General features: G+C 39.0%; 59 protein-coding genes (2 of these 59 running past the window's edge). 21 read left to right on the forward strand and 38 right to left on the reverse strand.

The window, feature by feature from the left end:
• From carB to CVS89_RS08640, 12 genes are all read right to left on the reverse strand, one after another.
• Positions 1 to 3,249: the 5' portion of a carbamoyl-phosphate synthase large subunit gene (gene carB / locus CVS89_RS08585; protein ID WP_107847305.1), read on the reverse strand. 15 nt of this gene lie to the left of the window's left edge; 3,249 of the gene's 3,264 nt are visible here — the first part of the coding sequence; its start codon is at positions 3,247 to 3,249; its stop codon lies off the left edge, out of view.
• Positions 3,249 to 4,004: a rod shape-determining protein MreC gene (gene mreC / locus CVS89_RS08590; RefSeq protein ID WP_004317872.1), complete on the reverse strand. Its 756-nt coding sequence runs from the start codon at positions 4,002 to 4,004 to the stop codon at positions 3,249 to 3,251. Before mreC ends, carB begins: the two co-directional genes overlap by 1 nt.
• The gene (locus tag CVS89_RS08595) at positions 3,994 to 5,031 is read right to left on the reverse strand and encodes a rod shape-determining protein (protein WP_103571742.1); all 1,038 of its coding nucleotides are present in this window, start codon (positions 5,029 to 5,031) and stop codon (positions 3,994 to 3,996) included. The genes mreC and CVS89_RS08595 overlap by 11 nt, the downstream gene beginning before the upstream one ends.
• A 9-nt stretch (positions 5,032 to 5,040) precedes the next feature.
• Positions 5,041 to 6,273, reverse strand: a complete 1,233-nt coding sequence (gene clpX / locus CVS89_RS08600; protein ID WP_107847303.1) for an ATP-dependent Clp protease ATP-binding subunit ClpX — start codon at positions 6,271 to 6,273, stop codon at positions 5,041 to 5,043.
• The gene (lpxA, locus tag CVS89_RS08605) at positions 6,273 to 7,061 is read right to left on the reverse strand and encodes an acyl-ACP--UDP-N-acetylglucosamine O-acyltransferase (protein ID WP_103581117.1); all 789 of its coding nucleotides are present in this window, start codon (positions 7,059 to 7,061) and stop codon (positions 6,273 to 6,275) included. Before lpxA ends, clpX begins: the two co-directional genes overlap by 1 nt.
• 25 nt (positions 7,062 to 7,086) lie before the next feature.
• Complete coding sequence (gene fabZ, locus CVS89_RS08610; RefSeq protein ID WP_004317884.1) at positions 7,087 to 7,533, reverse strand: 3-hydroxyacyl-ACP dehydratase FabZ; 447 nt, start codon at positions 7,531 to 7,533, stop codon at positions 7,087 to 7,089.
• A gap of 110 nt (positions 7,534 to 7,643) precedes the next feature.
• Positions 7,644 to 8,720, reverse strand: a complete 1,077-nt coding sequence (locus CVS89_RS08615) for an epoxyqueuosine reductase QueH (protein ID WP_107847301.1) — start codon at positions 8,718 to 8,720, stop codon at positions 7,644 to 7,646.
• A gap of 26 nt (positions 8,721 to 8,746) precedes the next feature.
• Positions 8,747 to 9,496 carry an ATP-binding cassette domain-containing protein gene (locus CVS89_RS08620; RefSeq protein WP_107847299.1) on the reverse strand — a complete coding sequence of 250 codons (750 nt, stop codon included), beginning with the start codon at positions 9,494 to 9,496 and terminating at the stop codon, positions 8,747 to 8,749.
• Complete coding sequence (locus tag CVS89_RS08625; RefSeq protein WP_103613263.1) at positions 9,493 to 10,173, reverse strand: ATP-binding cassette domain-containing protein; 681 nt, start codon at positions 10,171 to 10,173, stop codon at positions 9,493 to 9,495. Before CVS89_RS08625 ends, CVS89_RS08620 begins: the two co-directional genes overlap by 4 nt.
• Entirely contained in the window at positions 10,170 to 10,970 is an 801-nt protein-coding gene (locus CVS89_RS08630) for an ABC transporter permease (protein ID WP_107847297.1), read from the reverse strand. Before CVS89_RS08630 ends, CVS89_RS08625 begins: the two co-directional genes overlap by 4 nt.
• The gene (locus CVS89_RS08635; protein ID WP_103586333.1) at positions 10,967 to 11,905 is read right to left on the reverse strand and encodes an ABC transporter permease; all 939 of its coding nucleotides are present in this window, start codon (positions 11,903 to 11,905) and stop codon (positions 10,967 to 10,969) included. The genes CVS89_RS08630 and CVS89_RS08635 overlap by 4 nt, the downstream gene beginning before the upstream one ends.
• A 12-nt stretch (positions 11,906 to 11,917) precedes the next feature.
• Positions 11,918 to 13,450 (reverse strand): ABC transporter substrate-binding protein, encoded by a 1,533-nt coding sequence (locus CVS89_RS08640; RefSeq protein ID WP_107847294.1) that lies wholly within the window; start codon positions 13,448 to 13,450, stop codon positions 11,918 to 11,920.
• A 175-nt stretch (positions 13,451 to 13,625) separates the two neighbouring features.
• Here CVS89_RS08640 and CVS89_RS08645 point away from each other — a divergent pair, with 175 nt between their 5' ends.
• Positions 13,626 to 16,946, forward strand: a complete 3,321-nt coding sequence (locus CVS89_RS08645; RefSeq protein ID WP_107847292.1) for a DUF748 domain-containing protein — start codon at positions 13,626 to 13,628, stop codon at positions 16,944 to 16,946.
• Here CVS89_RS08645 and CVS89_RS08650 read toward each other — a convergent pair.
• On the reverse strand, positions 16,943 to 17,347 hold the full coding sequence (locus CVS89_RS08650; protein ID WP_103615196.1) for a hypothetical protein: 405 nt from the start codon (positions 17,345 to 17,347) through the stop codon (positions 16,943 to 16,945). The genes CVS89_RS08645 and CVS89_RS08650 overlap by 4 nt on opposite strands.
• A 114-nt stretch (positions 17,348 to 17,461) precedes the next feature.
• Between CVS89_RS08650 and CVS89_RS08655 the strand changes: the two genes are divergently transcribed.
• From CVS89_RS08655 to CVS89_RS08695, 9 genes are all read left to right on the forward strand, one after another.
• Entirely contained in the window at positions 17,462 to 17,665 is a 204-nt protein-coding gene (locus tag CVS89_RS08655) for a tautomerase family protein (protein WP_002939973.1), read from the forward strand.
• On the forward strand, positions 17,662 to 18,159 hold the full coding sequence (gene bcp, locus CVS89_RS08660; protein WP_103600260.1) for a thioredoxin-dependent thiol peroxidase: 498 nt from the start codon (positions 17,662 to 17,664) through the stop codon (positions 18,157 to 18,159). The genes CVS89_RS08655 and bcp overlap by 4 nt, the downstream gene beginning before the upstream one ends.
• An 8-nt stretch (positions 18,160 to 18,167) precedes the next feature.
• A complete protein-coding gene (locus tag CVS89_RS08665) occupies positions 18,168 to 19,883 on the forward strand; it encodes a phosphoethanolamine transferase (protein WP_107847290.1) in 1,716 nt (571 codons plus the stop codon).
• A gap of 26 nt (positions 19,884 to 19,909) precedes the next feature.
• Positions 19,910 to 20,551, forward strand: coding sequence for a thiol:disulfide interchange protein DsbA/DsbL (locus CVS89_RS08670; RefSeq protein WP_103607346.1), 642 nt, complete (start codon positions 19,910 to 19,912; stop codon positions 20,549 to 20,551).
• A 100-nt stretch (positions 20,552 to 20,651) separates the two neighbouring features.
• Complete coding sequence (locus tag CVS89_RS08675) at positions 20,652 to 21,566, forward strand: branched-chain amino acid transaminase (RefSeq protein ID WP_002939975.1); 915 nt, start codon at positions 20,652 to 20,654, stop codon at positions 21,564 to 21,566.
• Between the two features lie 16 nt (positions 21,567 to 21,582).
• Complete coding sequence (locus CVS89_RS08680; protein ID WP_103573688.1) at positions 21,583 to 22,695, forward strand: prohibitin family protein; 1,113 nt, start codon at positions 21,583 to 21,585, stop codon at positions 22,693 to 22,695.
• Between the two features lie 2 nt (positions 22,696 to 22,697).
• On the forward strand, positions 22,698 to 23,432 hold the full coding sequence (gene hisIE / locus CVS89_RS08685; protein WP_107847287.1) for a bifunctional phosphoribosyl-AMP cyclohydrolase/phosphoribosyl-ATP diphosphatase HisIE: 735 nt from the start codon (positions 22,698 to 22,700) through the stop codon (positions 23,430 to 23,432).
• On the forward strand, positions 23,422 to 23,952 hold the full coding sequence (locus CVS89_RS08690) for a DUF2393 family protein (protein WP_002939967.1): 531 nt from the start codon (positions 23,422 to 23,424) through the stop codon (positions 23,950 to 23,952). Before hisIE ends, CVS89_RS08690 begins: the two co-directional genes overlap by 11 nt.
• The gene (locus CVS89_RS08695; protein WP_107847285.1) at positions 23,952 to 24,503 is read left to right on the forward strand and encodes a DUF2393 family protein; all 552 of its coding nucleotides are present in this window, start codon (positions 23,952 to 23,954) and stop codon (positions 24,501 to 24,503) included. The genes CVS89_RS08690 and CVS89_RS08695 overlap by 1 nt, the downstream gene beginning before the upstream one ends.
• Before the next feature lie 359 nt (positions 24,504 to 24,862).
• Here CVS89_RS08695 and CVS89_RS08700 read toward each other — a convergent pair whose 3' ends face one another.
• From CVS89_RS08700 to mqnP, 23 genes are all read right to left on the reverse strand, one after another.
• Positions 24,863 to 25,525, reverse strand: coding sequence for a hypothetical protein (locus CVS89_RS08700; RefSeq protein WP_103581102.1), 663 nt, complete (start codon positions 25,523 to 25,525; stop codon positions 24,863 to 24,865).
• The gene (gene purF / locus CVS89_RS08705; RefSeq protein ID WP_021089447.1) at positions 25,522 to 26,859 is read right to left on the reverse strand and encodes an amidophosphoribosyltransferase; all 1,338 of its coding nucleotides are present in this window, start codon (positions 26,857 to 26,859) and stop codon (positions 25,522 to 25,524) included. Before purF ends, CVS89_RS08700 begins: the two co-directional genes overlap by 4 nt.
• Positions 26,860 to 27,129: 270 nt before the next feature.
• Entirely contained in the window at positions 27,130 to 27,900 is a 771-nt protein-coding gene (gene dapB, locus CVS89_RS08710; RefSeq protein WP_012001050.1) for a 4-hydroxy-tetrahydrodipicolinate reductase, read from the reverse strand.
• A gap of 331 nt (positions 27,901 to 28,231) precedes the next feature.
• On the reverse strand, positions 28,232 to 29,170 hold the full coding sequence (locus tag CVS89_RS08715; protein ID WP_009295038.1) for an NAD(P)/FAD-dependent oxidoreductase: 939 nt from the start codon (positions 29,168 to 29,170) through the stop codon (positions 28,232 to 28,234).
• Positions 29,171 to 29,179: 9 nt separating this feature from the next.
• Positions 29,180 to 29,626: a hypothetical protein gene (locus CVS89_RS08720; protein WP_004318021.1), complete on the reverse strand. Its 447-nt coding sequence runs from the start codon at positions 29,624 to 29,626 to the stop codon at positions 29,180 to 29,182.
• Positions 29,626 to 29,940 carry a thioredoxin gene (trxA, locus tag CVS89_RS08725; RefSeq protein ID WP_021092602.1) on the reverse strand — a complete coding sequence of 105 codons (315 nt, stop codon included), beginning with the start codon at positions 29,938 to 29,940 and terminating at the stop codon, positions 29,626 to 29,628. Before trxA ends, CVS89_RS08720 begins: the two co-directional genes overlap by 1 nt.
• A gap of 73 nt (positions 29,941 to 30,013) precedes the next feature.
• Positions 30,014 to 30,355, reverse strand: a complete 342-nt coding sequence (locus CVS89_RS08730; RefSeq protein WP_107847283.1) for a YraN family protein — start codon at positions 30,353 to 30,355, stop codon at positions 30,014 to 30,016.
• 1 nt (position 30,356) lies between these two features.
• The gene (locus tag CVS89_RS08735; protein WP_103573262.1) at positions 30,357 to 31,619 is read right to left on the reverse strand and encodes a homoserine dehydrogenase; all 1,263 of its coding nucleotides are present in this window, start codon (positions 31,617 to 31,619) and stop codon (positions 30,357 to 30,359) included.
• On the reverse strand, positions 31,616 to 32,824 hold the full coding sequence (locus CVS89_RS08740; protein ID WP_004318025.1) for an LL-diaminopimelate aminotransferase: 1,209 nt from the start codon (positions 32,822 to 32,824) through the stop codon (positions 31,616 to 31,618). Before CVS89_RS08740 ends, CVS89_RS08735 begins: the two co-directional genes overlap by 4 nt.
• A 9-nt stretch (positions 32,825 to 32,833) precedes the next feature.
• Positions 32,834 to 33,616 (reverse strand): hypothetical protein, encoded by a 783-nt coding sequence (locus CVS89_RS08745; RefSeq protein WP_107847281.1) that lies wholly within the window; start codon positions 33,614 to 33,616, stop codon positions 32,834 to 32,836.
• On the reverse strand, positions 33,610 to 34,551 hold the full coding sequence (locus CVS89_RS08750; RefSeq protein WP_103603484.1) for a phosphatidylglycerophosphate synthase: 942 nt from the start codon (positions 34,549 to 34,551) through the stop codon (positions 33,610 to 33,612). Before CVS89_RS08750 ends, CVS89_RS08745 begins: the two co-directional genes overlap by 7 nt.
• The gene (gene rlmB, locus CVS89_RS08755; RefSeq protein WP_107847279.1) at positions 34,544 to 35,224 is read right to left on the reverse strand and encodes a 23S rRNA (guanosine(2251)-2'-O)-methyltransferase RlmB; all 681 of its coding nucleotides are present in this window, start codon (positions 35,222 to 35,224) and stop codon (positions 34,544 to 34,546) included. Before rlmB ends, CVS89_RS08750 begins: the two co-directional genes overlap by 8 nt.
• A gap of 100 nt (positions 35,225 to 35,324) precedes the next feature.
• Complete coding sequence (gene rsmI / locus CVS89_RS08760; protein ID WP_107847277.1) at positions 35,325 to 36,140, reverse strand: 16S rRNA (cytidine(1402)-2'-O)-methyltransferase; 816 nt, start codon at positions 36,138 to 36,140, stop codon at positions 35,325 to 35,327.
• 3 nt (positions 36,141 to 36,143) lie between these two features.
• Positions 36,144 to 36,344 (reverse strand): 50S ribosomal protein L31, encoded by a 201-nt coding sequence (rpmE, locus tag CVS89_RS08765; RefSeq protein ID WP_009295018.1) that lies wholly within the window; start codon positions 36,342 to 36,344, stop codon positions 36,144 to 36,146.
• A gap of 81 nt (positions 36,345 to 36,425) precedes the next feature.
• Positions 36,426 to 37,082 carry a 16S rRNA (uracil(1498)-N(3))-methyltransferase gene (locus tag CVS89_RS08770; protein WP_107847274.1) on the reverse strand — a complete coding sequence of 219 codons (657 nt, stop codon included), beginning with the start codon at positions 37,080 to 37,082 and terminating at the stop codon, positions 36,426 to 36,428.
• Positions 37,083 to 37,484, reverse strand: a complete 402-nt coding sequence (locus CVS89_RS08775; RefSeq protein WP_107847272.1) for a hypothetical protein — start codon at positions 37,482 to 37,484, stop codon at positions 37,083 to 37,085. It abuts the gene before it with no gap.
• Entirely contained in the window at positions 37,481 to 37,684 is a 204-nt protein-coding gene (locus CVS89_RS08780; RefSeq protein WP_004318036.1) for a hypothetical protein, read from the reverse strand. Before CVS89_RS08780 ends, CVS89_RS08775 begins: the two co-directional genes overlap by 4 nt.
• Positions 37,684 to 38,265, reverse strand: coding sequence for a 6-pyruvoyl trahydropterin synthase family protein (locus tag CVS89_RS08785; RefSeq protein ID WP_021089494.1), 582 nt, complete (start codon positions 38,263 to 38,265; stop codon positions 37,684 to 37,686). Before CVS89_RS08785 ends, CVS89_RS08780 begins: the two co-directional genes overlap by 1 nt.
• Positions 38,265 to 39,020: a 7-carboxy-7-deazaguanine synthase QueE gene (locus CVS89_RS08790; RefSeq protein WP_107847269.1), complete on the reverse strand. Its 756-nt coding sequence runs from the start codon at positions 39,018 to 39,020 to the stop codon at positions 38,265 to 38,267. Before CVS89_RS08790 ends, CVS89_RS08785 begins: the two co-directional genes overlap by 1 nt.
• The gene (gene moaA / locus CVS89_RS08795; RefSeq protein WP_012001065.1) at positions 39,020 to 39,988 is read right to left on the reverse strand and encodes a GTP 3',8-cyclase MoaA; all 969 of its coding nucleotides are present in this window, start codon (positions 39,986 to 39,988) and stop codon (positions 39,020 to 39,022) included. Before moaA ends, CVS89_RS08790 begins: the two co-directional genes overlap by 1 nt.
• A gap of 133 nt (positions 39,989 to 40,121) precedes the next feature.
• Positions 40,122 to 40,628: a DUF6115 domain-containing protein gene (locus CVS89_RS08800; protein ID WP_004318037.1), complete on the reverse strand. Its 507-nt coding sequence runs from the start codon at positions 40,626 to 40,628 to the stop codon at positions 40,122 to 40,124.
• A 9-nt stretch (positions 40,629 to 40,637) separates the two neighbouring features.
• Positions 40,638 to 41,159: a hypothetical protein gene (locus CVS89_RS08805; protein WP_002942437.1), complete on the reverse strand. Its 522-nt coding sequence runs from the start codon at positions 41,157 to 41,159 to the stop codon at positions 40,638 to 40,640.
• A complete protein-coding gene (mqnP, locus tag CVS89_RS08810; RefSeq protein ID WP_413784173.1) occupies positions 41,156 to 42,016 on the reverse strand; it encodes a menaquinone biosynthesis prenyltransferase MqnP in 861 nt (286 codons plus the stop codon). Before mqnP ends, CVS89_RS08805 begins: the two co-directional genes overlap by 4 nt.
• A 102-nt stretch (positions 42,017 to 42,118) precedes the next feature.
• Here mqnP and CVS89_RS08815 point away from each other — a divergent pair, with 102 nt between their 5' ends.
• Together CVS89_RS08815 and miaA are read left to right on the forward strand one after the other, a co-directional pair.
• Complete coding sequence (locus CVS89_RS08815) at positions 42,119 to 43,333, forward strand: FAD-dependent oxidoreductase (RefSeq protein WP_103646917.1); 1,215 nt, start codon at positions 42,119 to 42,121, stop codon at positions 43,331 to 43,333.
• A 2-nt stretch (positions 43,334 to 43,335) separates the two neighbouring features.
• Positions 43,336 to 44,211, forward strand: a complete 876-nt coding sequence (miaA, locus tag CVS89_RS08820; protein WP_103646916.1) for a tRNA (adenosine(37)-N6)-dimethylallyltransferase MiaA — start codon at positions 43,336 to 43,338, stop codon at positions 44,209 to 44,211.
• 71 nt (positions 44,212 to 44,282) lie between these two features.
• Here the strand turns inward: miaA and CVS89_RS08825 are convergent, their stop codons facing one another.
• Both CVS89_RS08825 and CVS89_RS08830 read right to left on the reverse strand, forming a co-directional pair.
• Positions 44,283 to 45,275 carry an iron-sulfur cluster assembly scaffold protein NifU gene (locus CVS89_RS08825; RefSeq protein WP_004318029.1) on the reverse strand — a complete coding sequence of 331 codons (993 nt, stop codon included), beginning with the start codon at positions 45,273 to 45,275 and terminating at the stop codon, positions 44,283 to 44,285.
• Positions 45,276 to 45,291: 16 nt separating this feature from the next.
• On the reverse strand, positions 45,292 to 46,482 hold the full coding sequence (locus tag CVS89_RS08830; RefSeq protein WP_103643452.1) for a NifS family cysteine desulfurase: 1,191 nt from the start codon (positions 46,480 to 46,482) through the stop codon (positions 45,292 to 45,294).
• A 317-nt stretch (positions 46,483 to 46,799) separates the two neighbouring features.
• On the opposite strand from CVS89_RS08830, the gene CVS89_RS08835 reads away from it, so the two are divergent.
• The 9 genes from CVS89_RS08835 to CVS89_RS08875 all read left to right on the forward strand — a co-directional run.
• Positions 46,800 to 47,435 (forward strand): tRNA 2-selenouridine synthase, encoded by a 636-nt coding sequence (locus CVS89_RS08835; protein ID WP_107797517.1) that lies wholly within the window; start codon positions 46,800 to 46,802, stop codon positions 47,433 to 47,435.
• A 2-nt stretch (positions 47,436 to 47,437) separates the two neighbouring features.
• Positions 47,438 to 47,596 (forward strand): diadenosine tetraphosphate hydrolase, encoded by a 159-nt coding sequence (locus CVS89_RS08840; protein ID WP_107797518.1) that lies wholly within the window; start codon positions 47,438 to 47,440, stop codon positions 47,594 to 47,596.
• Positions 47,593 to 48,189: a tRNA 2-selenouridine synthase gene (locus tag CVS89_RS08845; RefSeq protein WP_107797519.1), complete on the forward strand. Its 597-nt coding sequence runs from the start codon at positions 47,593 to 47,595 to the stop codon at positions 48,187 to 48,189. Before CVS89_RS08840 ends, CVS89_RS08845 begins: the two co-directional genes overlap by 4 nt.
• Before the next feature lie 2 nt (positions 48,190 to 48,191).
• Positions 48,192 to 48,347 (forward strand): diadenosine tetraphosphate hydrolase, encoded by a 156-nt coding sequence (locus tag CVS89_RS08850; protein ID WP_103646526.1) that lies wholly within the window; start codon positions 48,192 to 48,194, stop codon positions 48,345 to 48,347.
• A complete protein-coding gene (locus CVS89_RS08855; RefSeq protein WP_103646527.1) occupies positions 48,344 to 48,946 on the forward strand; it encodes a tRNA 2-selenouridine synthase in 603 nt (200 codons plus the stop codon). The genes CVS89_RS08850 and CVS89_RS08855 overlap by 4 nt, the downstream gene beginning before the upstream one ends.
• 252 nt (positions 48,947 to 49,198) lie before the next feature.
• Complete coding sequence (locus CVS89_RS08860; protein WP_103646914.1) at positions 49,199 to 49,813, forward strand: tRNA 2-selenouridine synthase; 615 nt, start codon at positions 49,199 to 49,201, stop codon at positions 49,811 to 49,813.
• Positions 49,813 to 53,349, forward strand: a complete 3,537-nt coding sequence (locus CVS89_RS08865; protein ID WP_181003017.1) for a hypothetical protein — start codon at positions 49,813 to 49,815, stop codon at positions 53,347 to 53,349. The genes CVS89_RS08860 and CVS89_RS08865 overlap by 1 nt, the downstream gene beginning before the upstream one ends.
• Position 53,350: 1 nt before the next feature.
• A complete protein-coding gene (locus tag CVS89_RS08870; protein ID WP_196376807.1) occupies positions 53,351 to 57,148 on the forward strand; it encodes a hypothetical protein in 3,798 nt (1,265 codons plus the stop codon).
• A gap of 3 nt (positions 57,149 to 57,151) precedes the next feature.
• Positions 57,152 to 57,671, forward strand: partial view of a thioredoxin reductase gene (locus CVS89_RS08875; RefSeq protein ID WP_196376808.1) — the start only. It continues 854 nt past the right edge of the window; the window shows 520 of its 1,374 coding nt (coding positions 1-520); its start codon is at positions 57,152 to 57,154; the stop codon falls past the right edge of the window.

Below are 57,671 nucleotides of genomic sequence, written 5' to 3' on the forward strand. Positions count from 1 at the left end.
TAGATACTCTTGTAAGCTTTTTACTTCAAGTGCTTTGCCAGTTTGAACTGTGCTTAGTGACTTAGCAGCTGCGAGTGCTGCACGGATAGTTGTGAAGTATGGGATCTTAAATCTAAGCACATTTTGGCGGATCTTTTTGCCATCATCCACGCTTGATTTAGTATCGCTTGTGTTTATAACAAGTGCTATGTCGCCATTTTTTAGCCTATCTTCGACGTTTGGTCTGCCCTCGCTTATCTTATAGACAAACTCAGCCTCCACGCCAGCTTCGCTTAAAATTTTATGCGTACCGCCAGTTGCGACGATGCTAAAACCAAGTGCTATTAGCTCTTTTGCAAGATCAGGCGCGTAAGATTTATCAGCGTCAGCTAGCGTTAAAAATACCCTGCCCTTGCTTGGCAAAGTGTTGCTAGCAGCGATCTGGCTCTTTGCAAATGAGCTTGCAAAGTCGTGGCTGATACCCATGACCTCGCCCGTGCTCTTCATCTCAGGGCCAAGGATGAGATCAGCTCCACTTAGCTTGTTAAACGGCAGCACGCACTCTTTTACGCAAACATGCGAACTTACGCGAGGTTTTAAGATATCGCCATCTTCATAAACAACCTTATAATCATCATAAAATTTAAGCGCCTCACGTAAATTTCCCTGCCACATAACTCTTGTAGCCACCTTTGCCATAGGCACGCCAGTAGCCTTGCTCACAAACGGCACAGTCCTGCTTGCGCGAGGATTTACCTCGATCATATAAAGCTCGTTTTCATAGATAGCAAACTGGATATTCATAAGACCAACAACGCCTAAATTTAGCGCGATATCTCTAGTTTGCCTCTCCACTTTTTTTATCATTTCTGCACTTAAGCTCATTGGTGGCAATATGCAAGCTGAGTCGCCAGAGTGAATTCCAGCCTCCTCGATGTGCTCCATTATCGCACCTATATAGACCTCTTTGCCGTCACATATCGCATCCACGTCGAGCTCTTTTGCATCTTGTAAAAATTTATCAAGTAGCACTGGCGAGTGATTGCTAACCTTTACTGCCTCGCTCATATACTCTTTTAGCTCGCTCTCGTTATGCACCCTTCTCATCGCCCTACCACCTAGGACGTAGCTTGGGCGAACAAGCACTGGGTAGCCGATAGTAGCGGCCTTTTGCAAGGCTTCTTCTAGGCTAGTAGCGGTGTCATTTTTAGGCTGAAGGACGCCTATTTTATTTATAAATTCGCTAAATTTCTTTCTATCTTCGGCCACGTCGATCACTCTTGCGGTTGTGCCGATGATCTTAGCGCCGATCACGCTTAGGCGTTTTGCAAATTTAAGCGGAGTTTGACCGCCAAAATGCACGATCACGCCGTCTGGTTTTTCACGCTCGATGACTGATCTAACGTGTTCAAAATCGATCGGCTCAAAGTACAAAATATCGCTCGTGTCGTAGTCGGTTGAGACGGTTTCTGGGTTGCAGTTATACATTATCGTTTTTACGCCAAGGTCTCTTAGAGCGTAGCTTGCATGCACGCAGCAGTAGTCAAACTCTATGCCCTGGCCGATCCTGTTTGGACCGCCGCCTATTATCATCACCTTTTTAGCTTCTTTTACAGGCTCTTTTTTAGGAAATTTAGTAATATTTGTAGTTGAGTAAAGATATGGCGTTAGCGCCTTAAATTCGCCCGCGCAAGTATCGACCTCGTTGTACTCAAGCTCGATGCCAAGCTTCTGCCTAGCAAAATAGATATCATTTTGACTAAGCTCAAGATCGTCTTTTTCATTTATAAGCACAGCTATCATCTTGTCTGAAAAGCCCATGCTTTTGGCCTCTCGCAGTAGCTCTTCGTTGTTTAAGATATCCATGTCTATCTTATCTTCAAATTTAACTATCTCATAAATTTGCTCCAAAAACCAAGGATCGATCTTGCTAAACTCATGCACCTCAGCCACGCTAAATCCATCTCTAAAGGCTTGCGCTAGATATAAAATTCTTCTCTCATTTGCATTTCTGATACCATAAATCAAAGCGTTTTTCTCTAAGCTAAGGCTGTTAAATCCGCAAAGATCACGCTCTAGGCTACAAAGCGCCTTTTGGATGCTCTCTTTAAATGTCCTGCCAATAGCCATGACCTCGCCAACTGACTTCATCGCAGTGCCTAGATATGGGTTTGATCCTGGAAATTTCTCAAATGTAAAGCGTGGGATCTTTGTCACGATGTAGTCGATCACCGGCTCAAAGCTAGCAGGCGTGCCAGTGATGTCGTTTTTGATCTCATCTAGGCTAAAACCAACCGCAAGCAGTGTCGCGACCTTTGCGATCGGGTAGCCAGTAGCTTTACTAGCAAGTGCTGAGCTTCGGCTAACGCGTGGGTTCATCTCGATAACGATCATACGGCCAGTTTTTGGGTCTATGGCAAACTGCACGTTGCTGCCGCCCGTATCAACGCCTATTTCGCGAAGTATGGCAAAACTAGCGTCACGCATAGCCTGATACTCTTTGTCTGTGAGCGTTAAAGCTGGTGCGACCGTGATGCTATCGCCCGTATGCACGCCCATTGGGTCGAAATTCTCGATCGAGCAGACGATGATGCAGTTGTCGTTTCTATCTCTGATGACCTCCATCTCGTACTCTTTCCAGCCAAGCAAGCTCTCTTCTATCAAAATTTCATGTATCGGGCTTGCGTCAAGGCCGGTGTTGGCTAGCTCTTTAAATTCGTCCATATTGTAAGCCACACCGCTTCCTGCGCCACCAAGCGTGTAGCTAGCTCTTATGATGAGTGGAAAGCCTATCTCGTTTGCCGCATTGAGCGCGTCGTCCATGTTATAAGCATATCTACTCTCAGGCAGGTCCATGCCGATCTTTTGCATGGTCGCTTTAAAAATTTGCCTATCTTCGCCCTTTTTTATCGCTTCTGGGTTTGCACCAAGAAATTTGACATCCTTTAAAAGACCGCTCTCAAAGACCTCCATAGCGGCATTTAGCGCCACTTGACCGCCCATCGTTGGCAAGATGGCGTCAATATTTTCTTTTTCGATGATCCTTAAAATGCTATCTTTTGTGATCGGCTCTATATACGTTGCGTCGGCGAAATTTGGGTCAGTCATGATGGTGGCTGGGTTTGAGTTTATGAGCACTACGCGGTATCCAAGCTCTTTTAGCGTCTTGGCTGCTTGCGTGCCTGAGTAGTCAAATTCGCAGGCTTGACCGATGACGATAGGGCCTGAGCCGATTAGCAAAATGGTATTTATATCTGTTCTTTTTGGCATCATTTTTCCTTTGTTACAACGTATAGGTAGTTTGGTATGTTTAGCTTTGCATAGGGCTCAACTATCACGCTTTGATAGGAGCTCTCTTTTAAAATTTTACTCACGCGCCCTACTGGCACCCCACTAAAAAATATCCCGTCAAGCCCGCTCGTAAAGACCTCGTCGCCCTCTTTTGGGCTGAGCCATTGTGGGATAAATTTCACCATTATTTGGCCTTGATTTCCATGCGCGACGCCTGGAATTTTGTCGTTTCCTATATAGACTGCAAATATACTTTTTGGGTCATTTTGCAAGTAAGCTAGAGGCTTGCCATCTTTTGCGATGACGATGCCGGCGCTGCTTCCTTGATAGATGAGCCCGTAAATTTTATTTGGGTCGTATCCTTCAAACTCGCTTATCCAAATTTTATTATAATCCCCGATATGCACGTAACTAAGCCCTTTTACTAGCTTTACGGCTGGGGCGTAGGCAGTTGAGTTTTTATCTTTTAAAATTTGATTTAACTCGTTTGCAAAAGTAGATAGAAGCGTGGCTGAGCGCTCTAGCTCTTTGTTTTGTGCTCTTAGTTTTTCTATCTCGCTAGCCTGCCTAAAATATTCATTTATATAATCTTTCACGCTTTTGGCAAAATTGTCGTATGAATTTATAGCGTAGTTGCTAAATTTGATAGAGATGTTGCTTAAAATTTCGCCCTTAAACATCGAGGCGCCAGCGAGCAACGCTATAAAAACAAAAAGAACAATCTTACTCTTCATTTGTTAGCTGTTGTAAAAGTCCGATCTCTTGAAGTGCCTTGCCTGTGCCTCTAGCAACAGCAAGAAGCGGCTCGTCAGCTACAAATACTGGAAGCTTAACGATATCAGATAAGAACTTATCAAGCCCTCTAATAAGCGCTCCACCGCCAGTTAGCACGATACCAGTCTCGACGATATCGCCAGCAAGATCAGGCGGCATCATCTCAAGCACGGTTTTTAGCGCATCTGCGATCTCTTTTAACGGCTCTCTCATCGCCTCTCTCACATCCTCGCTCGTTAGCTCAACCCTGCTTAAAAGACCGCTCACTTGATCGCGTCCTTTTACCACTACGCTTAGCTCTTTTTCAAGCTGCACAGCAGAGCCCACAGCGATCTTTATCTCCTCGCCTGTTCTCTCGCCTATTAGTAAGTTGTATTTTTCTTTTATGTAATTAACTATGCTGCTATCTATCTTATCACCAGCTGTGCGGATAGATTTTGATATTACCAGACCGCCAAGTGAGACGACACCGATCTCAGTCGTACCACCGCCGATATCAACTACAAGGTTGCCTTGTGGCTCGCGAACTGGTAAATTTGCACCGATCGCCGCTGCCATAGGCTCTTCTATCAAAAATACCTCTCTTGCACCAGCACTTAGTGCGCTCTCTCTAACAGCCTTTCTCTCAACCTGAGTAAGTCCGTAAGGAACCGAGATGATGATCCTTGGACGCAAAAAACTTTTTCTCTTATGCGTCTTTTCTATAAAATAGCGTATCATTCTCTCTGTCATATCAAAATCTGCGATAACGCCATCTCTCATCGGTCTTATCGCCTCGATGTCGCCAGGAGTTTTTCCCACCATCTCTTTTGCAGCGTGGCCGACTGCTAAAATTTTTTGTTTTCCATATTTCTCACGTCTTACCGCAACAACTGATGGTTCATTTATGATTATTCCCTTATCTTTTACCAAAACCAAAGTGTTTGCCGTACCTAAATCTATACCCATATCACTTGAGAAGAAACCTATAACCTGATCTAAAAACATCTATTTCCTTTACGCTATTTTCTTGTCGTGTTTTATTAAAATTGGCTTTGCACCATCTTTTACCGTCTCTTTTGAGATCACGATATCGTAGTCTTTTAGCTCTGGCAGATCATACATTATATCTGTCATGAGCTCTTCCATTATGCTTCTAAGCCCTCTTGCTCCAGTCTTTCGCTCGATAGCAAGGCTCGCTATCTCTTCAAGCGCCTCATCATCAAATTTAAGCGTAGCGCCGTCGATCGCACAAAGTTTTTGATATTGTTTTAATATCGCATTTTTTGGCTCGGTCAAAATTTTAACCATATCCTCTTTTGTTATCTCATTTAATGTAGCCACCACGTGAAGTCTGCCGATTAGCTCTGGGATGAGGCCATATTTTACAAGATCGTCTGGCTCAAGCAGGCTTAGTAAATTTTCTTTTTCGTTTTTACCACGTTTTTCTTGGTTAAATCCAAGTACGTTTTTGCCAACTCTGCGCTCGATAATATCAAGAAGTCCATCAAATGCACCGCCGCAAACAAATAAGATATTTGTCGTATCTATCTGGATGAAGTCTTGGTTTGGATGCTTTCTGCCGCCTTTTGGTGGGATATTTACGACGCTACCTTCGATGATCTTTAAAAGCGCTTGCTGCACGCCCTCACCTGAGACATCTCTTGTGATGCTTCTATTTTCGCTCATTCTAGCGATCTTATCGATCTCATCGACAAATACAATGCCCTGCTCCGCCTTTTTCACGTCGCCATTTGCAGCTTGCAAGAGCCTTGTAAGGATATTTTCAACGTCCTCGCCGACATATCCAGCCTCAGTTAGGCTTGTCGCATCGCAAATCGCGATAGGCACATCAAGAAATCTCGCCAAAGTCTGAGCCATCAACGTCTTGCCGCTTCCAGTTGGACCAACAAGCAAGATGTTTGACTTTGAAATTTCAGTGTCGTCTTTGATGTCGCTTTGTTTAAAAATTCTCTTATAGTGGTTATATACGCCGACGCTAAAGACCTTTTTAGCCCTATCTTGACCAATCACGTAGTTATCAAGTACCGCTTTTAGCTCCTTTGGAGTGAGCTTTTGATACTCTATCACCTCTTCGTTTTTGCTCTCTTCTACACTCGTATCACCATGTATCATATCGTATGCTGCTGCTATACAGTACTCGCATATATAGGCGTTTCCTTCGATATCTGCTAATAATCTTCTCTCAGCAGACTCAGCCTCGCCACAAAAATTACACTTTCTAGCCATTAATCTCTTCCTTTTGCAAGCGGAATTCCTCTTGTCGTTTCTAATATAAATTTACACATTTTTTTAACATTTTCGTCACTGGTTTTTGCGATCAGCTCGTTTGCTTGATCTTTTAGGCTAACGCCTTGATTAAACAAAAATTTATAAGCGCGAACAAGCTCTTCAACCTGCTCTTTGTCAAATCTACGCCTAATGCCAACTAAATTTAAGCTTCTTATATAAGCCCTGTTGCCCTCAGCTAGGCAAAATGGCACTACATCTTGGCTGAGCGCACTAGCCCCTGCGACCATGCAGCTCTCACCCACTCTAACAAACTGGTGAATAGGCGTAAGACCGCCCACAACAGCGTAGTCGCCAAGCTCGACGTGGCCTGCTAGAGTTGCGTTATTTGCCAAAATGACGTTGCTGCCTATTATGCAGTCGTGTGCGATGTGAGAATATGCCATGATAAAGGCGTTATCGCCGATCCTTGTTATGCCATCGCCCTTGTGCGTGCCTGAGTTTATCGTACAAAACTCACGTATAGTTGCGTGCTCACCGATGATGACGCCAGTATCGACCTCATCTTTATAGCTGATATCTTGCGGGATGTCGCCCACGATCGCGTAGCTAAATACACGAGAGTTATCGCCGATCCTCGTCTTGCCAAGCACCCTTGCGCCTTGTTTTATCGTGACGTTGTTGCCAAGGACCGCATCTTTACTTACAAATGCGTAAGCCTCGATATTTGCGTCATCTCCAATGATCGCTCCATCTTCTATAACTGCTGTTTGGTGGATATTTTTCATTGTCTCTCTTTTTTTAAGCAAAAGCCTATTTATCGACTATCATCGCTTTAAGTTCAGCCTCGGCGCATAGCACATCATCGACGTATGCTTTGCCCTCAAGCACCCAGATATTGCCTTTGTGTTTTAATACATTTAATCTATACTCTAGCCTATCTCCTGGGCGGACCGGATGGCGAAATTTCGCTCCGTCTATGCTCATAAAATAGACCACTTTGTTCTCGATGCCAGCTTGATGCTCGTCGCTCATACTCTTAAACGCTAGCACGCCACCAGCTTGCGCCATGCCTTCAATGATCATCACGCCAGGATAGATCGGGTGACCTGGAAAGTGCCCCTGAAATATCGGCTCGCCAATGGTTACATTTTTATAAGCGACGATGTTTTTTGCAGGCTCTAGCTCGACAACTCTATCGATAAGCAAAAAAGGAAATCTATGTGGGAGAATTTTTTGAATTTCTACGACGTCTATCACGTTTTAGCCTTAGTAATGTAAATTTTCGCAGATTGTAACAAATTTATACTAAGAAAAAAATTATTAGCCTCTTTTACAATCTCTGAAATTTAGCCTTAATAGGTCTAAATTTAGCCCTCTAAAACCAAAATTTCTTCACTGTCGTTGTAAAAAACAGCCTTTGCGTAAATTTCGTAGCTGCCCTTTTTGACCTCGTCTAAGATGATGATAGGATTTTGCGAAAACTCCCCGCTTATATCACGGCGAAATTTCATCTCAGCGCCAAGCTCAAGCGGCCTTTTACAAAGCTCATCAACGCTTTTAAATTTGCTATTTGTAAATTTATTAAAGCGCTCTATGCTCATAAATATCGCACCCTCTTTTAGCTCATCATCGATCTCGCAGTCGCGCTCCACATTTAGCTTTAAGCTCTCTCTTTTAAAGCCAGAGTAGAGCACAAAGTAGCTTGGCATCACAGCATTTTGAAATTTAACACTAGCGCGCAAAAGTCTGTAGTTTAAAAATCGCCTTCTAAAAAGGTGAAATTTCTCCCCTCTCGCCTCGCACTCACGCACCTTTTTGTAAAGCTCAAGCCTTGCCTCAATGCTACCATAAAGCGCCCTTGCGTGTAGCTCGCTCATTAGCTCACTTTGAGGCAAATTTTGCGAGTCGCGCTGTTTTTTTAGCGCAAAGACGCAGCCGCAATAATTTTGGTGATAGAGTTTGTCTTTTTTAGCAAGGATAAACTGCTCGCTCGTGCCGCCATTTTTTCTATAATCAACCGCGACCGCCTCTAAATTTGAGCCAGCTACCGCCTCATCAAGCGCCTTTTTAAGCTGAGAAAAGTCCTTTTTTGGGCTCATTAAAAGTGTCGTCGTGATCTTACTAAGTCCCAGCTCAAGCGCCTTTTTAGCGGAGTCTTTCATACGAAAATCAAAGCAGTATTCGCACCTTTTGCCCTTTTCTGGCTCATCTTCAAGTCCCTTTGTGCCGCCAAGCCACGCTTCATAGTCGTATTCGCCACACAAAAGCTTGATGCCAAGCTTCTCACAGCTTCGCTTCACGTCCTCAAAACGCAGTAAAAACTCACTATATGGATGTATGTTTGGATCGTAAAAATAGCCTACTATTCGCTCATTTGGATGATCTTTTCGTAGGCGCTGTAAAAAGTAGTGGCTATCGACCGAGCAGCAGATATGAACTAGCAAATTTGACCTTTTTTGCTTGCATTATATCAAAGTTTATCATCATAAAATTTAGCTGCATCAAGGTATTTTTTAAGGACATTTTGGCTTGTAAGATCTTCAAATTTACCCCACGCCACTTGCTTGCCAGCCTCTATTATTAGCACCTTTTGCGCTATCTTCATCGCACTTAAAATATCATGCGTGATAAAAATAATGCTGATCTTTTCATCTAAGCTTAAAAGCAAATTTATGATCTTTTGCTTCGTCTCGTTGTCAAGCCCGCTTGTTATCTCGTCGCAGATTAGGATTTTTGGTTTTGAAAGAAGCGCTAGCAGTATCCCGACCCTTGTCGCCTCGCCGCCGCTTAGCTGTGACGGATATTTTTCTAAAATTTCATCTTTTAAATTTAGATTTGCTAGAAGCTCTTTGAGCTCATTTTCGCTAAAGCTAAGCTTAAGATATGACCTCACATGAGCGATAGCTGTTTTTACTTTTAGCGCTGGATTTAGGGCTTGTTTTTGGTTTTGCAAGATATATCTGATATCTTTTTTTAGCTCATTTTTGTCCGTGATCTCTTCATTATTTATATAAATTTTGCCCCCACTTTTTGGCTCGCTAAATGATATGAGCTTTGCAAGCGTGCTTTTGCCACTGCCACTTTGCCCCAAAATGGCTAAATTTTCGCCATCATCAAGCTCGTAATTTATCCCCTCTAAAAGGTGCAGCACTTCAGCTCTAGCGTTAAAATGCTCCTTAAAGCTTAAACTTTTTGATACATTTTCAAGCCTGATTTTCACGCATTTTCCTTTAAATTTAGCCGCCCATCTCTCATCTGCCAAATCTCATCACTAAGATAGCTTGTCAGCGCCTCATCGTGCGAGATAAAAATGACGCTCATCTTGCCCTTTAAACTCTCCAAGATGCCCGCCACGTGGCTACCGCTAATGCTATCAAGCCCGCTTGTTATCTCGTCGCAGATTAAAATTTTTGGCTTCAAGCAAAGCGCAAGAGCGATCTGCACACGGCTCGCCTCGCCGCCGCTTAGCTCGTATGAGTATTTGTGCCAGATGAGATTTGCATTACCCAGCCCAAACTCCCTAAAATAAGCAAATGCAAGCTCTTTATTTGATTTATTATCGCCGCCAAGATAGGCGTTAAAGTGATCGCCCACGTTTAAGAGCGGATGAAGGCTGGCAACTGAGTTTTGAAAAACGAGCGCAGCGACCTTTTTTCGGTGCTCTTTTAGCTCATTTTGGCTAAGTTTTAAGATATCTTTTTTATAAATGCTAAATTTATCCGCCCTCACTCTAAAATCATCATCAAAAAGCCTTATTAAACTCTTTGCAAAGAGCGATTTGCCACTGCCACTTGCACCCGTGATACCTATAAATTTACCCTCGCCCATGGCAAAATCAAGCTCTCGCAAAAGCTTCTTATCCTTATAAAAAACGTTTAAATTTTTAATCTCTATCATATTTTTATATTGCCATTTTTTGAATTTGACGTGATGATCGAGGTTGCAAGGATGAGCAAAAAGAGCGTCACGCCAGGGAAAAGCACCATCCACCAAGAGCCCAGAAAAAGCGCCTCTTTGCTCTCATTTAGCATGATGCCAAGGCTTATTTTATTTGCGTCGCTACCCACGCCAAAAAAGCCAAGCGTGGCCTCCATGACGACAGCATTTATCGCATTTATGCCAAAGATGCTAACTACAAGATGCTTTAAATTTGGCAAAATTTCAAAGCATATGAGGCTAAATTTACTAGCTCCATTTATCACGGCCTGCTCGGCGTAGTCGCACTTTTTATTAAGTCTTAAATTTTGCATAAAAACTTTTGCGCCCTGCATAAAGGAGCAAATGGCGATGATAAAAGATGTTATCAAAAGATCTCCGCTACTAAATGAGCTAAAAAGCATTATAAAAACGATGTTTGGTATGCTTAAAAAGGCATCAAGCCCCTTATCAAAAAGGCTCTCGCAAACTCTGCTCTTACTCGTACCAAAATATGCGTAGATGAGCGAGAAAAGCGTCGTTAAAAAGCCAGCTAAAAGCAAGATAAGAAGCGAGTTTTTAAGCGCGTAGGCCACTCTTATGAGATTGTCCCTACCAAGGATATCAGTGCCAAAGATATGCTCGCTACTTGGGGCTAAATTTACCGCCATAAAGTCAGTGAAATTTGGCTCAAATTTAGAAAAAAATGGCGTCACAAAGGCAAATGTGACAAGTGCCAAAAAGACAAAACAGGCTAAGAAAAATATGACTTTTCTCATAAATTTCTCTTATCTGCCAAGATAGCGAAAATTTTAGCCAGTAAATTTGCAAAAACAACAAAAACAGCCGTTAGCAAAATGGTCGCAAGTGCGACTGGATAGTCTTTGGCGATGACTGCATCAAGGCTTAGCTTGCCTATGCCTGGAAATGAAAAAATGCTCTCAATGACGTATGAGCCAGCAAAAACGCCAGCTACAAGGGTTGCGAAATAATAGACTATGTCGGTGCTTGCGTGCTTTATGGCAAAGAGATAAATTTTGCCCCGCCCCAAGCCTCTAGCGTGAGCTGTCTGGATAAAATCAGCGTTTAGGCTTTGATTTAGCGTGTCTCTTACAAATTTTACGTTTGCGCCAAGGTGTGGCAAGATGATGGCAAGCGTTGGTAAGATGATAAATTTAGCCCCCACCCCGCTAGAGCCTAGCTCGTTTGCGCCAGAGCTTGGCAGCACGTTTAGATAGACGCTAAAGATCGCTATTAGCACGAGTGCTACGTAAAAATGCGGCAGTGAAGCCAGTAAAAAGGAGCTAAAGTTTATAAAAATATCGGCAAATTTATTTTTATAAATGGCGCTTAAAAGCCCCAAGAAAAATGACAAAAAAACTATCAGAAAAAATGAGGCAAAAAACAAAATAAGCGAGTTTAAAAGTCTCTCTTTAATGAGTAAAAAAACGCTTGCTCCACTTACAAAGCTAGTGCCAAAGTCCCCAGTGACAAAGTGAGCCAGCCACCTAAAATACTGCACAAAAAAGCCATCTTTTAGCCCCAAATTTTCTAAAATTTGCTCTTTTACAGCCACGCTCACCGCCTCACTTCGCAAAAACATCGCGTCAGTGACATTGCCTGGCAAAAAATATATGAGCAAAAATAGAAAAAATGAGATAAAAAACAGCAACCCAAGGCTTGAGATCGCTGTTTTTAAAATGGCTCTAAACAAAGTTTTTATCCACTATTTTACTTGCCACTCTCTTATGTTCCATAAAAATCCAGCCCCATGGTGGCCTAAAATTTGCGTCTTTATGCCTGAAATTTTGTTGTTAAAAACGAGCGGATAGTCAAGATAGGCTATAAAAATGTAAGGTGGATTTTCAAAAAGCGCTTTTAGAAATTCTTTGTAGTATTTTTTCCTAAGCTCCACGTCCTTTGTATATCTCGCGTTTTTTAAGGCAAGATCGACGTTTGCGTCCTTGTAGTGGCTAAAGTTCCAGCCATTTTCATTGACATCGATGTCGGCAAATCCGCCAAAAATTCTATATGTGTGAAAGTCTGGATCAAACGGGCTTCCCCAGCCGATCACAAAGCTATCTACCTTGCTTATACTAAAGGCTGTTTTTGGCTTTGCATAGGCTTTGGCTCTTACGCCAAATTTCTCAAACTCGCTGCTTAAAATTTTAGCTAGATTGACCCTTAAGATGTCGTTATTAAAGGCGTATATGTCAAAACCAAGCTCCTTGCCGTCCTTCTCAAAAAAGCCAGCCTTGTTTTTCTTAAAGCCGCTTTTTTCAAGCAGCTCCCTAGCCTTTTGCGGATCGTAGCTAAATTTAAACTCCTCATCATTTGCAAAGCTTTTTTCTATCGGATTGTTCGCTACGCTTGCATATCCGTGAAATAGTTTTTTAACTATCTCATCTTTATTGACCGCGTAGTTTAGGGCGATCCTTACATTTTTATCTTGAAAGATAGGATCATTAAAGTTAAACATTAGCGCTCTGTAGTCTGCACTTTTAAATTTAAGCAAGCTTAATTTTTTATCATCTTTTATGAAATTTACACCAGTTGGAGAGATGAGCGCAACGTCGATCTCACCGCTTTTAAGACCCACAAGTCTTAAATTTTCATCGCCGACGATTTTAAAAAATACCTTTTTTATCTTTGGCTCACCTTTATAGAATTTATCATTTGCCGCAAATTCCAAGCTCTCATCTTTTTTCCATTTTACAAGCTTATATGCGCCAGTGCCAATAGGTGCGTCATTAAATTTATCAGTTGCGATATCTTTGCCCTTTAAAATGTGCTCAGGCAAAACGCCAAAGCTAAGTGCGTCAAGAAACGGCGGAAAAGGCTCTTTTAGCGTGATCTTAACTTTATAATCACCCAAAATTTCAACGCTTTTTACCACCTCGTAGTTTGAGATAGCAGGCGCGTTTAGCTTCTTATCTTGAGCCGCTTCGATGGTAAATTTAACGTCCTTTGCGCTAAATTTCACCCCGTCATGCCAAAAAGCATCATCTCTTAGCTCAAAAATATACTCCAGCCCGTCATCGCTCACCTGCCAAGATTTGGCAAGCTCAGGCACGACGTGGCTATTTTCATCGTGGCTAGTAAGTCCAGAAAAAACCAGCGAAAGCGTAGGATCGTGATCCTCGTCGTAGAGTGGATTTATACGAGGTGTTTGCTCCTCAATAGCGACCACAACGGCATTTTCATTTGCATAAGCAAAGGCAGAAAACAACAAAAACAATAAAGCCAAAAATCTCTTCATCACTCGCTCCTTTGTTTAAAAAATATTTGACGAATAGTAATACGAAATGCATAAAAGTATTATTAAGATAAGTGTAAATTTAATGTATAGAAGATTTGCAATTTCTAACTAACTTTTAACCTTTTTTAAAGTAAAATCAAGGCTCATTTTAGCTAACAAAAAGGTAAATTTCACAATGGATAAAAAGAAAAAAATAGCCCTAATCACCGGCATCTGCGTAGCCTCACTTTTGCTTATTTACACGCTTCTTGGCTTTTTTGGTCTGCCTTATGCTATCAAAAATATCGCGCCAAAATACCTAAAAGACTACAACGCAACGCTTTTTGTAAGTGATGCTAAATTTAACCCATTTACCTTCGAGCTAAACGCTACAAATGCCGAGCTAAACACCACTTCTCCGCTTTTTAGCACAAAGCAGATCGACCTTAAGCTAAAGCCATTTTCTATCTTTAAAAAGCTAGTTGAGATAGACATTTTTAGGCTAGATGAGCCAAAAGTAAAGATCGCAAGAGATAAAAAAGCAAATTTTAATTTTAGCAATTTTATAAGCGATGATAACGCAACTAGCGAAGATAACAGCACTAGCTCGGTAAATTTCGCGCTAAATAACGCAAAAATCATCAAAGGCTCATTTTCATATAGCGATCAAAATTTAACAAAGCCATTTAATGTAAGCTTTGATGATATAAACTACGAACTAAGCTCGCTAAATACGAAGAAAAATAGCGCTGGTAGTCACATCTTTGACTCAAACTCAAGCCTAGCACACAAGATCGATCTAAATGGCGATATCAAGCTAAATCCACTAAAAATAGAGGGCAACGTCAGCATAAAAGACTTTAGTATAAAGCCAGTTGCGATAAGTTTTATCGATAATGACACGTTAAATCTAAAAAATGCCATTATAAACTTAAAGATAAACTACGCTTTAAAAGCTGATGAGAACGCAACTGGGATAAATTTAAAAGATGGCTTTTTAAATGTAAAAGGACTAAGTTTAGATGAAGGCGCAAATGAGCTTAGCCTTGGCGAGCTTGAGCTTCCAAAATTTGATCTTGTTAGTAAGATAGCGGATAAAACAGAGGCTGCTCTAAATTTAAGCGCCATAAATTTAAATGATATCTCTTTTAAAAATGCTATAACCGCAAGCGTAAAATCACTAAATTTAAGTGACATCTCGCTTCTTGCAAATTTAAATGAAAAAAGCGAGCTAAACGCTACAGCTAAGCTAAAAAGCATAGGCGCAAACGCTCTTAAAATAGATGAAGCAGATAGAAATTTAGCAAATTTAAAAGATATAAATGCTTCAAATTTAAATCTAAATTTAGCAAATAACAAAACCGCTCTAACGCTTGAAAAAATAGCGCTTAATGGCATCAATGCGCCACTTAGCAAAAGCGCAAATGCAAATGTAGCAAGCGCTGGCGTGACAAATACAAGCTTTACAATAGATGGCAACAAAAGCCTTGCGAGCCTTGATGAGCTAAATGTAAAAAACATAGAGCTTAAAGCAAAAAATAAAGATATAGCAAGCATCGCTGATGTGGGGGTAAAGAGCATAAGCTTTGATCTTTTAAAAATGGCTCTTGGGGTTGAAAATATAAGCATAAACAGAGCGAAATTTAGCTCAGAGCTAAGTGAGAATGGGCTAAGCGCTGTAAATGAGCTAGGATTTGGCGAACAGAGCGCAAAAGCTACAAAGGCGGCAAAACACACTAAAAAAGTAGAGAAAAAGGCTGAAAATAAAAGTGCTTCAAAAAGCAAAGAAAATGAGTTTAAATTTGATATAAAAAATATAAGTGTAAATAACGCTGACATCGCTTTGACACACCTTTTTGAGGGCGAAAAGATCGCTCATAAATTTGATAATCTTTTTGTAAAAGTAGTAAATTTAAGTAGCGATTTTAGCAAGTCATTTGATGCAAAAGTGGCTATGAAAAGCTCACAAAAGCTAAATTTGGATGTTGATTCGAAGATAAAGATCGAGCCACTTGATGTGAGTGCAAAAATCAAGCTAAATGATACAAATTTGCCAAAGTATTTTGCCTATGCAAAGCCATTTTTAGAAGCATCTCTAGCTAGCGGTCAGATGAGCGCAGATGCCCAGCTTCACTACGCAAAAGATATCAAAGCAGACGCAAAAGTTAGCATCAAAGATATAAGGCTAAATGGCAAAAAAGCTGAAAAACTAATCGCCTTTAAAAGCCTTGATCTTGAAAAAATTTCATTTGCCAAAAATGACCTTGCCATAAGCGGAGTGAGCTTAAATTCGCCATTTATCAAGGCTCATCTAAGCAAAGAGCGTAAATTTAACCTATCTCAGATCGTAAAAGAGGATAAAAATAAGGCTAAAACCGAGGCAAAACCTGAGAGCAAAAAGGCAGCTAGCAAGAAAGATGACGAGCTAAAATTTAGCGTGAAAAACTTCTCTTTAAAAAATGGCGAGGTTGATTTCTCGGACGCATCGCTATTTATGCCATTTGCCACAACGATCTCAAAGCTAAATGGCAAGCTCACCGACATCGATAAAAAGCGCCCAAGCTCAGGCGAGTTTCAAGGCGTGGTTGGCAAAAATGGCTTTGCGCAGATCACTGCAAAACTCTTTCCATTTGAGCTAAAGCAAAATACCGACATAAAGCTTGACTTTAAAGATATCGATCTAACTGATATAACGCCATATAGTGGGCAGTTTGTGGGCTATAAGATCAAAAAAGGCAAGCTAAATTTAAACCTAAACTACAGCGTCGCCGACTCAAAACTAAATGGCTCAAATTTCATAAATTTTGACTCACTTACACTTGGAGAAAAGGTTGATTCAAAAGATGCTGTAAATTTACCACTTTCGCTTGCTATCTCGATACTTAGCGATCAAAATAATCAAATAAACATCGATCTGCCAGTTGAGGGAAATTTAGACGATCCTGACTTTAAATATGGCGGCGTCATCTGGGCAGCTGTGAAAAAACTCTTTGCTGACATCACGCTAGCTCCATTTAGATTTTTAGGCAACGCCCTAGGACTTGGCAGCAAAGATCTTAGCTCTATTGATTTTCTTGCAGGAAGTAGCGAGCTTATAAGCTCAGAAGCGCCTAAGATAGCTGATTTTATAAAGCTAACTGGCTCAAAACCTAAGATGAAGCTTAGCATAACGCCAACATACTCAAAACTCGATGAGAGCTTTTATAAGAACAAAAAACTAGATCAAAAGATCAATCAAATCATCGCTTCAAGCGGCAAAGACTACATCGCAGTTTTAAATGAGCTTGTGCCAAATTTAAAAGATAGAAACGAAAAAGCCTTAAGAGAAGAGGCGCTAAAGGGCATCGAGGTCGATAAAGCAAAGCTAATAGAGCTTGCAAATGAGCGTGCAAATGCGGTAAAAGAGGCGCTTATAAAAGCTGGGCTTGAGGCTGGCCGCATAAATATAAACGATGCAACAAGCTCAGAGCCTAAGCAAAACACCTACACAAGCGTGCTAATGGGAGTGGCGAACTAAATTTCATTTATTTCGCTGCTTCTTGCATTATAGACAAACCAGCTAAGAAGCATAAGCATCATAAATGCCCCAAAAATAAGGCTTGCGTAAAAGTATAAATTAAAATCAGCTCCGAGCAAATTTGCATTGTGAAGAGCGATCATAACGCCAGCTAAAGCGATTAAGTAGCCAATTAGCTTGATGATGAAAATTTTAGGATTTACAAGGATCAGCAAAAGGCCACAAAGTATGATGCCAAGGGCTATTTGTAAATTTGAAACGTCAGCTTGAGCGCTTGAAGTAAGTGTTAAAAGGCCAGCTAAAAGCGCCATTAGTATCATCAAAACTGCATAAACCGCCCTGCTTCGTCCAAAGCCATACATAAAGCAAACAAAGCCCTTATTTTGCCTATTATAGTCCATTTTTTGCTCCTTTTAGAAGTTTGCTTATTTTAATGCCAAATTCTTAAATAACGGCTTTAATCTGAAATTTCACTCATTTTGGCTAATATTTTGCATCTTAAAAAAGGAGCAAAAATGCCTTATGTTAATATAAAAATAGCAGGCCCAGAGCCGACAAAAGAGCAGAAAGATCAAGTTTTTAAAGAGGTAACCGAGACGCTTGTAAGAGTGCTTGGCAAGAAAAAAGAGGCGGTTATGATCTTTATCGAAACTCACGACGCTGGCAATATCGGCGTAGGTGGCGAGAGCGTAGAGGACAAGAGAAAGGGGATAAAATGAGCGAATTTAGCAAAGCAGATATTGAGAGAAAGATAACGCTTGAAGTTGGCGATAAAGCGCCAGAGTTTGAAGCGCTAAATCAAGACGGCGTAAAGGTCGCACTAAAGGACTTTGTAGGCAAAAATGTGGTGCTTTACTTCTACCCAAAAGACAACACTCCAGGCTGCACGACTGAGGCTTGCGAATTTAGCGCAAACTACGATCAGTTTATCAAAAATGACACCGTCATCATCGGCGTTAGCCCAGATAGCGTGAAGTCGCATGTGGGCTTTATCGCAAAGCAAAATTTAAAGCACATCCTCTTAAGCGACGAGGATAAAGAAATTTCAAAGCTTTATGGCGTTTGGCAGGTCAAGAAAAACTACGGCAAAGAGTATCTTGGCATCGCCAGAAGCACCTTTGTGATCGGCAAAGACGGCAAGATAGTTAAAATTTATAAAAGTGTAAAAGCCAAAGACCACGCCGCAAAAGTGCTAGCTGATCTAGTAAAATAAGGTAAAAAATGACCAAATTTTTTAATACCATCATAAAAAGTCCATTTATAAATATATTTGTGGTTACAACGCTTGTAATGTTTATCGCAAATATCTATAAAATTTACTTTTTTGAAGGAACTGACCGTATAGCTCTTATGCATATGGCAAGAAGCTTAACTACTATATTTTTATTAAATTTAGTTATTACGCACGTTCTTTATTTGCTAAGTCGTGGACTGTTTAAAGGGCTTTATCTAGTTTATGCGCTAATAATTTTTATTCTATGTTTTATAAATTTTTTCACTTTAACAAGTTTAAAAACAGATATAAATATAGCAATAATAGATAGTGTGCTACACACAAATCCAGATGAAGCCGGTGAGTTTTTCCAGACATTTTTTGAAGCTAAATATCTAATAGTTGCTATACTTTTGTGTATCATCTTTTACGCTATGACAAGATATAAAAGATCTAGCACAAAAGAATTTAGCCGAAAAACTATCATTGTCCTTTCGGTAATTTATATAGCCTTTGCAGCTGTATTCTTTACAAAATCAGCAATGAGGATATCGTCTAATAAAGCTGATAGAGCTATAAGTAAGCTCTCAGAACATATCCTGATAAATTATGCTTTTGTTTTAAAAAAATATCTTTTAGACGATAATTTTTTAGCTAGCAATAAACAAATTTTAAAAGATTACGACGTATCTAAAGCAGCAAATCAAAACATAAAAGCTGAGCAAAAAGTAGCAAATGTAGTCTTTGTGATCGGTGAAAGCTTACAAAGAAACGAGATGAGCGTTTATGGATTTGGCTTGCCGACTACACCAAATTTAATGGCATTAAAGCAAAGTGGCAATGCCATAATCTATACAGATACTACTGCCCCTGACACATATACAAATGGTTCTCTTTCAAAGGTTTTGAATTTCTCAAACTATGAAAGCAAAGAGCCTTGGAGCAAGAGTTTAAACATCGTTGATATGTTTAGTCTAGTAGGATACAAAACAGCATGGATAAGTAATCAAAGCAATATAGGCGGATACTCTACAACACAAAAAAGCGTTGCAGATAGAAGTGATATCACATTTTTTACACAAAAATTTGCATCAGCTACAAATTATGCCGGTAGAGAAACAGATGGCATACTTTTGCCTGAAATTTCAAAGATAAAACAAAACCTTGGAGAGTCAAATTTTTATATCATTCACCTAATGGGAAATCACTTTAAATACGACCTAAGGTATCCAAAAGATTTTGCAAAATTTACAGCCAATGATCTACAAAACAAAATGAATCCTGGGCAAAAAGAGAGCTTTGCCTGGTATCTAAATAGCGTACTTTATAATGACTACGTGATAAATGAAATTTATAAAATTTTCAAGGATGATGAAGCTTTGATAGTCTATCTTTCAGACCATGGCGAGGCTCTTTTTGAGATAGATGGCATAAGAGGTCACGGTATGATAAATCGCTTTGTTTTAGAAATTCCGCTTATATTTATAGGAACTGATAAATTTAAAGCAAAATATCCACAAATTTGGCAAAAACTTGAAGCGGCAAAAGATTATAAATTTATGAGTGATGACATCATTCACACTTTTGCTGACATCGTAGGCACAAAACCACTTGAATATAACGCATCAAGAAGCTTAATAAGTGGTGAATTTAATGCGAGTAGAAAGCGCCTAGTAAATGGTACTGACTATGAAAATATCAAAAATGTAAAGCCTCAATGGTAAATGACAAAAAATAATAAGGAGCAAAGATGAAGCTTATAAAAATGCTAATTTTAAGTGCGTTTTTTGCGCTAAATTTATCAGCACTGACTGAAGGTGTGGAGTATCAAACTCTAGCAAAACCGCTCAACGTGCCTAAAAACTCAGTCGTCAAGGTCTTTAGCTACGACTGCCCTCACTGCTATAAATTTGACCGAACTATCACAAAAAAGCTGATGTCAAAGCTTGACGGGGTTAAATTTATCCCATATCACCTAAGCACCAAAGGCAAGCTTGGCGAGACAACAAATAAAATTTTTGCCGCTCTTATATCGATAGACGAGGCAAATGGGACTGATCTGCTAAGCGATGAGTCTAAATTTAAACAAGCTAAATTTGCGATCTATAAAGCAAGACACGATAAAAAAGATGACTTTAATGACGGCAAAGATAAGCAAAGATTTATAGATCTAGCGCTAAATGCGGCTCACGTGAGCAAAGACGAATACGAAAAAGCGCTAAGCTCAGAGCGTGCAAAAGAGCTTTTAAACGAGTGGTTTGCCTCTTATGATGTAGCAAGTATCAGCGGTGTGCCAGCCTTTGTGGTAAGCGGCAAATATCTGATAAATTTAAACGCAGCATCATCAATCGATGAGATGGCAAAGACTATAAAAGAGCTTTTAGATAAGTAACTTTAGCCCAAAATTTACGGACATTTTGGGCTTAGAAATGTAAATTTAAAGCAATTTTAGATAAACTCGGATCAAATTTCTAAAAAAGAAAGGTTTAATTATGAACGCTTCAGAATTCATCTGGATGGATGGAAAACTAGTAAAATGGGACGATGCAAAAGTACACGTTCTAACTCACTCTTTGCACTACGCTAATGCTGTATTTGAGGGCACAAGAGCTTATAAAACAAAAAAAGGTCTAGCTATTTTTAGACTCAAAGACCACACAAAAAGACTTTTAAGATCAGCAAAAATGACCGTTTTAAACGTGCCTTATACTGAAGAAGAGCTTGAAAAAGCACAGATCGAGCTACTTCGCGCAAATAAATATAACAGCAACGTATATATCCGCCCACTTATCTTTTTAGGATACGGCGTAATGGGCGTAGCGCACACAAAAGCACCAGTGCAAACTGCTATCGCTTCATGGGAGTGGGGTGCATATCTTGGCGATGAAGGCCTAGAAAAAGGCATCAGAGTTAAAATTTCAAGCTTTGCTAAACTTGCTCCTGCTGCTCAAATGAACAGAGCAAAGGCTAGCTCAAACTACCTAAGCTCACAAATGGCAAACTACGAAGCAAAAGAGGCTGGATACGACGAGGCGCTACTTCTTGATAGCGAGGGCTTTGTGGCTGAAGGTCCAGGCGAGTGCTTCTTCATCGTTGAAAATGGTGCTTTAATCACTCCACCAAACGACAACAGCCTACTTAGCATCACTCAAGATACAGTCATAAGACTAGCTCACGATCTTGACATCGAAGTAAGAAGAGAGCGCATCACAAGAGATCAAGCATACACAGCTGACGAGGCATTTTTCACTGGCACTGCAGCTGAAGTAACGCCGATAAATAGCATAGATAACCGCATCATCGGCAACGGTGCTAGAGGCGAAGTGACAAAGAGACTACAAAAAGCTTACTTTGACGTAGTTTATGGTCTAAACAAAAAATACGAATCATTTTTAACATATATTTAAGATTTAAAGGAACGAAATGCCCGCTGATTTAAATGATTATTTCAACAAAAAAAAGCCAGGTAATGACAACAGGGGCTCAGGTCAAAACAATGACAAAGAGCCACCTTTTAAAAAGGATTTTAAAATGCCAAATATACCAAGCGGCTTTGGCAAATTTGGTGCGCTAGCCTACATCATAATCGCCATTATCGCGATCCTTGCTATCACTCAGCCATTTAAAGTGATACACTCAGGCGAGGTCGGCATCAAAGCCACAGCGGGTAAATATGAGCCAAATCCTTTACAACCAGGATTTCACTTCTTTTTGCCATTTATCCAAGATATCATCGTAGTTGATACTAGAGTTAGGATCATCAACTACACTTCAGGCGAAGATATGGGCGAGAGCTTGCAAAAGTCTTATCAGGGAGCTGGAATTTTACGCAAAAACTCAATATCAGTTTTGGATGCTAGAAATTTACCAGTTAGCATCGATATCACCGTGCAATACCGCCTAAATCCAGAAAATGCACCACAAACTATCGCATCTTGGGGTCTTAGCTGGGAGAGCAAGATCGTTGATCCTGTCGTGCGCGACGTGGTTCGCAGCATCGCTGGCAAATACACAGCCGAAGAGCTACCAACTAAGAGAAACGACCTAGCAAGGCAGATCGATGAGGGCATAAGAAAAGACATCGACTCTCAGCCAAACAAGCCAGTCGAGCTTCTAACAGTGCAGCTTCGTGAGATCATCTTGCCTTCAAAGGTAAAAGAGCAGATCGAGCGTGTCCAGATCGCTAAACAAGAGGCTGAGAGGACAAAATACGAGGTCGAGCGTGCAAATCAAGAGGCTCTAAAACAAGCTGCCCTTGCAGAAGGTACTGCAAAAGCTGCGATCATCGAAGCAAAGGGTAAGGCCGATGCTATCAAGATAGAGGCTGATGCGACTGCATATGCAAACAAAGAGATCGCAAAAAGTGTCGATCAGAATTTATTAAATTTAAAGCAGATCGAGACTCAAAATAGATTTAACGATGCTCTTAAAGAGAACAAAGATGCCAAAATTTTCTTAACACCTGGCGGAGCTGTGCCAAATATCTGGCTAGATGCAAAAGATAGGGCAAAAGCTAGCTCGGTTAGCGAAAGGTAAAAATGAATAGCATAGCAAAAAGTATAGACTGGCAAAAGGTTGATGGATTGCTCCCGGTGGTGGTTTGCGATCACGCTACAAACGAGGTTTTGATGCTTGCTTATATGAACGAAGAAGCACTAAATTTAAGTCTATCTAGCCGCTACGCTCACTACTTTTCACGCACTAAAAATAGAATTTGGAAAAAAGGCGAAGAGAGTGGCAACACGCAAGAGATCAAGGCTGCGTTTTTAGACTGCGACAACGACACTTTGCTTTTAAAAGTCGTTCAAAATGGAGGCGCTGCTTGTCACACTGGGGCAAGGTCTTGCTTTTTTAACGAGATAAATTTAGAAAATTTAGAAATTTCTGATCAAAAAAGCGAGGTTAAAAAGCCAAGTTACGGCGTCATTGATGAGCTTTATCACGTTATAGAAGATAGAAAACTAAATGCAGATCCGCAAACTTCATACGTGGCAAGCCTTTTCAAAAAAGGTGAAAATCAAATTCTAAAAAAAGTTGGCGAGGAGGCTACAGAGCTTGTCATGGCGGCAAAAGAGCTTAGTTTTGCCAAACAGATAAAACAAGATGAGCAAAAAGCAAAAAATGACCTCATCTATGAAGCAGCCGATCTTTGCTTTCACACACTTGTGGCACTTTCAGCCCACAACATACATCCAGATGCCATCAAAAACGAGCTTGCAAGACGTTTTGGCATGAGTGGCATCGAAGAAAAAAGATCGCGAGATGTTAAATAGCATCAAGCATAACATACTTTTCATACTTCAAAACGCCAAACTTATCGACTTTCTAGCCTATGGTTGGGTATTTTTAGCCTTTATATTTATCGTGCTTTTAGGAATTTTTGTCGCGATAAAATCATGGTGGCAGATAGGATTTTTATTTATCCTAGCTGGTTTTTTGGGACTTTTTGCGGGCAACTACTACGCAAACAAATATATAAATGAAAATCTAAGACCAGTTAGCATAAGCAAAATAAACACAAAACAGCTTCAATATGTCGATGCGTTGATGGTTGATTTTAACATCACAAATAATTCAAACTACACATTAAACATTTGCAAAATCGAGCTTGGCTTCTACCTTGGCTCAAAACAAAGCACGAGAAATTTTCTAAATTCACTAAACCCTTTTGCTAAAAAAAGGATCATTTTAAATGAAGCTCTTTTGCCAAAGCAGAGCAAGCAGATAAGAGAATTTGTCAATGACTTTGCCTTCATTGACTACAATATCACCAAAAAAGCGGAGTGTTTTTGATGAGCTCAAACTACTTTACCATCGTTCATATCATCGTGCTTTTTGCGATCGCACTACTTTCTATTTTATTTCTTATGCTCTCGCTTAGAGCCGAGCGAAAACTATTTTTATCACTACTTTTTACAAACATTTTGGTCTCAACCACGCTTGCCATTTTTTTGATGCTAGTTCTTGATAAATACACCAAAAAAGGCATAGTCGAAGGCGTAAAAAGCGAGCGAGTGTTAAGAAATGAAAGCATCGTATTTCGCGGTCAAGTAAGAAATGTCGGTAAATTTACCATTAGTAAATGCACCCTTACAATTAAGCTCATAAATCAGCCACTAAATAAAAACGATCTTGGCGGCGAGGCATTTTTTAAACCAAGTGGACTCTCATTTTTCTCATGGTTTATTGGAGGTGATGAGAACGAGAGACCAAACACTGTGGCATATAAATTTGACGTAGCTCAAAATTTACCAAAGCAAAAAGCAGTGCCATTTACAGTAACTATGCCTTATCCGCCATATTTTAAAAATGGTATGAACATCACAAAATTAAACTGTTACTAAACAAAGACGATCATAAAAACAATTTGATAATGTGCTTTATATAGTGTGCCATATTTAATATCTTTATCTTAGCCTCTTTGTGATGCCATATAAGAGACACATTGCGAACTAAATTGACACCACCACGCTACCTCTCGACCTATCTGTTGTATCTCTTTTATATATTCACGATACAGCACTCTCTAAAGAGAAATTTGATAATAATTTTATAAAAACGTAAAAACCAAAATAAAGCAAATTTATCTACAGACCATGGTGGTCATTTTTGGTTTTTATGAAATTTATCATTATTAATTATGGTTGCAGCTTTGGTAAAAAAAGCCACTCTTTTTATTTTTCTATTTAGTATTTATCACTTGCTAAAATGTGCAGAGTATATCAAGCAGTCTGCCAAGCTTTTGCATATCGTTTAAGAAAAGCTGGTTTGATTTTTGTGTAAATTCTTTAGCTTCTTCTAGGATTTTAGGCTCAGCAATGCTATAAGCAAACTCCTTTTTTAGTATCTTTGCGCCCTTTTTATAAACAAATTTTGCATCAATTAAACTTGCAAAAAAGCTATCATCTCTTAAATAGTAGTTGGTGGCCGCATTTACAAAAACTGGCTTTTGAGCCAAAAACTCAGCGCAAACGCCGTTTGGTGATCTAAATTTAACACTCTCAACCACGTCAGGCCTTATCTCATAAAACCTTATCTCGCTAGATTTTTTAAGGGCTAAAACGTCACTAGTTTTGTTTAAATTTATAGAGGCGTTGTCTGCTTCAATGACGTTTATAACGCCACTTACGAGAGAGTAGGCACTTGTAGTTTTATTTTGATCGAGGAAATTTATCATGCCAAAAAATGGCACGCTGGCATTTTTATCAGCTAAGCTTGGCATGCTTTTTATTAGTAGCTGCTGCTTTTTGCCATTTAGCTCAAAATAGCTCACCATGATGGAAATTTCATCTTTTTTGCTAGGCGTCTTTTGCGAGCAGCCAGCAAAAAAGAGTGCCCCAAGCAGCAAAACTACTAAATTTCTCATTTTATGAAGTAATCACCATCAAAGCTTACAAGCGAGTATTTTCTCTCGTTGCCGATGCTCTCTTTAAGCTCATCGATGCTCAAAAACTCCAAGCTGTCAGCTCCGATGTACTCTCTGACCTCTTCAACGCTTTTTTTGGCGCTTATTAGCTCCTCAAAGCTTGGTGTGTCGATGCCATATCGCTCAGGATACTTTAGCTCTGGGCACGCAACTCTGAAGTGAATTTCTTTTGCCCCTGCGTGTCTTAAGAGATCGACCACCTTTTTAGAAGTGGTGCCACGAACGATGCTATCATCGATAACGACGATGCTTTTACCAGCTAGCACGCTTGACATTGGGTTAAGTTTTAGTTTGACCTTTAAATTTCTCATCTCTTGGCTTGGCTCGATAAAGGTCCTGCCAACATAGTGGTTTCTGGTGATGGCTAGCTCAAATGGAATTTTGCTCTCGTTTGCATATCCAAGCGCTGCTGGCACGCCACTATCTGGCACAGGCACTACAAAGTCAGCCTTTACCTTGCTCTTTTTTGCTAGCACCTCGCCCATCTTTTTTCTCACTTCATAGACGCTTTTGCCCTCTATGACGCTATCTGGGCGCGCAAAGTAGATGTATTCAAAGGCGCAAATTCTAGGATCTGGCTCGAAAATCTGCAAGCTTTGAAACTCGCTCTTGCCATGCTCAAAAACTATCATCTCGCCAGGTCTAACATCCCTTATAAATGTCGCTCCAACAAGGTCAAACGCACAAGTCTCGCTAGCTACGATATATCCGCCATCTTTTAGCCTACCAAGGCTTAGTGGCCTAACACCCCAGCGGTCTCTGATGGCAAAGGTCTTGTGGCGTGATTGCACGAGCAAGCAGTAAGCGCCTTTTATCTTATCAAGTGCTGCGATGATGCGATCTTGTAGGTGTTCGTCGTGGTTTCTTGCGATGAGGTGGATGATGTTTTCTGTGTCCATATTTGTCTGAAATATCGCGCCATCTTTGATAAGCTCGTCTCTAACCTCGTCTTTATTGACCAAATTTCCGTTGTGGACGATTGAGATTTGACCTAGGGCGTAGTTGGCGGCTATTGGCTGGGCGTCACGGCCTGAGTTTTTGCCAGCTGTTGCGTAGCGGTTGTGACCGATCGCCATGTCGCCTTTTAGTGAGCTTAAGATCTCCTCATTAAAGACCTCGGTGACTAGGCCATTACCCTTATGAGTAGAGATCTCGCCGTCGTTACAGACGCTGATGCCACTTGCCTCTTGACCACGGTGTTGCATAGAAAATAACGCATAATACGCCGTTTTCGCCGCATCCTTAGAATTTATGATACCAACTATCGCACACATCTTTTATCCTCTTTTCATCTTTTTAAATTTATCTTTGCAGTTAAATTTCATAGCCAACGCTAAGCACTTTTTGTAAGTGGCTTGCTATCCAAAGTGCTGGCACATTTGCCGTTATTTGCACCATTTATAACAATCCACATACGCTAAAACTAAATTTTATCATCTCAGATCAAACTCATTAGCTCTTAAATTTTGACGCTTTCGCGCTCTGACAGGTAGAATTTATCGACAAATTCTAGCTTGCATATCTTTATATCATCAAGCTTAAATTTAATCATCAAGCCCCAAACTATCATCTATCGAGTATAGGCCACTGCTCTGATCTTTTAGCCAGATAGCAGCCTTGATCGCACCTTTTGAAAAGGTCGCTCTGCTAGTTGCAGTATGGTTTAGCTCGATAAATTCGCCGTCATTGTAAAAGCCAACCGTGTGACGACCAACTACGTCGCCGCCACGAAGCGCCATAACTGCGATCTCATCTTTGCTTCTTGCGCCCACCATGCCAGCTCTACCGGTTACTAAAACATCTTTTAAATTTAGATCCCTTGCCTCTGCCACACAGCCTGCTAAAGTCATCGCAGTGCCGCTTGGAGCGTCCTTTTTGTGTCTGTGGTGCTGCTCGACGATCTCTATATCAAATTCTCTTAAAACTTTCGAAGCTATCCTTGCTATGCGGTTTAACACTGCTACGCCTAGACTCATGTTTGTTGCGTAGAGTATTGGCATAGTGCCTGATGCTAGATGAAGCAAGTTTTTCTCGTCGTCGTTTAGTCCGGTTGTGCCGATAACTAGTGGTTTTGGGTTGGTTCTAGCGTAGTTTAGCAGTGCTACGGTCGCCTCTTTTTGGCTAAAGTCGATGATAACGTCGCACGCTTCAAAAAATTTAGCAAAGTCGTTTGTCAAAAGTTCGCTACTTAAATTTTCAACCTCATTTTTTTGGCTAAAAGCGACGCTTAAAGTGGCGTCTTTTTCATCTTTTAAACAAGAGATGATACTTTGAGCCATCTTGCCGCTAGCGCCGTAAAGTCCTATTTTTACCAAAATTTATCCTTTGATTTTTGGTTGAAATTTAACATAAAATTTATTATAGAGAGATTACGAAATGGCTTTTGAAAAAGAGCTACTTTAGGTAAGAATTTAATTAAAAATTATCATTGTGACAATTACTGCGATCAGAAAAATGGATATTGATTATATTGGAGTGCACTTTTTGCCTATTTTATGCAAAAGGGGTTACGTTCTGCCCTAGAGTTATTTTATTAATGCAATTTTTGAAAAAGTGTTTTGATAAGCATAAAAACTAAATATAAATTTGACTAAATGATTTATTTTGAAAGAGAAATTTAGCCAAAAGTTTGGCTAAATTTGAGTATTAATGCAAGCTTTCTATGTAGCTCATAGCGCTAAGTGCAGCCACAGCGCCGTCACCTGCTGCTACGATGACTTGCTTTGGAGCGTCCTCTCTGATGTCACCTGCTACAAAGAGCCCTTTTAGACTAGTTTGCATCTTAAGGTTTGTCTTAACTTGTCCGCCATCAGCCATTTCGCAGATAAATTTGCCGTTTTCATCTTTTAAAATTTCGTTATTTACATTCAGTCCGACAAAGGTGAAAATGCCCGGCACATCAAGCACGCGCTCGCCATTTTTGGTATCAAGCACGATCTTTGTTAGGCCCATCTTATCGCCAAGCGCTTCTTTTACAGTCGCACTTGTTATAAACTCGATCTTTTCATTTTTTCTAGCTTTTTCAACGGTTGTTGGCGCTGCTCTAAACTCGTCACGTCTATGCACAAGATAGACTTTTGAGCAGATATTTGCTAGATAAAGTGCCTCTTCAACAGCTGTGTCGCCACCACCAAGGACGGCTACCTCTTTGTTTTTGTAAAAGAAGCCATCGCATGTTGCGCATGTGCTAACGCCTTTGCCAAAGAACTCGTCCTCGCCTTTAAAGCCAGCGCGTCTTGGGGTTGAGCCAGTCGCTACGATGACAGCCTTTGCCTGCTCGCTCTTTCCGCCTTCAAGTAAAATTTCAAAGCTGCCGTCACTATTTTTTCTAACACCAACGACATTTGCCCACTTGTGAACTAGTCCAAATGCACTGCACTGCTTCCACCAAGTGCTCATAAAATCAAAGCCGCTCTCGCCAGGGGCTTTTTGGCCTGGGTAGTTTTCTATCTCTGAGCTCGAGGTGATCTGACCACCAGGCTCGCCTTTTTCAAACATTACAACATTTTTTAGTCCGCCTCTAGTGGCGTAAAGTCCGGCGCTTAGTCCTGCTGGACCGCCTCCGATGATCGCTAAATCAAGCATAAATTTCCTTTATTCTAAAACATTTATGGACGAATTTTGTTTGTAAATTTCGCCCCTTTGATGAACTATCTCAACACTGCTAGGTAGCTTCGTGATGCTTAAATTTCGCATCAGCTCTAGGACTGTATTTATATCTGAGCTTATGTATTTTAGTGTTGAGTTTGACTCATATCTTTTTTGAAAGATATCGATCGCCACAACTGTTTCATTTTTGGTTGGTAAAATTTCATCTAATTTTGATTGATTTGAACTGAAGATTAAAAGCGTGTATTTTGGCTCTTTTGGAGTGAAAATTTCGCTTTTTTCGTAAAAAACTAGCTTCGCAAAATCAACAAATTTATATTGTGAAAAACGATAGTTGCTATACGCAAATGCAGCCGCTATCATAGCTGCACCAAAAAATGAACCAAATATATAGGTAAGAGGAAGCAGACTTCCTCTTCTTTTTTCGCTCATTAAAGAAGCGAATTTAGTTTGTCAGTTAGGGCTTGTTTTGACTGCGCACCGACCATTTGCTCAACTAGCTCGCCATTTTTGAAAAATAGCAATGTTGGGATCGATCTGATGCCAAACTCAACCGCAAGATCTTGTACTTCATCAGTATTTACCTTGCAAATTTTCGCTTTGCCCTCAAAGTCTTCAGCAAGCTCTTCGATAACTGGAGCTAGCATACGGCAAGGTCCGCACCATGGAGCCCAGAAATCTACTAGAGCAACGCCTTCTTTTGTTACATCAAAATTTTCTTTTGTGAGTTCGATGTATTTTCCCATTTGTTCTCCTTATTTTCAAGATGTGGCAATTATACAAAATCAAATTTAAATTTTAGCTAAATAATAAATTTTATTATAAACTAATATTTTCTATCAGCTTAAAATTTTCATTTTTTACAATTAGTAGATCAAGCTGAAAGTCCCTGTTTGGCTCATTTTTCATCATATAAAAATTTATAGTTTTTAAAATTTTCATATATTTTGCCTTGTTTAGCCTATACTCCGCTTCGTATCCTCCGCTGGTTGCTTTTACCTCTATAAAATGTAAAATTTTATCGCTACTTAGCGCGATGATGTCGATCTCGCCAAATTTAGAGTGAAAATTTCTCTCTAAAATGACAAAACCAAGCTTACGCAAAAACTCGCAAGCCCTATCTTCGGAGCTCTTACCAAAGAGATACTCTTTTAGCCCCAAGCTACTCCTCGATCCTCATCATAAATGGCTCTTCTTTTATATACTCTTGCTCTTTTAAAAGCTCCATAGTTCGCTTCGCATCAGCTTCCAAGCTCGTGTGTGTCGTGAAAAATAGCACAGCATACTCGCTCTCATCTTTTGGCTTTTGTAGCAAGCTGTCGATTGAAAGGTTGTTTTCGCTCATTAAATTTGTTATCTTTGCTAGTACGCCCATCTTGTCTTCGACTTTTAGCCTAAAGTAATACTTCGTCTTTATCCTGTCGCGGTCAAGAAGCTCTAAGGTGTTTAGCTCAAATGGCGCTTTGTATCCAAGCATAGGCGACTTGCTGTCTCTTGCGATGTCGATGAGGTCGCTAATTACTGCGCTTGCTGTCGCATCGCCACCAGCTCCAGGCCCATAGTACATCGTCTCGCCAACGACCTCGCCAACGACACTGATCGCATTTGTTACGCCGCTTGCCTTTGCTATCATTTTATTTTGTGGCACTAGCGCTGGATGCACGCGTAGTTCGACCTTGCCCTCGCTTTTTTTGGCGATGGCTAGAAGTTTTATTGAGTATTCAAAATCTTTTGCGAAAAATATATCTTCTGGCGTGATGCCTTGTATCCCTTCTATCAAGATATCCTCTGGATCGCCGTGCACGCCATAAGCGATGCTAGCAAGGATGAGAAGCTTGTGAGCCGTGTCAAAGCCACCCACGTCAAAAGTAGGATCGGCCTCAGCGTATCCAAGCTCTTGTGCTTTTTTAAGTGCGTCTTTGAAATTTGAGCCCTCATTCATCATCGAGGTTAGGATGTAGTTGCTAGTGCCGTTTAGTATGCCGTTTATGCTTAAGATGTGGTTGGCGCTAAGCCCCTCTCTTAAGGCTCTGATGATCGGTATGCCACCAGCCACGCTTGCTTCAAAACCAAATGGCGTATTTTTGGCTAAATTTTGCAAAGCATATCTGTGATAGGCAAGAAGCGCCTTGTTTGCAGTGACGACCGCTTTTTTGCGCTTTAAAATTTCGCTCACCACTCTAAAAGGCTCTTCAACTCCGCCCATAAGCTCGACAAAAACGTCGATATCATCGCGGTTTATGACGCTATTTATATCGTCAGTCAAAGGGATGCCAGCGTCTCTTTTTTTATTTAAATTTCTAACCACACCGATGACTGGCACTATCTCTTCGCCACATCTTGCCGCGATTAGTTTTTTGTTTTTTAGTAAAATTTTTGCAACCGACTCGCCAACGGTTCCAACGCCCAATATCGCTACATTCATTCAAATTCTTTCAAATATTTTTTTATATTTCTTGCTGCTTGTCTTATCCTGTTTTCGTTTTCGATAAGAGCTAAGCGCACATAGTCGTTTCCGCCCTCGCCAAAACCAATGCCTGGACTAACTGCAACTGAAGCCTTTGTAAGAAGCTGCTTTGAAAACTCAAGACTGCCTAAGTGGCTAACCTTTGGTGGAAGTTTCGCCCAGATAAACATGCTGGCATTTGGCTTTTTAAGCTCCCAACCAGCCTGAGCAAAGGCCTCTATCATCACATCTCTTCTTTTTTCATAAATTTGGCGTATCTCTTCAACGCAGCTTTGATCGCCGTCAAGCGCGACCGTGGCCGAGACTTGTATCGGCGTAAACATACCATAATCAACCCATGATTTGATCTTTTTAAGTGCGGCGCAAAGCCTCTTGTTTCCGCACATGAAGCCAACTCTCCAGCCAGCCATGTTGTAGCTTTTTGAAAGAGTGTAGCACTCGACTGCGACATCTTTTGCGCCTTCTACTTCAAAGATGCTTGGAGTTTTGTAGCCATCAAAGGTAAGATCAGCGTAGGCGATATCTGAGATGATGTAAAATCTCTCTTGCTTTGCGATGCTTACAAGGCGCTCGTAAAAGCTCTTTTGAACGGTCACGGTCGTTGGATTGTGAGGGAAATTTACGACTACATATTTTGGCTTTGGCGAGCTTGCATGTATCGTCTGGATTAAGTTTTCAAAAAATTTATTCTCGTCTAGCTCAAATTTATCATTGTAGTGAAGTGGCATCTTTGCGACGCTTCCGCCAGCAAATAAAAACGCTTGCGTGTGTATCGGATATGCAGGATCAGGCACGATAGCCACGTCGCCTGGGTTTATCACAGCTTGGGCAAGATGCACAAAGCCTTCTTTGCTGCCCATTGTGGCTACTGCTTCAGTTTCTGGGTCTAAATTTACGCCATATTTTCTCTTATACCAGTTGCAAATGGCAAGGCGGAGCTTATAAATTCCAGCACTGGCTGAGTAGCCGTGGGTCTTATCTTTTTGCGCGCTTTCGCATAGTTTATCGACGATGTGCTGCGGTGTTCTGCCTTCTGGGTTGCCCATAGAAAAGTCGATGATGTCCTCGCCAGCTCTACGTGCTGCCATTTTTATAGCATTTACTTCGGCAAAAACGTAGTTTGGCAAACGCTCAATTGTATTAAATCTTATCTCATCAAACACTGTTTGCTCCTATTTTATAAGCTTGATAATTATCTCGTTTTTAATGTTAGTTATGTCGTTATTGTCGCTAATTAACGCATATTTTGCGTCATTAGATAAATTTATGGTGTAGTTAGTTTTTATCTCGTTTTCTCTTTTTAGATCGATTTGGTTTAAATTTTTATCATAAATTCTAACAAGTGGCACCCATTTATTTGGCTCGTTTGAGATGATATTTAGGCTACTTGCGCCTGCTACATCGACGATATAGACGCCGCCACTTTTGACAAGCGGGGTCTCTTCATTAAAATTTACTTTTGACGCATCAAGGCTCATATTTTTAGCGTCCAAATAAAGCGCTAAATTTCCATCAAGCCTATCAAATCCCATGATCTTAAAGCCGCTTTTACTAAGCGTGAAATTTAGTAAATTTGGATCTATGCCACCACTTTTTAGAGCTAAAATCCCATAAGAAATTTCATTGCCATTTTTTAGAGAATTTACCCTTGCCACACTTATATTTGCATCTTCAAGAGCTAAATTTATCGATTTTACAAAAAGTGCTGAGGGGACTTTTTGTGTGCTTATAAATTTTAAATTTAAACTATTTGAGCTAAAAGAGAGAGCATCGTAGTTCGAGCTTTGCTTTAGCCTTGAGACCAGCTCGCCAACGTTTAGCGAGCCGTTAGTATCTAAATTTTCTAAAGAAATTTGTAGATCTTTTCCGCTACTTAGTGCATTTGCGCTGCTATTTAGATCAAAAGCGTATGAAAAAACGCTAAAAAGAAGAAATATGGCTAGTTTTTTTACCAAGATTTGCCCTTATTCATCTCGACAAACTCGTCATAAGTTAAAAATTTCATATCGCCATTTTCTACTAAAAATCTAGCTGGACGGCTTGGGTTATACTTTGTCACCTTATCGCCGATCTTAAGCTCGATGTTGCCATTTCCGCAAACAACTAGCTGTCTTTGGTCTAAATTTATATTGACACTTTTGCTTGTATCGCTTGATGTTTTTTGGCCATTTTCAAGGTTGATGATGCCTATCCAAACGCGTTGTTTTGGTGTGATGATCGCTTCATTTAGCGGTTTTGTCACGTTTTGCTCTACTTTTGGAGCTGGCTGGGCTGCCATGCTAGGTTTTAGGGCATTTTGATCAACGCTAGCAGGACTTACAGTCACGTTTTGCTCAGCTGGAGCTGAAATTTTCACGCTTGAAGCGTTTGCATCGATCTTTGGAGTGTTTTGAGAGATCGTTACATTTGTGTCGATTATGTTTTTCTTCACTTCATTGACGATGCTTGATTGTGAGTAGCTCACGCTTGTGTTGTCTTCATTTAAGCTTGCTATGAAATTTTGGACGTATTTGTAAGCGTCAAAGTAGTAAGCACCGCCAGCGATGATAGCTAAAATGATGATCCAGAAGAAAAATCCAGCCCCGCCACCGCTACTTTGCCTTTGGATCGAGACATCCTCAGGTGTGTAAGAAGAAATTTTTGGGCTAACTTTTGTTTTTTTGCTCTCATCAGGCATATTTTCTTGCATAAATGCGTCGTATTCAGCGAGAAGTTCGCTAAGATCGACGCCGTACTCACGCTGTAAAATTTTGGCGTAGCCTCTCATGTTTAAGCGTGATAATTTTTCAAAATTTTTGTCAAAAATGTATTGTAAAAATGTTGGTTCAATGTGCGTCTTGCGCGAAATTTCCTTTATGCCTATCTCTTTTAAATTTTCTAATTCATTCATCTATCATCCTATCACAAATTATCGCAAAAGCTACACTTACATTTAGGGAGTCCCAGCCGTCTTTTAGCTTGATACCGACGCACTCATCGCACTTTGCTAGAGCTTTTTGCGGTATGCCTTCGCCCTCTGAGCCCATCACCAAAGCTCTTTTGCCAGCAAATTTCATCTCTTTTATATTTTTGCCGTTGCTTGCCGTCGCGTAAAGTCTAAAACCACACTGTTTTAGCTCATTTAGCAGGCTAAGTCCGTCTTCAAAGATCGCTATTGGTATCTCGTAAGCAGCACCGCTACTTGACCTTAAAACACCTTGCATATTTACACTTTTTGTAACAATAACTAGTCCTTCGCAGCCTAGAGCATAGGCGCTTCTAGCGATGGCGCCGATGTTTCCGACATCACTTATGCCATAAAGCACGGCGATGAAATTTAGCTTTTTGAGCTCACTAAAGTCTGAAAACTCAAACTCACTAACGCTTGCTAAAAAGCCTTGATGGTTGCCGCCATGCGCCATCGACTGGGCCTTTTGATTATCCACGCGGATGATCTTCTTGCCAGTGCCACAAATTTTAGAGAAGAGTTTTTTATCACACTCTTTTGAGAGATAGATCTCTTCTAATATCTGTGGGCGCTTGTTCAAAATATGTAAAAATAGCTGTTTTCCGTATATTATCATGGTTGCTTATGGTAGCTAAAGTCAAGTAAAATTTAACTTATTTTGCTTCTAAATTTGAGTGAATTTTTGAAACTTTTTGAGAGAATTTGAGCTTTTAAATTTACGCTTTTATAAGCTCGTCGTAGATCTTTTTGACATCTTTGCCAGTTATTTTGCTAAGCAGTTTCGCCTTTGCTTTTGGGGCTATATCAAGAGAGATGATCTCATCTTTTGTGATGTTTTGAGTGGCTATGTTAGCACTTTTTGAGATGACTACCGCCCACTCGCCGTTTAAATTCGCCTTTTCTAAAATTTGGAATAAATTTTTGGCTGTGCCCTTAAATTTAGTCTCAAATTTTTTGGTGGCCTCTTTTATGGCAAAAATTTCTCTCTCTGGTTCTAAATTTGCGATGCTTTGCACTAAGCTTAATATGCGTTTTGGGCTTTCATAGATCACAGCTGGATAGGCTAAATTTAAAGCATTTTGTATAGCTAAAGCCCTCTCTCTACCGGTATTTGGTAAAAAGCCTAAAAAAACAAACTCTTTATCGCAAAGTCCGCTTGCAACCACGCTTAAAAGTGCAGCGTTTGCTCCGCTTAAAATTTCGTATTTGATATCATTTTTTTGAGCGTATCTTACTAGGCTAACACCTGGATCGCTTATGCCTGGCATGCCAGCGTCACTCATGTAAGCTATGTTTTTGCTCAAAATTTCATCATTTAAATTTGCAAAAAATTCATCTTCGTTGTGTGTGTGAAGTGGGATAAAATTTGAGATGTTTATGTTTGCGTCAAAGCGTTCGTTTAGCAGATTTACAAGGCTTTTGCAAACTCTTGTATCTTCGCAGATAGCTATCTCGCATTCACGCAAAATTTTGATCGCATGAAGCGAGATATCTTCTAAATTTCCTATTGGAGTAGGAACAAAGTAGAGCAAGGCTTATTTTTGAGCGTATTTTTTCTTAAATTTCTCAACACGGCCAGCGCTATCAACTATCTTTTCGCTGCCAGTGAAAAATGGGTGGCACTTGTCGCAAATGTCAATTCTGATTTCACTTTTGTTTGACTTTGTCTTAAAAGTGTTGCCACACGCGCAAGTTACGGTGCAATCTACATACTCTGGATGGATCTCTTTTTTCATCATCTTTCCTTTATTATTTTGGGCTATTTGTTACCTTAAAAGTTGCTGATTATATAAAAACTAATCTAAAAATCAAATAAATCAGGCAAGAAATTTTGCCGCCACAGATATGACTGCGGTCTGTGATCTTAGGATATTTTTTGTATTTAGGCCGTAGATATTTTTAAATTTAGCCATCTCGTCCTCGCTAAATCCGCCCTCTGGACCGATTATTAATATCTCATCATCTCTTTTTTCATTTAAATTTTTACCACCAAAATTTATGGCCGAGACATTTTTATAAACGTTCATTAGCTCATCTAAATTTTTATAAATTTCAAACTCCATTAGCGACGTTCTCCCACACTGCTCACATGAAAGTGCGTTTATGTAGTTTAGCTTTTCAAGGTCGATCTTGAAATTTGCTTGAGAAAATTTAGTATAGACAAAGGCGATCTTGCCAACGCCAAGCTCATTTAAAAATGGCAGCGCCTTTTCGATCGTTTTTGGATCGACGACCGCCCAAGCGATGGTAAAGTCAAATTTATGCTCGCAGTTTAGGCTGGCAAAGACGAGGCTTAAATTTGCACTTCTGCGCTCTATCTCATCGATCTCGTAGATATACTCTTTGCCGTCGCGTAAATTTCTAACACTTATGCGCTCACCTGTTTCAACCCTTCTAGCTTTTAGGTGTAAAAATGCCTCATTTACTATTTTCAGGCGCTCTTCGCCAGCGTTTTTATCATATAAAAATTTCATCTAAATCCCTGCTATGATGATCAAAATAATGTCGCAAATGCCTTTAATAAAGGCAAATTTTTTAAATTTCTCTAGCTCGCCAGCAATGGCATATCTTTTTAGCCTTTTGTATCCAAAGGCGCTAAGTGCGATTAAGGCTATCAAGATAAGAAGCATTTTTATGGCGTTAAATTTTGGCTCGTAGCTATAATATGCCCACAAAATAAGCCCAGTTAGCACCAAAAAGCTAAGCAGCATATGATAAATAGGTAAAAAATACCTTATACGAAGCACGTAATTTTTAGTTCTCACTCCAAACTGAGTAAGCGCTAGATAAAGCACCGCTAAAGCAAGTAGCGCATAAAAAAATGTCACGTGAAATGGCAAAGTATAAGCATAAAGCGAGCTTAAGTGTTCGTTCATTTTTTATCTTTAGGAGGCTCGTTTTCTTCGACGACTGGCTCAGGTGGCAGCTGCTCGTCGATAGTTACATTTGCATCAGGCTGAGCTATCGTAACATCACTTGGTACTGGCTCACTAACGTCGCTTTTGGCCTCTTCTTTATCTCCACATCCCAAAAATACGCCAGCTATAAGCAAAAAAGAGGTTATAAATTTTTTCATTAAACGTCCTTTGGATTTTCTATTTTTATCTTATTTATCATCTTTTCAAGCAAATTTTTATCTTCCCACTCGTCCATAACGGCCTCTGAAAATTTGATATCACTAAGCCTTATCTCGCCCATTTGTGGGTTTATCGCGTCCTCTTTGAAGCACTGCGCATAGCCAGTGTCGGTCTCATGGACGATGACACTATGAAGCTTCACCTCGCGCTCGCCGTTGTTCATCACGCTAAGTTCAAGCAGCCTTTCGATCATTACAAAAAATATGCGGCAAAACTGCTCTGCGCTGGGATTTAGCGGGATCTCGATCCACCTTGCAGAGTGCTTTTTAAGATCGTTTTTGTATTCATCACTATCGCCTGAATATATGGTCGTAGCGTGATCAAAGCTATCTATGATCGTCTTTATGTTTTGCTTCATCAGCCCAAAGTCATAGACCATGCCAGCGTTATCTAAGAAATTTGAGCTAAGTAAAATTTCTGCTACGTAGCTGTGACCGTGGATGCTCGTCCTGCAGCGCTTTGAGCTACAAAATCTCACGATATGCGCATTTTCAAATCTAAAAAGTTTTCTAATAATCATCAAACACCCTCTTTGTCGCCCCAAAGCCTGATGTGGATACGCTCTGAGTAGTTAAATCCATGCTTTATGGCAAACTGCGCTGTTTTTAGAGCATTTTTGCTTAGCTCGTCCGCATTTGCGCCCATCGCCATGCACCAAACTGGTAAATTTGCTCTATTTTTTATATATAAAATTTCATCTAGCTCGCTTTTGTCAAAGTGCGAGAGGACAAATTTTAAAAAGCTGCTTTTTGCGTTATTTTTGATAGCTAAAATGGCATCTAAATTTATGCGTTTTTGCTCGCTAACTCCGCTATTTGCTAGCTTTACGCCAAGTGCAAAATGGCAATTTTTATAAATTTCAAATTTAGCAAAATCAACCAAGATCGTGCCATTTGTCTCAAAATGCACCTCGTAGTTTATAAGCAAATTTCTTACCAAATTTATGAAATTTTCATTTTGATGCCAGATGAGTGGCTCGCCGCCTGTTAAAACGATGATCGGCTTTTGCTCTAAGCCTTTACAAAGCCCATCAACTAGGCTTAAAATTTCATCTGTGCTATATCTTTTGTGGTGAAAATGCCCCTTAAAAACGGCTCTTATGCTATCGCATCCCAAAAGCTCTTCGCCTGTTTTTAAAGACCTTGTCTTTACGCCAAAGCCAGAGCAGTTTAGGTTGCAGCCCAAAAAGCGTAAAAACACAGCGAGCCTGCCCTGATAAGCGCCCTCGCCTTGGATGCTTAAAAATGCCTCAACTAATTCTAGCTCTTTGCTCATCAACCACCAGTTTGGTAAAAAGCCCTTGAAGAGGTTTCATTTTCAGCCCCTAGAGCCCATTTGTTCTCTTTTGGCTTGTTAGCTAGCACTTGCCTTAAAATTTCACTCGCTGCGACGATGTCGCCATTTGCAACTGCTTTTTTGATACTTAGTGCATCTTCAAAGTAAAGGCATGGTATCAAAAGCCCTTCAGCGCTTAGTCTAATGCGGTTACAACTTTCGCAAAAGTCGTGTTTATGTGGGTCAATGATGCCAAATTTATAGCCATCATCAAGCCTATAAATAGACGCAGGTGCGTTTGGCAATTTTTCATCTTTTGTGACGTTATATTTTTGCGAGATGATCTTTAAAATTTCATCGCTTTTTAGTCCTTTTAGATCCTCTTTTGCGTGCGAATTCTCCATATATTCGATAAATCTTATCTGAGAGTTTCTAAATTTAGCAAACTCAAGCAAATTTACTAGCTCATCGTCGTTAAAGCCTTTTAATGCGACTGTGTTTATCTTCACCTTTAATCCAGCATCAAGTGCTGCTTCAAAGCCAGCTAAAACCTCGTGCAAGACGCTCTTTTGAGCGATAAATTTAGCCTTTTGCTCATTTAACGTATCAAGCGACATATTTATGCGCTTTAGACCAGCGTCTTTTAGCCTTTTGGCAAAGTGTGGCAGCATAAAGCCATTTGTCGTAAGCGCTAGATCAATGTCTGGCTTATAATCGCTTATCATCTTTATAAAGACGTCCAAATCCTTGCGCACGAGTGGTTCGCCGCCTGTGATCCTGATCTTTTTCACACCCTCATCGATAGCTACTTTAACAAATAAAAATAGCTCTTCAAATGTCAGTAAATTCTCTTTTGGCGTCCAACTAAATGGCGTCGTAGGCATGCAATATCTACATCTAAAATTGCAACGCTGCGTCACGGAAATTCTTAAATAATCAACAACCCGACCATATTTATCTATTAGCATAAAGCACCTTTTTTAAGCTTGGTTAGAGCTTTTTTAATTTTCAATTATATGTTAAAAGATTTAAATTTAAATAAAAATTTAAGCTAATTTTTGTAGTTTAAGAGTAGTTTTGTCTTTTAAAATTAGCCCAAATTTAGGCTAATTTATGAAATTTAAGCACAAATTCAACTCGCCCCATACCCACGTGAAGATCTTTAGCGATCATGGCTGCGCTTTTGCCATCTTTAAACATCTTTAGGATCTGCTCTTCTTCATTTATAACACTCGGGGCGATTTTATTGATATCTCTTGTTCGCTCCTCAAGGTTAAACATCCTATCTTTTTGCTCGTTTGCAAAGTCATCTATCACTCGCTCGATGCTCTTTATAGCGCGGATTATCGGCACGATTTTTTCATTTATCTGCTCGTTTATCTGCTCTTTTAGCTCATCTTTTACATCTTTTAGCTGCTCGTCATCATCAGGCTTAAAGCTTGCAAGTGCGGCTAGCTGTTTTTTGAGATTATAGTTTTCTTGTATGGCGCTCTCTATGGCACGTTCATATCTTGTAAATTTCTTATTTGTCTCGCTATCTTTTATAAATATCAAAGCTATTATTATCGCTAAAACGATGCCAAAACCTAAAAAAATGTAAATTTCCATATTTTTCCTTTACGAATTCGCTCTAAGCTCTCTTATCATCACACGCTCTCTAGCCGTCACATAAGCGTTCCAGTCGGCCTCATCCTCTTCGTGCATGTTCTCTATCTTTGCTAGCCTCTCATCCTGTGCCCTTAGATAAAGGCTCAAATTTCTCTTTGGAAAGATAGGCATCGCAATCCTTGCGTAGTAAATTTCATCTTTTTTAAATTTATCTTCGCTTATTTTTATATGTGTAAAGCCGATCTCATCGATATCTGCGCTCTCTTTTAGTGGCAGATACTGCTTGTGCTCATTTTTTATATAATCACTAAGCGCGTCGATCTTTCTATGAAGCTCGATGACAAGCGTTAGCAAGACTTGGTCGCTCTCTTTGGTCTCGCCGCGTGATTTTGCACGCTTTAGCCATGCTCCAAGCGCATCTTCGTCGCCTGGCAAGATAGAGTTAAATTCTCTTAAAAATTTCTCATCTCCACTTCTGTCGCACTCATAAACCATGCTAAGAGGCGCTTTAAAAAGCCTTACTTCGCTCATAATACACTGATCCAAACAAAGATGAAAAATAAAATTCCCAAGTAGCCATTTAGTGTGAAAAACGCCCGATCTATCTTGCTAAAGTCGCGTCTTACGATCCTATGCTCGAAAAATAATATCACGCCGCTTACCACAATGCCAAAAAATGCCATCGCTCCAAGCCCAGCCGCCCAAGCAAAAAGTAGCCAAAGCATAAAGGCTAGAGCATGAAAAATGGCTGATAAAAATAGTGTCGCCTTGTCGCCGTAAATGGCTGGTATGCTAAAGAGCTTGTTTTCTTGGTCAAATTTCATATCCTGAAGCGAGTAAAGCAGGTCAAATCCAGCCACCCAAAATGTCACACCAAGGCAAAGTAGCACGCTCCAAAGCGGTATGGCAGCGCTCACTGCGACTACTCCAGCGATCGGAGCAAGTCCAAGACTAAGGCCTAGCACCAAGTGCGCTAGCTCGCTAAATCTCTTAAACAGCGAGTATCCGCCAAGCACGGCAAGTATGGGGAAGCTTAGCCAAAATGCGAGCGAATTTACAAAATAAGCACAAATGATAAAGATAAGCGCGTTTGCTACGATGAAAAGCTGCATGTTGCCCTTGCCAATGCGTCCATCCACGCTTGGACGGCTTGCGGTGCGTGGGTTTAGCTTGTCGATGTCCTCGTCTTGGTATCTGTTAAACGCCATGGCGAAATTTCTAGCGCTGACCGCGCAAAGAGTGCCTAAAATAAGCAGTTTAAAGCCAAACCAAGCCGAGCCATTTTCTATCTTGCTCGCAACTATCATCGCCACAAAGATAAAGGGCAGGGCAAAAACCGAGTGCTTAAAAACGATGAGTTCTGCGATATCTTTTAGCTTTTTGATCATATAAATTTCCATCTTTTTAAAAAGTGTCTGATTTTACACCATTTTGCTTTAAATCTAAATTTATATTATCATTGCGAGAGTAATTTAAAATGAAGGGTTATGATGAGTAAAATAGCGATTATCGGAGATGGTTTTAGTGCGTTATTTACGGCGCTTGAGCTAGCTAAAAAGGGTGAAGAAATTTTAGTTATTAGCAGCCAAAAAGATGAGTTTGAGAGCGGAATTTTAACCCCATTTAACACCCCAGCACTTGCAAGAGATGGAGCGATATCTAGCTCGTTTTTGGGGATAGTTAGTAAAAAAAGCGAGCTTGATATAGCGCTTTGCTTAAATGAAAACTTTAGAGCTTGGATGGCGAATTTCACGCTTAAATCAACAAAGGCTCACAACAAAAAGATGAGAATTTTGTTTAAAAAATTTGGACAAAAGAGCTTTGAAATTTTAAGAGAGCTAAGCGAAAAATATCCGCAGATAAATTTTGATGAGAGTGGCGTTTATCTCATCTTTAGCGAGGATGAGAGCTTTAAAAAAAGGCTTGATGAGACAAGGGTCGCTGATAGCGAGCAAGAAATTTTAAGCGTGGATAGCGAGCTAGCAAATTTTGGTTTGATAAATAGAAGCATAAAAGGGGCGCTAAATTTAAGCAAAAACGCAAGCATCGATACAGCTGAGCTAAAAAAGGTGCTTGTTAGCGAGCTAAATGAGCTTGGAGTGCAGTTTATAAATGATGAAATTTATGAGCTAAAAACGCAGGGGCAAGCTGTGCAAAAGGCTGTTGGCGCAGCTGGCGAGTACGAGGCTGATAGCTTTGTCGTGGCTAGTAGAAATTTGGAGCTTTCAAGCAAGCTTGGGACAAATTTAAGTGCCATTTTGGCTAAATTTTACACGATCGATCTTGTGCTAAGCGAGGGTCAGATCCCTAAAAAGCCGATCATTTTAAATGATATGTTTGCCAAAATTTATCCAACGAAAAATGGCGTCACGATCATCACAAATTTACAAGTGGGCGCGATCGATACGCTTGTTAAAACAGAAAAGATCAACGCATTTTTAAACGAGCTAAAAAAACACCTTGGCATAAACGAGCTAAAAGAGCCTAGTTTTAGGGCAAATTTCGTGCTTCTTAGCTCAAATGACAAACCAGCGATCGGACGCGACGAGACATATCAAAATTTACTCTATAACCAAGCATACGGGCTAAACGAACTAAGCTTTACACCGCACTTTGCAGGCGTTTTGGCTGATCTTTTAAAAGAGGGCAAAAGTAACGAGCAAAGTGATGAAATTTTGCTATTTAGCTCACTTTACGAGGGCTAAGCTTGTTTGGCGAGCTAGCACTAATTGGCACCACGGCAAGCGGCAAGAGCGACCTAGCCTTTGAGCTAGCAAAGGAATTTGGTGGCGTCATCTTAAGCCTTGACTCGCTTGCGCTTTATAAAGAGATAGATATCGCCAGCGCAAAGCCAAAGCCCTGGCAGCTGGGGGCTGTGAGGCACTTTGGGGTGGATGAAATTTACCCTGATGAGGAATTTAGCGTTGGGGCATTTTTTGAAATTTATAAAAACGCAAAGGAATTTGCGCGCTCGCAAGAGTACTTGCTCATCATCACAGGAGGCAGTGGCTTTTATCTAAAGGCGATGCTTAGCGGTCTTGCGCCAGACGTGCCAAAATGCGAGCTAAATTTAAGCAACGAAGAAATTTATGAGCTAGCTTTACAAAACGACCCTGAGTTTGCAAGTAAATTTAGCCAAAACGACTCTTACCGCCTCGAAAAATGGTATCAAATTTATAAATTTAGCGGGCAAATCCCAAGCATCTGGCTAAAGCAAAATACCAAAGAGAGCGTCATAAAAGAGCTTGCGATATTTGAAATTTTGTGGGATAAAGATGAGCTTAGAGCTCGCATCGCAAAGCGAACGAAAAATATGCTAGATGAGGGCTTGATAGATGAGGCGAAGTTTTTATTTGACAAGTATAAAAGCGAGCCAAAGCCACTAAAATCGATAGGTCTAAAGGAGTGCAAGCAGTTTTTGGAGGGTGAAATTTCAAAAAGTGAGCTTGAAACACTCATAGCAACGCACACAGCCCAGCTTGCTAAGCGTCAAAGAACATTTAACCGCTCGCAGTTTGAGAAGAAATTTGTGGGTGATTTGGTGCAGACTAGAAGTGAAATTTTGAAATTTTTAAAAGGTTAAATTCAGATTGTCTAGGTGGTAAATTTAATTTAGTGGAGGCGAACAGCTCCAAAAGAAGCCGTTCGATAAATTTATATAGGCATAACCCTGATTTTTGGGCTTAGGCTCTCTTGCAATACATTTTCTATCGCATAAAGCGTGCCAGTCGAGCCGCTTGAACAGCCTGAGCAAGCGCCAAGATAGCGGATATAAACGTCGATATTTTCGCCGTTGTCGTTTCTAATGTCTATGATCTCTAAATTTCCGCCATCCATCATAAGCATCGGGCGGATCTCTTTGTCGATGATCGACTCGATCGCTTTTAGCTGGCCAACCATCGTCATGCTCTCAAAGCTAACGTCGCTTAGGGTGTTGTTTGCTTGAGCATTTGCCTGAGCTTCAAGCCTCTCTTGCTCCATCTCAGCCCTAGTGTCGCGCAAGATATCAACCAAATAGTAGTCTTTTTTCTCGTGTCCGCCAGGTCTAACGCATGATTTGCAAAATGCGCCAGCTTTGGTGTATTGCGTGATCTCCTCAACTGTGTGAAGGTCGTTTAGTCTTATCACCTCTTTGATCGTGCCAAGGCTCACTCTAGCGCACTCGCAAACGATGATCTCATCTTCAAAGTGCTCTGGGTCTATGCCTTTGTAGCTTGCAGCAGCTGCCTTGATAACGTCATACGCCATAACCGAGCAGTGCATCTTTTGAGGTGGCACAGCTGGTGTGTCTGGGTTATCGCGCATAGCTCTTTCGACGTCAAGGTTTGTGATCTTAACCGCTTCATCGACCGTTTTGCCGATGCAAAGCTCGGCCATCGTATCCGAGCTAGCTATCGCCGTGCCACAGCCAAAGCTTTTAAATTTAGCGTCTATTATCTTGTCAGTTTTCTCATCAACGAGCCAGTAGAGCCTGACCGCATCGCCGCAGCTCTCTGCGCCAAAGTCAGCGATGATAAGTTTTGCGTTTGCTTTTTTGGCGTCCTCTTCGGTTAGTTCGCCCATGAATTTAGGATTATTCATCCTATCTTGCACTACCTTTGAGTATTCATCCCAGATAGAGCCGCCGATTAAGTTATTTTTTGCCATGTTTTTCCTTTAAATTTTATAATCCACTCTTATGCCACTCTGGGGCGTATGCAAATGTGCTTGAGATGCCTCTTAGCCTATTTACAGCCTTTGTTATCTGCTCGATCGCATAGTCGATCTCTTCTTCTGTATTAAACCTTGAAAGAGAGAGTCTAAGTGCGGTGTGAGCTAGCTCTTTGTCAGCTCCGATTGCCTCCATGATAGGATTGCTCTCTAGCGTCTCGCTCGCACAGGCAGAGCCAGTAGAGGCCGCTATGCCAGCTCTGTTTAAGTCCCAAAGCATAGCCTCGCCCTCGACGCCTTTGATAGAAGCTAGGATGGTGTTTGGCACGCGCTGATCTTTAGCGCCGACGACGCTAACATCAGGAATTTGTAGTAGCGCGTCTTCAAGTTTGTCACGCAAACGACGAACGTGCGAATGCTCGTAATCCATAAATTTATTTGCTAGTTCAAGCGCCTTGCCCATGCCAACGATGCCTGGTACATCAAGTGTGCCGCTTCTGCGTCCGCCCATGTGCTCGCCGCCGTGAAGCAAGCTGCTTAGTGGCATGCTATTTTTTATAAATAACGCTCCAACGCCCTTTGGTCCGTGAAATTTATGTGCTGAAAAGCTTAAGAAATCAACGTCTAAGTCTTGAACATCTATCTTTATCTTGCCGACTGCTTGCACGGCGTCAGTGTGAAATAAAGCGCCGTATTCGTGGGCAACTTTGGCAAGCTCTTTTATAGGAAAGATCATGCCAGTTTCGTTGTTTGCGCTCATTATGGCGACAAGCGCGACGTTTTCGTCCATTACGGCTCTTAGCTGGTCTGGAGTGACGATGCCGTCGCTATTTACGTCTAAAACCGTAAGATCCACGCCATATTTTTCTAGAAATTTACAAGTTGCCAAAATGGCTGGATGCTCGACTGCGGTTGTGATGATGCGTTTTTTCTCGCCAGTTGCGATCTTGTCGAAGTAGATGCCTTTTACAACCCAGTTGTTGCTCTCGGTTGCACATGAGGTAACGACGATGTCATCGCTATCTTTTGCATTTAGTCCGGCGTAGAGCTGATCTAGCGCTGTTCTTAGCGCTGGGTGGGTTTCTGAGCCAAATTTGTGAAGTGAGTTTGGATTGCCGTATTTTTCGCAAAAAAACGGCTTCATAAGTTCAAAAGCTTCTGGATCAACCATCGTTGTGGCGTTATTGTCTAAATATACTCTCAAATTTAAAACCTTAATTCGGATAAAAAATATCCCTTTTATTTTTGATGGGATATTATAACAAAAAAGTTAAAAGCAAGTTTAAAAAAATGCTTTAGTTTTTTCAATATTTGGCTCATTTTGATAGTAAAAAATATTGAAATTCTTTATCAATATTTGTCAGATACGCCATTTGCGAAATTTTGCCTAAAAGAGCCTATTTTACTCTTAATATTAATTCTTTTTCTTAAGGATTAAAAACTTAAACGCGAGATAATTAATCGTAACGTAAATATATCGACAATAAAATAAGCAAAAGAAATTTTCTAAAAGGATATAGGATGAAATTTATAGGTATTATACTTCTACTACTAACAAGCATATTTTTAATAGCTTGCTCTGCAAATCAAACAAGCAATAAGATAAGTAACTCTGAGCTAGAAAATTTAGCTAGTAAATATGGCGGGGTTTATGTGTTTAATGAGAAATTTGCTCAAGAGATAGACAAGCAAGAGCAAATAAGGGATAGTAAGAGAAAAGAGATTTTAGAAAGAATAAAGACAATACCTGACAAAAATGAGAGAAATAAAAAAATGAGAGAAATTTTAAAGCTTGAGTTTTACAATAATCCTGAAATGCAGCAAATTCTCTCAAACGGCAAACAATACCATACAATTAACACTTACCAAAAAGCTGTAAATTTATCAAAAACATATATTGACAAGGTGATAAACCATATAGGACAAGAGAACTATTATAAATTTACACCAGATATTAATGTTTGGTCTTTTTATATTGATGATAACAATAACATAGTGCCTATTGAACTAACAGTAACATATAACTACAAAGTCAAAAAATATGGTTTATTTGGTGACGAGGGCAGAGGATTTTCTTTATCAAAAGGAGAAATACATACTGCTAGAGGTGGAAATAAATTTATCCTTAATAATAATAAATTTGAAAAAGTGAAATAAAAATGCAGAATAAAATTTCAACAAAAGAACAAATAATCAAATTTAAAGACTATGCTGATATTGCGGATGCAAGCTATGCAATGCTTCATTGGGTAAATGAGAATGAAAAAAACGGCTTAGACGATCTAAATAATAAACCAAACAAAAAGGATATAGGATGAAATTTATAGGCATTATACTTCTACTACTAACAAGCATATTTTTAATAGCTTGCTCTGCAAATCAAGCAAGTAATAATATAAACAACTCTGAAATAAAAGAGCTTGGTAAAAAATATGGAGGGGTTTATATATTTAATAAGAAATTCTATGAGGAAATAGAAAAAAGAGAAAAGGAAAGAAGTTTGTATATGAAGGATTTTTTTAAGAATAATAAAAGAAATTTTAAAAGAGATGATCTAGCTATTATGGATAAAAAACTCCCACAAATTCTTTCAAATGGCAAGCTATACTATACAGACAAGGGCGACTATTCTAGAAAATTTAAAAAACAACCTAAGATAGCTCAAGGCTATAGCAATAGAGTAAAAGAATTTATAGGACAAGAGAATTTTAATAAATATCCACCTAGTATAAATACCGAATATTTTTATATAAACGATAACGATGAAGCTGTGCCTATAACAATGGGAGTTTCTTATAGCTATAAAGTAACCAACTATGGATTATTTGGTGATGAAGGTAGAGGTTTTAGACTAAAAGATACCGAAACTAGATATGTCATAGATAATAATAAATTCTATTTAGAGAAATAAAAATGAGCCAAATTTCAACCAAAGAACAAATAATAAAATTTAAGGACTACGCTGATATTGCTGACGCAAGCTATGCAATGCTTCACTGGATAAATGAAAACGAGAGAAATGGATTTGACGACCTAAATGATAAACAAAACAAAAAGGATATAGGATGAAATTTATAGGTATTATACTTCTACTACTAACAAGCATATTTTTAATAGCTTGCTCTGCAAATCAAGCAAGCAATAATATAAACAACTCTGAAATAAAAGAGCTTGGTAAAAAATATGGAGGGGTTTATATATTTAATCAAAAATTTGTTGATGAGATAGAGAAAAGAGAAGCTGAAAGAAAAGAGCTAAGCAAAAAAATGAAAGGTAGAGATTTGGGCGATGGTCTTTATGCGATTGATCCAAAACCCATTAACGAGAAACTCCCACGAATTCTCTCAAACGGCAAGCCATATTACCAAAGAAGAAACTACTCTAAAAAAGTAGTAATACCTGATGATGTAGTCGTCAAGTTAAAAAACTTTATGGGTGAAACAGCCTACAAGCTTTCATCTATAATGATTGATGAGTTTTATTTTGATAACGAAAATTTAAAGGTTATTTCTTTAAATGTAAGCTTTTATGAGAGTTATACCGAATACGGCTTATTTGGAGATGAAGGTAGAGGTTTTTCGCTATCTAGAAAAGATATAAAAGATATAAGTGGAAATAACAGATTTTATTTCGATAGTCACAAAAATACTTTTGTTAGGGAAAAATAATGGGAAGTAATAAAATTTCAACAAAAGAACAGATAATAAAATTTAAAGACTATGCAGATATAGCTGACGCTTCTTATTCTTTTTTACACTATGTATTTGAAAACGAAAGAAATGGCTAGACAATAATATAGATAAAAACAGCCTCAATTAATAAAAAATTTAACAATCTACAAATAAAACATAATAAATTAATAATATTATAATTTCAAAGACAATAAAATAAGCAAAAGAAATTTTCTAAAAGGATATAGGATGAAATTTATAGGTATTATACTTCTACTACTAACAAGCATATTTTTAATAGCTTGCTCTGCAAATCAAGCAAGCAACAACGCAAGTAACTCAGAACTAGAAAATTTAGCTAGTAAATATGGCGGGGTTTATGTGTTTAATCAAAAATTTGTTGAAGAGATAGAAAAAAGAGAAGCTGAAAGAAAAGAGCTAAGAAAAAATACCAAAGGAAAATATTTAGGTGACGGTCTTTATGTTGTTAATACAAAATTGGTTGATGAAAAACTCCCCCAAACCCTCTCAAACGGCAAACAATACTACACACCATCAAGGTCTTATGAGAAAAAGCCTGAATTATCAAATCAAGATAGACAAAAGATAATAAACTACATAGGCACTGAAAACTATAATAAATTTAAACCTACAATGCTCCCATCTTATTTTTATGTAGATGAAAATAATAATGTAGTAGCCATAGCAGTATCTGTTTACTATGCAGTTGGCTATACCAAATATGGCTTATTTGGAGATGAAGGTAGAGGCTTTTCTTTATCTAGAAAAGATATAAAAGATATAGGCGGAAATAGTGAATTTTATTTTGATAGCCATAAAAATACTTTTGTTAGGGAAAAATAATGAGTGAAATCTCAACCAAAGAACAAATACTTAAATTTAAAGACTATGCTGACATTGCAGACGCAAGTTACGCAATGCTTCACTGGGTAAGTGAGAATGAGAAAAACGGCTTAGACGATCTTTATAGCAAGTTCGGAAAAGATAATGCCCCTGAAAACATTGTAAATTCATATAAAAAGCAGGAGATGGAAAAGCCCGTTTGGAGATATAAAGACAATATCAGAAAGGGTGATATTTTAAACGATAGCATTCAGGATAAAGATGGAAATATTGTAAGAAAAGCAGGTGACCCAACCGCATACGCCCTAACCATAGAAGCACGTTTTAATCAAGATATGGTGATAACTAAACCTATATCTAGCGAAGGTGAAAAGCCTGAAGTAAAACCCATAAATAACGAAATTCAAAGTTTTATCTATACTGACAAGAAAACAAAAGAGTCTTACATTTTTGTCAATAAACCAACCTTCCACCAAATTTCCCTTCGCACAAAAGCCTTTGTCAATCGCTACGAGCTAGTTTATCACATCAAAAATACATCTATCACTGGTTTTAGCTCGACTGTTTTTTACGATAGTAAATTTAATAACTACATCATAGGCTTTAGAGGAACAGAGCTAGGGTTTAAAGACCTAGTATTTACTGATGGCATGATAGCCCTTTTTGGTGCAGGACTAAACCAGATAGCCTCTATGGCTATGCTAAAGAGCGATATGTATGATGCTATAAAAGAGCATAAGGCAAATTCAAACGATACAAGCGAAATTTCTAACCTAGTCTTATCAGGCCACTCACTAGGCGGCCACTTGGCTCAGTCATTTGCCTTTTTATACACTAAAGATGTAAAGGAGCTATATACTTTTAACGCCCCTGGCTTTGGTGGTGCATTTGCTAGTTTAGTCACTATATCTTTAAGATTTGTCAGTTTTATAGCTAAGGCAATAATGAAAGGCGTAAGGTGGATAGCAAGAGTACTTGATCCAAATGGCTTTGTAGGAAAGATAGCTAGCTCTATCTTTAACAAGATAAAAAATATGTTTGGCTTTAAAGATGACAAGAGCACACTAAAAGATTGTGTAAATGTAGTTCAAAATAACGAAAAGGCTTGCAAGGAAGTAGGAGATAAAAAGGTAAGCTCTAATATCAACAAATCTAGCAAAGGAAGCTCTGAAGTAGAGATACATCACTGCGATAGCGTCAGACATAAAATTTATGATAAAAATGATGAAGGGCTATTTGATGCTAGTGATGATAGTGACGGAGATAGCCTTAAAAGAGAGTGGAACCAACTCTATGAGCCAAGCACTTCTGTGATATCTGACCTTGGATTTAGATATGGGCTAGGGGCTGAAAGTTTAGATGGGCATCTGGCAGAATATGACTATAAAAATACAAAGAAACTTCATCTTATAAATATATTAGTCGCCTCGCACTTTATGAAGCAGATCGTGGAGAGCCTATACTTGATGGAGTATCTGCTAAGTAATGAAAAAAATGAGGCAAAGATAAAAGACAAAGACGTGCCAGCCGCTCTGGACTATCTAAATGACTATATACAAAGCCTAAGCTTTAACGTCTACTTTTATAAAATTTCTCTAGGCTATCTACCAAAGCTAGGCAGCGAGGATAAAAAAAGGCTTAGCATACTTGAGAGTGTGATATATCCTGTGGCTTTATATGTAAATTCTCTTGGTTTTGAGGATGAAAATGAAGCGCCAAATTTAGAAGACCCTGTAAGCTCGCTCTTGTACTACAAAGAGAAAGATAAATTTGTAGATATGATAGATAGAGAGGAGGTAAAGGCGCTAGATGCTAAAGAGATAGCTAGCAAGGTAAAAAGCGGCGATCTAAATCTTTTCTTTGCTATCTACTCGGTCAGATACTTTATGCTAAGCAAAAAGGCTGATCTGAAGGCATTTAAGGACCGTATGAGCTATATATCTGACTTTTTTAAGATAGCAAGCTCGCATGCAAATTCTAACTCAAACGAAAAAGAGCTAGAGCAGTATATAAACACAAGGCTAGAAATTTATAGAAGTGCTTATGAGCTAAAATTTGAGAGCTTTAAATATGCGGACGATAACAAACACTATGTGGTAATAGCTAAGACAAACACTGATAAAAAGATAACAAGAGGCATAGTGCTAACGCATAACTTTAAGCTAATAGACAATGTGGCAAAAGATGCTAAAAATGACGTGGCAAAAGAGTACCTAAATGTGATAAGGCTAGAGCCAAATGAGCTAATGCATATCAGTGAGGGCAAGGTGGATATACTTTTAAGAGATAAGAGTATATTTGATATCAATCAAGTTAGCTCTGATCTGGATATAGACTTTACAAAGTTAAAAACACAGGTTTATATCATAGATAAGCCACTAAACACCGCCACAGAGCAATCAGACTATCCACTATACTTTAAAAAAGAAGAGGATGGGGAGGAGTCAAATTCTAATGCTCTAAGCTTCTCTCATCAGCCAAGGGACGAGGAAAAAGATAAAGGAAGACTAACTATCGATTATAAAAACCAACGAGCTTGTGTGCTAAACTACTCTTTACTAAACAAAAGCCTAAATATAGACCTAAAGCCAACAAACAAAGAGACCAAAGAGTCGCTTGAGCGGGCAAATGAGAGACTAAATTTAGAAAAGAAAAGTAGCGCGGTAAGTGCTGGTGGCACTGCCTTTGCTAATCCAATAATAGAAGATGACGTAGTGGTTTGCCCACATGGCGGCCATGTGATCTTAAAAAGTAGAGCTGGCAAAAGCATAAGATCAGATGATCAAGGCGTTATACTTGATGTTGATTTTATCAACTCACCGATAGTTGGCTGCTCAGCTAAAAATCCTTGCACAAAGGTAGCATACGTGCCAAGGGCGGCGCTTAGTCTAAAAAGTATGAATAACCACTATGCTGTTATGCAAGATCTAGTGCCAGCGTGCCTAAGCAACACAAGCTCACCGCTAAGATGCATAAAAAAAGAAAATAGGATAAAGCTAGCTCATAGCATAGGTAGCCCAACGTCTGAAAACGATAATGCAGCGGTGCTAAATCCAAATTTAAATAGCGCTCACATAAGACTTCATGTAAAATCAGCCCTTAATCAAGCAGACAACCTTGCCGTTTGCATATATAAGCTAAATGATGTGGAGCATAAAAACCAAGAGGGATTTAAAGAGATGGAGCTAAATTTAGATGAGGGCAGTGATGTAAAAGATAAGAAGCTAAAAGAACATCTAAGCTCTCGCTTTAGAGAGGATAAATTTAGTATCTCGTCATTTAACTTCAAATACTCGCTCATGGATAAGAATTTCATCTTTATAACACCTAAATATATAGAATCTATTTACAAAAATATAACACTTCCAAAAAGTGGTGTAGGATTTTTTCAGTTTGTGGATGATATAAGCGATGAGAGTAATCTTATCTATGTCACGCCAAGCAAGGCTAAGACGGTGGATATAAAATTTGCTTGTGGACTTGATAGCAAATATAATGATGATATAAATACAACAAAAACAGTAGTGGTGGCTTAATATGCAAAACAACGAAATAAAAATAACCTACTCTTGCGAAGAGACATTAAAAAAGATGAAAGAGTATATGGCTGATGCAAAGAGTGTGACGCTTTATACGTCTAGCCTAAATTCTCTCACATCATACTCTAACGGCATAGCTAATGAGATCATATCTAATCTAATATTTTCTAAGAAGAGAGATAAAAAAGATGTATCGATCGTATCTGACTTTTATATAGATAAAGAGAGCTTTACTGATAGTAAGCTAAATAGAATAAGAGAATTTGAATATAGAGATATACCAGTAAAGATCGTCCATAAAAAGAGTGCGGTTGACAAGTTTTTTGCAAATTTAAAAGAGAAGATAAGCCCCATAAAAAGTAAAGCAAGATATGAAGCTGAACTTGAAGCTGCTCAGGATGAGCACGAGAGAAATTTGCTAAAAAACATGGGTGAAACAAAGACAGAAGCTATAAGCTTTTATGATATGTTTGAGGTCATAGTATCCAACTATGATGACGCCAAAGATATCGTAAAAGAGTGCTTAAATACCTTAAAAAATGATCTACTAAGCGATGCTAGCTCTTTGATATCTAGCGAAGGACTAGATGGAGCTAAATTTGAAAAAAGCATTGAAGAGTGTTTTAGAGAGTTAGATAAGAATTTAAATGAGCTAAATAAAGAAAGTGGAGAGTTTTTACTAAAGCAAATATTTCTTTTTATATTAAGCATAGTTGATCTAAGTGACCCAAAGGCTGCACTTAAAAAGGCAAACGGATGCTTTTTATTCTATGAGCTTAGTAAATTAACCTACAAGATGGTTGAGCATCAAAGTAATAGATCTCTTTATGGTGTAACCTTACCTATCCTTAGCTTTTTCACATCTAGATTTGCTTCTATTATAAATACTCTAAATATAAACTCAAGTTGCAATGTATTAGTATTTAAACAAGATAAATCTTCTAACTCTGGCTTTTTTATAGACTTTACCCACCTAAACTTAGACTATATCTACTTTAGAGACGACAATAACCTAAATGAGGTTAATTGTAACGCAGATGAGGGATATAGTGTATTTGGTCATTTAGATGATCTATCGGTGTTTGATCATACAAAGGATGTTTGCTCTTATGATATAGTAAATAAAAACTTAGGCTTTGGCTCTAGTGATGATACGCTCTTTAAAAGACTAAAGGATCAAATAAAAGGACTAAATGCAAATTTGAATTTTATCTGTGCTTCAAATTTCAACTCTATAAAACTAGCCAATCTAATAGCGAACAAGTCCAATAAAAATGGCACATCTGCAAACGATGAGATGAACAGCAAAGATTTTTCAAATTTAAATAAAAACTATGTTGTGCTATCAAACTCACCTTTTAGATCAAGTGCAGGGCTAAGAGAAGAAGTTATAAGTAAATGCCTAGATCAAGTGATAGAAGACGAGCTAAATAGACCCAACAAATCCAACCTAGTAAAACAAAAATTCACCGATATAAAGACCCTAGAGCCTGTTAAAGACTATAGCAAATATAGTATAGATATAAATAAAGACAACCAAAAATCAACCCTTGTCTTAAATTTATCTCCATTTGCAAGGATAGATAAAAAATATATAGACAACATAGAGCAAAAGAGGGAAGAATTTAAAGAGATCGCCTATCAAGATGACACTAACTATCTTGATAATTACACCAAATACGAAGAGTTATTTAAGACAAATTTCTCTCATGTAAATGCTTATACTAAGCAACCAAATGATATGGAGAAGATCAAAAAAAGCGAAGAAGAGTATATGAAAAAGGTAACTCTCTCTTTTAAAGCAGTGTTTGACAAGGTAAATGAAAACACTTTAAACAGAAGAGAGACTGAAGCATATAACAATAGTAGTATCTCAAGCCAAATCATAGATGATATAAAAAATGGCTCATCAACCGCAGATGAATACCAATCACAAATGCAACGTATAATACAAACCCTCCCAAAACGCTACTCTTTCATAGAAGCACTATCTCTTAGTGTGGCTTACTTTATAATGACTAAAAGCTATTCAAAAAAAATGATAAAGAAAAGCATTAAAGATGGTGATGAATATATAGTAATAGAAGATGATGAAATAAAAGCCCTACACTCAAACTCTATAATAAGAGTTTTTGATAGAGATTTAAAGCTATTTTTTTATAAAGACTCAGTAAAAAATAGTGGTCTAAAAAGTGGCGAGTATCTATGTATAGAAGAAATTTCTAAATATATGGATGGAGTAAATAACAAGGATGTAGTTAGCGTTGAAGAGCTTTTAGCAGAAAATGAAGTTGGTAAAAATGCAGATATTAAAGATCCTTTGCAAAAAGATCTAATGAAACTTCTTATAGAACAAGCTGATAAGATAGATGAAAACTATAAAAAAGATGAAGCTACTATAAAAGAGGCTATAGCTGCTAAGAATAAAAACACTCTAAAAGAGGCTATAAATTTAAAAGATATAGCATATAGCAATGATAGAGATATAAATAAAGAGGTAACCTCGTTATTAGTAAAAACTACTATAGAAGAGGTATTTCCACTAGCAAAATTTGTTGGCGAAGATGGCATATCTAAGATATATGAATCACTTGGTTCTTATATATTTAATAAAGATGCAAAGGCACTAAGAGAAACATTTCTTGATGAGCTTGGGGTATTAAATTTAGTAAAAAGCCTACTTGGTGCAAGAAAGACTAAAGAGATAGATCGATATATCTTACTAATAACAAGTCTAAAAACTACAAGTGTAGTTTTACAACATTCAAAGCTTAATCTAATCATTCAAGCATCAAATGCATTTAGGCTTCATATGGCAATGGAGTATTATAAACTAAGTATAACCTATACAGAGATCACAACATATACCTTTATGAGATATACTCATAGGTTTAGCTATACAGATTTTCAAGAGATAAAGAGGCTAATAAAAGATTATGCAGGATCTTTAGGTAAGAGTATAGGTGCTTCTATGGTTAGTGGTGCATTAGAACTCTGGAAAACCTCATACGAAAAGCTAGAAGAGAACTATAACGAGATAATGCATACAAGATATACATATAAATTTAATGAAGCATATGCACTAAATAATATCTCATATAAACCTATGTCTATAAAAGAAGCCTATGATAAAAATAGTACAAATAGCTATTGCTACTATCCAGTAATGATCTATCAAAACTATATAAGCCTAAATTTAAATAGACTATTTCTAGGAGCTAATATAAGTAGTGGAGGACTAGACTATAACTCATTTATATACTATGACATAGACCATAAGAAAAACAAACTATCTTTTAACCTAGCCTCTAAACTAGCACTAAATAACCTTAGTGCCTATCTATGCTTAGATGAGCTAAGAGGAGCTGGCAATGAGATAGATGCAAGGTATTTTAACTATGCTAGAAGTAGATACACTGAATCTGATGTAGAGATAAGGGAGCTAAATTTGGATGTTAGAGAGGAAGATGAGATATATAATAATTATAAGGATAATGCATTGCCAAATAAAGCAGCAGGCAAACCAAAATATCCAATAGATGCCTATCAAGAAGCTGCAAAGATTATATATATGCTTAGACTAGGAATTTTTAATACAAACTATGGCAATACTCATCACAACCTCTCAAGAGAGCTTGTAGAGGCTCTTGATATTATAGGAAACAATAACATCAAGGGTATATATGTGGGGTGTAAGATAGAACACGGAAAAAGAACTAAAGAAACGATACCCCCAAGACTTGTCGGTCGTCTAGCTACCACCATAGTAATGGAAGATGGTCTTTATATAGGATAAGATATGAAGAAGATAATATTTATAACTTTAGCTATCTTAATGGTAATAGCCTTGGCGCTGTTTATCAATAAAGAAAAAACAATGAATAAAGGAAATTTAATGAGTAATAGTAATACATATACGGTTATAGCTCCGAATGGAGAAGAGGTTTGGTTTGACAAAAATACAAATTTAATTGTGTCTAAAACTAAAGATGACAATACTACAAAGTATTTTGAAGAAAAATCTAAAATGCTCCTTGAAGCCCGCTCCATCCTAGACTCATCTCCATATAAAAACTATAAACCACTATACTATAACCCTAAACCAAACTCTCTAGGTCAAACAGATTATCTATCATTTAAACCATGGCTAGATATTAGTTATAAAGCAAGCTCAAACAAACTATCACCTTGGACTAAAACAGAAAAAGCCTACTATGAAAGCTTAAAAGATAAAAGAGATAGATATATCTATCTAGTAAAAAGAAGTAATCTAAAATGCACCATGATAGATATACCAGAAGATGCAATAGGTAGAGTAG

It is taken from the genome of Campylobacter concisus (assembly GCF_003048615.2).
GTDB classification, from domain to species: Bacteria; Campylobacterota; Campylobacteria; order Campylobacterales; family Campylobacteraceae; genus Campylobacter_A; species Campylobacter_A concisus_C.

Bases quoted from the DNA above. Each gene is read 5' to 3' on its own strand.
- mreC (WP_004317872.1), bottom strand. From the start codon at position 4,004: ATGAAGAGTAAGATTGTTCTTTTTGTTTTTATAGCGTTGCTCGCTGGC.
- CVS89_RS08595 (WP_103571742.1), bottom strand. From the start codon at position 5,031: ATGTTTTTAGATCAGGTTATAGGTTTCTTCTCAAGTGATATGGGTATA.
- clpX (WP_107847303.1), bottom strand. From the start codon at position 6,273: ATGGCTAGAAAGTGTAATTTTTGTGGCGAGGCTGAGTCTGCTGAGAGA.
- lpxA (WP_103581117.1), bottom strand. From the start codon at position 7,061: ATGAAAAATATCCACCAAACAGCAGTTATAGAAGATGGAGCGATCATT.
- CVS89_RS08625 (WP_103613263.1), bottom strand. From the start codon at position 10,173: ATGATAGAGATTAAAAATTTAAACGTTTTTTATAAGGATAAGAAGCTT.
- CVS89_RS08630 (WP_107847297.1), bottom strand. From the start codon at position 10,970: ATGAGAAAAGTCATATTTTTCTTAGCCTGTTTTGTCTTTTTGGCACTT.
- CVS89_RS08640 (WP_107847294.1), bottom strand. From the start codon at position 13,450: ATGAAGAGATTTTTGGCTTTATTGTTTTTGTTGTTTTCTGCCTTTGCT.
- CVS89_RS08645 (WP_107847292.1), top strand. From the start codon at position 13,626: ATGGATAAAAAGAAAAAAATAGCCCTAATCACCGGCATCTGCGTAGCC.
- CVS89_RS08650 (WP_103615196.1), bottom strand. From the start codon at position 17,347: ATGGACTATAATAGGCAAAATAAGGGCTTTGTTTGCTTTATGTATGGC.
- CVS89_RS08655 (WP_002939973.1), top strand. From the start codon at position 17,462: ATGCCTTATGTTAATATAAAAATAGCAGGCCCAGAGCCGACAAAAGAG.
- bcp (WP_103600260.1), top strand. From the start codon at position 17,662: ATGAGCGAATTTAGCAAAGCAGATATTGAGAGAAAGATAACGCTTGAA.
- CVS89_RS08665 (WP_107847290.1), top strand. From the start codon at position 18,168: ATGACCAAATTTTTTAATACCATCATAAAAAGTCCATTTATAAATATA.
- CVS89_RS08670 (WP_103607346.1), top strand. From the start codon at position 19,910: ATGAAGCTTATAAAAATGCTAATTTTAAGTGCGTTTTTTGCGCTAAAT.
- CVS89_RS08675 (WP_002939975.1), top strand. From the start codon at position 20,652: ATGAACGCTTCAGAATTCATCTGGATGGATGGAAAACTAGTAAAATGG.
- CVS89_RS08680 (WP_103573688.1), top strand. From the start codon at position 21,583: ATGCCCGCTGATTTAAATGATTATTTCAACAAAAAAAAGCCAGGTAAT.
- hisIE (WP_107847287.1), top strand. From the start codon at position 22,698: ATGAATAGCATAGCAAAAAGTATAGACTGGCAAAAGGTTGATGGATTG.
- CVS89_RS08690 (WP_002939967.1), top strand. From the start codon at position 23,422: ATGTTAAATAGCATCAAGCATAACATACTTTTCATACTTCAAAACGCC.
- CVS89_RS08695 (WP_107847285.1), top strand. From the start codon at position 23,952: ATGAGCTCAAACTACTTTACCATCGTTCATATCATCGTGCTTTTTGCG.
- CVS89_RS08700 (WP_103581102.1), bottom strand. From the start codon at position 25,525: ATGAGAAATTTAGTAGTTTTGCTGCTTGGGGCACTCTTTTTTGCTGGC.
- purF (WP_021089447.1), bottom strand. From the start codon at position 26,859: ATGTGTGCGATAGTTGGTATCATAAATTCTAAGGATGCGGCGAAAACG.
- CVS89_RS08715 (WP_009295038.1), bottom strand. From the start codon at position 29,170: ATGCTTGATTTAGCGATCATCGGAGGCGGTCCAGCAGGACTAAGCGCC.
- CVS89_RS08720 (WP_004318021.1), bottom strand. From the start codon at position 29,626: ATGAGCGAAAAAAGAAGAGGAAGTCTGCTTCCTCTTACCTATATATTT.
- trxA (WP_021092602.1), bottom strand. From the start codon at position 29,940: ATGGGAAAATACATCGAACTCACAAAAGAAAATTTTGATGTAACAAAA.
- CVS89_RS08735 (WP_103573262.1), bottom strand. From the start codon at position 31,619: ATGAATGTAGCGATATTGGGCGTTGGAACCGTTGGCGAGTCGGTTGCA.
- CVS89_RS08750 (WP_103603484.1), bottom strand. From the start codon at position 34,551: ATGAATGAATTAGAAAATTTAAAAGAGATAGGCATAAAGGAAATTTCG.
- rlmB (WP_107847279.1), bottom strand. From the start codon at position 35,224: ATGATAATATACGGAAAACAGCTATTTTTACATATTTTGAACAAGCGC.
- rpmE (WP_009295018.1), bottom strand. From the start codon at position 36,344: ATGAAAAAAGAGATCCATCCAGAGTATGTAGATTGCACCGTAACTTGC.
- CVS89_RS08770 (WP_107847274.1), bottom strand. From the start codon at position 37,082: ATGAAATTTTTATATGATAAAAACGCTGGCGAAGAGCGCCTGAAAATA.
- CVS89_RS08775 (WP_107847272.1), bottom strand. From the start codon at position 37,484: ATGAACGAACACTTAAGCTCGCTTTATGCTTATACTTTGCCATTTCAC.
- CVS89_RS08780 (WP_004318036.1), bottom strand. From the start codon at position 37,684: ATGAAAAAATTTATAACCTCTTTTTTGCTTATAGCTGGCGTATTTTTG.
- CVS89_RS08785 (WP_021089494.1), bottom strand. From the start codon at position 38,265: ATGATTATTAGAAAACTTTTTAGATTTGAAAATGCGCATATCGTGAGA.
- CVS89_RS08790 (WP_107847269.1), bottom strand. From the start codon at position 39,020: ATGAGCAAAGAGCTAGAATTAGTTGAGGCATTTTTAAGCATCCAAGGC.
- moaA (WP_012001065.1), bottom strand. From the start codon at position 39,988: ATGCTAATAGATAAATATGGTCGGGTTGTTGATTATTTAAGAATTTCC.
- CVS89_RS08800 (WP_004318037.1), bottom strand. From the start codon at position 40,628: ATGGAAATTTACATTTTTTTAGGTTTTGGCATCGTTTTAGCGATAATA.
- CVS89_RS08805 (WP_002942437.1), bottom strand. From the start codon at position 41,159: ATGAGCGAAGTAAGGCTTTTTAAAGCGCCTCTTAGCATGGTTTATGAG.
- mqnP (WP_413784173.1), bottom strand. From the start codon at position 42,016: ATGATCAAAAAGCTAAAAGATATCGCAGAACTCATCGTTTTTAAGCAC.
- CVS89_RS08815 (WP_103646917.1), top strand. From the start codon at position 42,119: ATGAGTAAAATAGCGATTATCGGAGATGGTTTTAGTGCGTTATTTACG.
- CVS89_RS08825 (WP_004318029.1), bottom strand. From the start codon at position 45,275: ATGGCAAAAAATAACTTAATCGGCGGCTCTATCTGGGATGAATACTCA.
- CVS89_RS08835 (WP_107797517.1), top strand. From the start codon at position 46,800: ATGAAATTTATAGGTATTATACTTCTACTACTAACAAGCATATTTTTA.
- CVS89_RS08840 (WP_107797518.1), top strand. From the start codon at position 47,438: ATGCAGAATAAAATTTCAACAAAAGAACAAATAATCAAATTTAAAGAC.
- CVS89_RS08845 (WP_107797519.1), top strand. From the start codon at position 47,593: ATGAAATTTATAGGCATTATACTTCTACTACTAACAAGCATATTTTTA.
- CVS89_RS08850 (WP_103646526.1), top strand. From the start codon at position 48,192: ATGAGCCAAATTTCAACCAAAGAACAAATAATAAAATTTAAGGACTAC.
- CVS89_RS08855 (WP_103646527.1), top strand. From the start codon at position 48,344: ATGAAATTTATAGGTATTATACTTCTACTACTAACAAGCATATTTTTA.
- CVS89_RS08860 (WP_103646914.1), top strand. From the start codon at position 49,199: ATGAAATTTATAGGTATTATACTTCTACTACTAACAAGCATATTTTTA.
- CVS89_RS08865 (WP_181003017.1), top strand. From the start codon at position 49,813: ATGAGTGAAATCTCAACCAAAGAACAAATACTTAAATTTAAAGACTAT.
- CVS89_RS08870 (WP_196376807.1), top strand. From the start codon at position 53,351: ATGCAAAACAACGAAATAAAAATAACCTACTCTTGCGAAGAGACATTA.